Annotated in this window: 53 protein-coding genes (2 of these 53 running past the window's edge); 20 read left to right on the top strand and 33 right to left on the bottom strand. The window is 63.1% G+C overall.

Annotated features, from left to right (window positions below):
- Positions 1-452 carry the final stretch of a transcription-repair coupling factor gene (gene mfd, locus AACH39_RS15125; RefSeq protein ID WP_215777990.1) on the top strand. The gene continues 2,953 nt to the left of window position 1, outside the view, so only the last 452 of its 3,405 coding nucleotides appear in the window; the start codon falls outside the window, past its left edge; its stop codon occupies positions 450-452.
- A 58-nt stretch (positions 453-510) separates the two neighbouring features.
- Here mfd and AACH39_RS15120 read toward each other — a convergent pair whose 3' ends face one another.
- On the bottom strand, positions 511-918 hold the full coding sequence (locus tag AACH39_RS15120) for a hypothetical protein (RefSeq protein WP_338620507.1): 408 nt from the start codon (positions 916-918) through the stop codon (positions 511-513).
- A 42-nt stretch (positions 919-960) separates the two neighbouring features.
- Positions 961-1,419: a CesT family type III secretion system chaperone gene (locus AACH39_RS15115; RefSeq protein WP_338620506.1), complete on the bottom strand. Its 459-nt coding sequence runs from the start codon at positions 1,417-1,419 to the stop codon at positions 961-963.
- Between the two features lie 292 nt (positions 1,420-1,711).
- Here AACH39_RS15115 and AACH39_RS15110 point away from each other — a divergent pair, with 292 nt between their 5' ends.
- Positions 1,712-4,459 (top strand): ricin-type beta-trefoil lectin domain protein, encoded by a 2,748-nt coding sequence (locus AACH39_RS15110; protein ID WP_338620505.1) that lies wholly within the window; start codon positions 1,712-1,714, stop codon positions 4,457-4,459.
- Here AACH39_RS15110 and AACH39_RS15105 read toward each other — a convergent pair.
- Positions 4,456-5,316 carry a DMT family transporter gene (locus AACH39_RS15105; RefSeq protein ID WP_215777999.1) on the bottom strand — a complete coding sequence of 287 codons (861 nt, stop codon included), beginning with the start codon at positions 5,314-5,316 and terminating at the stop codon, positions 4,456-4,458. The two genes, AACH39_RS15110 and AACH39_RS15105, sit on opposite strands and share 4 nt — an antisense overlap.
- A gap of 165 nt (positions 5,317-5,481) precedes the next feature.
- Complete coding sequence (ppsA, locus tag AACH39_RS15100) at positions 5,482-7,869, bottom strand: phosphoenolpyruvate synthase (protein ID WP_215778001.1); 2,388 nt, start codon at positions 7,867-7,869, stop codon at positions 5,482-5,484.
- A gap of 298 nt (positions 7,870-8,167) precedes the next feature.
- Here ppsA and AACH39_RS15095 point away from each other — a divergent pair, with 298 nt between their 5' ends.
- The gene (locus AACH39_RS15095) at positions 8,168-8,989 is read left to right on the top strand and encodes a pyruvate, water dikinase regulatory protein (RefSeq protein WP_215778003.1); all 822 of its coding nucleotides are present in this window, start codon (positions 8,168-8,170) and stop codon (positions 8,987-8,989) included.
- Positions 8,990-9,204: 215 nt separating this feature from the next.
- Positions 9,205-10,236, top strand: coding sequence for a tryptophan--tRNA ligase (gene trpS, locus AACH39_RS15090; protein WP_215778006.1), 1,032 nt, complete (start codon positions 9,205-9,207; stop codon positions 10,234-10,236).
- A gap of 61 nt (positions 10,237-10,297) precedes the next feature.
- Here trpS and AACH39_RS15085 read toward each other — a convergent pair whose 3' ends face one another.
- The 6 genes from AACH39_RS15085 to mltG form a co-directional block, all read right to left on the bottom strand.
- Complete coding sequence (locus tag AACH39_RS15085) at positions 10,298-11,512, bottom strand: dicarboxylate/amino acid:cation symporter (protein ID WP_338620504.1); 1,215 nt, start codon at positions 11,510-11,512, stop codon at positions 10,298-10,300.
- 103 nt (positions 11,513-11,615) lie between these two features.
- On the bottom strand, positions 11,616-12,392 hold the full coding sequence (locus AACH39_RS15080; RefSeq protein WP_215778011.1) for an MBL fold metallo-hydrolase: 777 nt from the start codon (positions 12,390-12,392) through the stop codon (positions 11,616-11,618).
- On the bottom strand, positions 12,389-13,180 hold the full coding sequence (locus AACH39_RS15075) for a TatD family hydrolase (RefSeq protein ID WP_215778014.1): 792 nt from the start codon (positions 13,178-13,180) through the stop codon (positions 12,389-12,391). The genes AACH39_RS15080 and AACH39_RS15075 overlap by 4 nt, the downstream gene beginning before the upstream one ends.
- Positions 13,181-13,214: 34 nt before the next feature.
- Entirely contained in the window at positions 13,215-14,189 is a 975-nt protein-coding gene (locus AACH39_RS15070; protein WP_215778016.1) for a DNA polymerase III subunit delta', read from the bottom strand.
- A complete protein-coding gene (gene tmk / locus AACH39_RS15065) occupies positions 14,189-14,809 on the bottom strand; it encodes a dTMP kinase (protein WP_215778018.1) in 621 nt (206 codons plus the stop codon). The genes AACH39_RS15070 and tmk overlap by 1 nt, the downstream gene beginning before the upstream one ends.
- Positions 14,810-14,812: 3 nt before the next feature.
- Complete coding sequence (gene mltG, locus AACH39_RS15060; RefSeq protein WP_338620503.1) at positions 14,813-15,805, bottom strand: endolytic transglycosylase MltG; 993 nt, start codon at positions 15,803-15,805, stop codon at positions 14,813-14,815.
- A 213-nt stretch (positions 15,806-16,018) separates the two neighbouring features.
- Here mltG and AACH39_RS15055 point away from each other — a divergent pair, with 213 nt between their 5' ends.
- Positions 16,019-16,648: a DUF3313 family protein gene (locus AACH39_RS15055; RefSeq protein ID WP_215778021.1), complete on the top strand. Its 630-nt coding sequence runs from the start codon at positions 16,019-16,021 to the stop codon at positions 16,646-16,648.
- Positions 16,649-16,651: 3 nt separating this feature from the next.
- On the opposite strand, the gene AACH39_RS15050 is transcribed toward AACH39_RS15055, so the two are convergent.
- From AACH39_RS15050 to AACH39_RS15035, 4 genes are all read right to left on the bottom strand, one after another.
- Positions 16,652-17,176 (bottom strand): DUF2946 family protein, encoded by a 525-nt coding sequence (locus AACH39_RS15050; RefSeq protein ID WP_215778023.1) that lies wholly within the window; start codon positions 17,174-17,176, stop codon positions 16,652-16,654.
- 109 nt (positions 17,177-17,285) lie between these two features.
- Positions 17,286-17,582, bottom strand: a complete 297-nt coding sequence (locus tag AACH39_RS15045) for a hypothetical protein (RefSeq protein ID WP_215778025.1) — start codon at positions 17,580-17,582, stop codon at positions 17,286-17,288.
- 58 nt (positions 17,583-17,640) lie between these two features.
- Positions 17,641-20,121 carry an FtsX-like permease family protein gene (locus AACH39_RS15040; RefSeq protein WP_338620502.1) on the bottom strand — a complete coding sequence of 827 codons (2,481 nt, stop codon included), beginning with the start codon at positions 20,119-20,121 and terminating at the stop codon, positions 17,641-17,643.
- On the bottom strand, positions 20,118-20,810 hold the full coding sequence (locus AACH39_RS15035; protein ID WP_338620501.1) for an ABC transporter ATP-binding protein: 693 nt from the start codon (positions 20,808-20,810) through the stop codon (positions 20,118-20,120). The genes AACH39_RS15040 and AACH39_RS15035 overlap by 4 nt, the downstream gene beginning before the upstream one ends.
- Here AACH39_RS15035 and AACH39_RS15030 point away from each other — a divergent pair.
- Positions 20,809-21,402: an arylesterase gene (locus AACH39_RS15030; protein WP_338620500.1), complete on the top strand. Its 594-nt coding sequence runs from the start codon at positions 20,809-20,811 to the stop codon at positions 21,400-21,402. The two genes, AACH39_RS15035 and AACH39_RS15030, sit on opposite strands and share 2 nt — an antisense overlap.
- Before the next feature lie 78 nt (positions 21,403-21,480).
- Positions 21,481-22,725, top strand: coding sequence for an MFS transporter (locus AACH39_RS15025; RefSeq protein WP_338620499.1), 1,245 nt, complete (start codon positions 21,481-21,483; stop codon positions 22,723-22,725).
- Here AACH39_RS15025 and AACH39_RS15020 read toward each other — a convergent pair whose 3' ends face one another.
- From AACH39_RS15020 to AACH39_RS15000, 5 genes are all read right to left on the bottom strand, one after another.
- The gene (locus AACH39_RS15020; protein ID WP_338620498.1) at positions 22,726-23,664 is read right to left on the bottom strand and encodes an alpha/beta hydrolase; all 939 of its coding nucleotides are present in this window, start codon (positions 23,662-23,664) and stop codon (positions 22,726-22,728) included. It abuts the gene before it with no gap.
- Positions 23,665-23,781: 117 nt separating this feature from the next.
- On the bottom strand, positions 23,782-24,399 hold the full coding sequence (locus AACH39_RS15015) for a redoxin domain-containing protein (protein ID WP_215778038.1): 618 nt from the start codon (positions 24,397-24,399) through the stop codon (positions 23,782-23,784).
- A gap of 214 nt (positions 24,400-24,613) precedes the next feature.
- Positions 24,614-26,398, bottom strand: coding sequence for an aspartate--tRNA ligase (gene aspS / locus AACH39_RS15010; RefSeq protein ID WP_215778041.1), 1,785 nt, complete (start codon positions 26,396-26,398; stop codon positions 24,614-24,616).
- A 148-nt stretch (positions 26,399-26,546) separates the two neighbouring features.
- Positions 26,547-27,173 carry a DUF502 domain-containing protein gene (locus tag AACH39_RS15005; RefSeq protein ID WP_215778043.1) on the bottom strand — a complete coding sequence of 209 codons (627 nt, stop codon included), beginning with the start codon at positions 27,171-27,173 and terminating at the stop codon, positions 26,547-26,549.
- Position 27,174: 1 nt separating this feature from the next.
- On the bottom strand, positions 27,175-27,420 hold the full coding sequence (locus tag AACH39_RS15000; protein ID WP_215778045.1) for a zinc ribbon domain-containing protein: 246 nt from the start codon (positions 27,418-27,420) through the stop codon (positions 27,175-27,177).
- A 238-nt stretch (positions 27,421-27,658) separates the two neighbouring features.
- On the opposite strand from AACH39_RS15000, the gene fabI reads away from it, so the two are divergent.
- Genes fabI through AACH39_RS14985 form a run of 3 tightly spaced genes read left to right on the top strand, consistent with a single transcriptional unit; the run spans position 27,659 to position 30,556 of the window.
- Positions 27,659-28,435 carry an enoyl-ACP reductase FabI gene (fabI, locus tag AACH39_RS14995; protein WP_215778047.1) on the top strand — a complete coding sequence of 259 codons (777 nt, stop codon included), beginning with the start codon at positions 27,659-27,661 and terminating at the stop codon, positions 28,433-28,435.
- A 13-nt stretch (positions 28,436-28,448) separates the two neighbouring features.
- Complete coding sequence (locus tag AACH39_RS14990; RefSeq protein ID WP_215778049.1) at positions 28,449-29,387, top strand: bifunctional enoyl-CoA hydratase/phosphate acetyltransferase; 939 nt, start codon at positions 28,449-28,451, stop codon at positions 29,385-29,387.
- A complete protein-coding gene (locus tag AACH39_RS14985; protein ID WP_338620497.1) occupies positions 29,384-30,556 on the top strand; it encodes an acetate/propionate family kinase in 1,173 nt (390 codons plus the stop codon). Before AACH39_RS14990 ends, AACH39_RS14985 begins: the two co-directional genes overlap by 4 nt.
- A gap of 69 nt (positions 30,557-30,625) precedes the next feature.
- Here the strand turns inward: AACH39_RS14985 and rpsT are convergent, their stop codons facing one another.
- Entirely contained in the window at positions 30,626-30,892 is a 267-nt protein-coding gene (rpsT, locus tag AACH39_RS14980; RefSeq protein WP_215778053.1) for a 30S ribosomal protein S20, read from the bottom strand.
- 184 nt (positions 30,893-31,076) lie between these two features.
- On the opposite strand from rpsT, the gene murJ reads away from it, so the two are divergent.
- The 5 genes from murJ (at position 31,077) to AACH39_RS14955 (ending at position 35,385) form a co-directional block, all read left to right on the top strand.
- Complete coding sequence (gene murJ, locus AACH39_RS14975) at positions 31,077-32,606, top strand: murein biosynthesis integral membrane protein MurJ (protein ID WP_215778055.1); 1,530 nt, start codon at positions 31,077-31,079, stop codon at positions 32,604-32,606.
- Positions 32,607-32,622: 16 nt separating this feature from the next.
- Positions 32,623-33,459, top strand: coding sequence for an NADPH-dependent 7-cyano-7-deazaguanine reductase QueF (gene queF, locus AACH39_RS14970; RefSeq protein ID WP_338620496.1), 837 nt, complete (start codon positions 32,623-32,625; stop codon positions 33,457-33,459).
- 1 nt (position 33,460) lies between these two features.
- Positions 33,461-33,859, top strand: a complete 399-nt coding sequence (locus AACH39_RS14965; protein WP_338620495.1) for a DUF2799 domain-containing protein — start codon at positions 33,461-33,463, stop codon at positions 33,857-33,859.
- 93 nt (positions 33,860-33,952) lie between these two features.
- Positions 33,953-34,666: an alanyl-tRNA editing protein gene (locus tag AACH39_RS14960; RefSeq protein ID WP_215778060.1), complete on the top strand. Its 714-nt coding sequence runs from the start codon at positions 33,953-33,955 to the stop codon at positions 34,664-34,666.
- A 14-nt stretch (positions 34,667-34,680) separates the two neighbouring features.
- Positions 34,681-35,385, top strand: a complete 705-nt coding sequence (locus AACH39_RS14955) for an alanyl-tRNA editing protein (protein WP_215778063.1) — start codon at positions 34,681-34,683, stop codon at positions 35,383-35,385.
- Between the two features lie 16 nt (positions 35,386-35,401).
- Here the strand turns inward: AACH39_RS14955 and AACH39_RS14950 are convergent, their stop codons facing one another.
- The 10 genes from AACH39_RS14950 to AACH39_RS14905 form a co-directional block, all read right to left on the bottom strand.
- Complete coding sequence (locus AACH39_RS14950) at positions 35,402-38,503, bottom strand: efflux RND transporter permease subunit (RefSeq protein ID WP_338620494.1); 3,102 nt, start codon at positions 38,501-38,503, stop codon at positions 35,402-35,404.
- Positions 38,504-38,514: 11 nt separating this feature from the next.
- Positions 38,515-39,591: an efflux RND transporter periplasmic adaptor subunit gene (locus AACH39_RS14945; protein ID WP_338620493.1), complete on the bottom strand. Its 1,077-nt coding sequence runs from the start codon at positions 39,589-39,591 to the stop codon at positions 38,515-38,517.
- Positions 39,561-40,892, bottom strand: coding sequence for a murein transglycosylase A (locus AACH39_RS14940; protein WP_338620492.1), 1,332 nt, complete (start codon positions 40,890-40,892; stop codon positions 39,561-39,563). The genes AACH39_RS14945 and AACH39_RS14940 overlap by 31 nt, the downstream gene beginning before the upstream one ends.
- A gap of 117 nt (positions 40,893-41,009) precedes the next feature.
- Positions 41,010-41,708 carry a two-component system response regulator KdpE gene (kdpE, locus tag AACH39_RS14935; protein WP_215778071.1) on the bottom strand — a complete coding sequence of 233 codons (699 nt, stop codon included), beginning with the start codon at positions 41,706-41,708 and terminating at the stop codon, positions 41,010-41,012.
- Between the two features lie 5 nt (positions 41,709-41,713).
- A complete protein-coding gene (locus AACH39_RS14930) occupies positions 41,714-44,401 on the bottom strand; it encodes a DUF4118 domain-containing protein (RefSeq protein ID WP_215778073.1) in 2,688 nt (895 codons plus the stop codon).
- Between the two features lie 121 nt (positions 44,402-44,522).
- Positions 44,523-45,095, bottom strand: coding sequence for a potassium-transporting ATPase subunit KdpC (gene kdpC, locus AACH39_RS14925; RefSeq protein WP_215778076.1), 573 nt, complete (start codon positions 45,093-45,095; stop codon positions 44,523-44,525).
- Between the two features lie 10 nt (positions 45,096-45,105).
- Positions 45,106-47,181 (bottom strand): potassium-transporting ATPase subunit KdpB, encoded by a 2,076-nt coding sequence (gene kdpB / locus AACH39_RS14920; protein ID WP_338620491.1) that lies wholly within the window; start codon positions 47,179-47,181, stop codon positions 45,106-45,108.
- A 22-nt stretch (positions 47,182-47,203) separates the two neighbouring features.
- Positions 47,204-49,012 carry a potassium-transporting ATPase subunit KdpA gene (gene kdpA / locus AACH39_RS14915; RefSeq protein ID WP_215778080.1) on the bottom strand — a complete coding sequence of 603 codons (1,809 nt, stop codon included), beginning with the start codon at positions 49,010-49,012 and terminating at the stop codon, positions 47,204-47,206.
- A gap of 1 nt (position 49,013) precedes the next feature.
- The gene (gene kdpF, locus AACH39_RS14910) at positions 49,014-49,103 is read right to left on the bottom strand and encodes a K(+)-transporting ATPase subunit F (protein WP_133678765.1); all 90 of its coding nucleotides are present in this window, start codon (positions 49,101-49,103) and stop codon (positions 49,014-49,016) included.
- 192 nt (positions 49,104-49,295) lie between these two features.
- Entirely contained in the window at positions 49,296-49,637 is a 342-nt protein-coding gene (locus tag AACH39_RS14905) for a hypothetical protein (RefSeq protein ID WP_338620490.1), read from the bottom strand.
- Positions 49,638-49,663: 26 nt separating this feature from the next.
- On the opposite strand from AACH39_RS14905, the gene AACH39_RS14900 reads away from it, so the two are divergent.
- From AACH39_RS14900 to AACH39_RS14880, 5 genes are all read left to right on the top strand, one after another.
- A complete protein-coding gene (locus tag AACH39_RS14900) occupies positions 49,664-49,795 on the top strand; it encodes a hypothetical protein (RefSeq protein ID WP_256444948.1) in 132 nt (43 codons plus the stop codon).
- A 62-nt stretch (positions 49,796-49,857) separates the two neighbouring features.
- Positions 49,858-51,450 (top strand): asparagine synthase-related protein, encoded by a 1,593-nt coding sequence (locus tag AACH39_RS14895; protein ID WP_338620489.1) that lies wholly within the window; start codon positions 49,858-49,860, stop codon positions 51,448-51,450.
- Positions 51,447-52,127: a lasso peptide biosynthesis B2 protein gene (locus AACH39_RS14890; RefSeq protein WP_215778088.1), complete on the top strand. Its 681-nt coding sequence runs from the start codon at positions 51,447-51,449 to the stop codon at positions 52,125-52,127. Before AACH39_RS14895 ends, AACH39_RS14890 begins: the two co-directional genes overlap by 4 nt.
- Positions 52,127-53,812: an ABC transporter ATP-binding protein gene (locus AACH39_RS14885; protein WP_338620488.1), complete on the top strand. Its 1,686-nt coding sequence runs from the start codon at positions 52,127-52,129 to the stop codon at positions 53,810-53,812. Before AACH39_RS14890 ends, AACH39_RS14885 begins: the two co-directional genes overlap by 1 nt.
- A 23-nt stretch (positions 53,813-53,835) precedes the next feature.
- On the top strand, positions 53,836-54,840 hold the full coding sequence (locus tag AACH39_RS14880; RefSeq protein WP_215778093.1) for a glycosyltransferase family 2 protein: 1,005 nt from the start codon (positions 53,836-53,838) through the stop codon (positions 54,838-54,840).
- A gap of 36 nt (positions 54,841-54,876) precedes the next feature.
- Here the strand turns inward: AACH39_RS14880 and AACH39_RS14875 are convergent, their stop codons facing one another.
- The 3 genes from AACH39_RS14875 to AACH39_RS14865 all read right to left on the bottom strand — a co-directional run.
- Positions 54,877-55,332 carry a ferritin-like domain-containing protein gene (locus AACH39_RS14875; protein WP_215778096.1) on the bottom strand — a complete coding sequence of 152 codons (456 nt, stop codon included), beginning with the start codon at positions 55,330-55,332 and terminating at the stop codon, positions 54,877-54,879.
- An 86-nt stretch (positions 55,333-55,418) separates the two neighbouring features.
- On the bottom strand, positions 55,419-56,264 hold the full coding sequence (locus AACH39_RS14870) for a DUF6671 family protein (protein WP_215778098.1): 846 nt from the start codon (positions 56,262-56,264) through the stop codon (positions 55,419-55,421).
- Positions 56,254-57,195, bottom strand: partial view of a DUF2309 domain-containing protein gene (locus AACH39_RS14865; protein ID WP_338620487.1) — the 3' end only. It continues 1,488 nt past the right edge of the window; only the last 942 of its 2,430 coding nucleotides appear in the window; its start codon lies beyond the right edge, outside the window — the gene reads right to left on this strand; the stop codon is at positions 56,254-56,256. Before AACH39_RS14865 ends, AACH39_RS14870 begins: the two co-directional genes overlap by 11 nt.

The following is a 57,195-nucleotide window of genomic DNA, read 5'->3' as shown; positions in this document are numbered from 1 at the left end:
ATCTGGATGCCCCGCTGGGCGTGACCACCGAGATCAATCTGCATGGCCCGGCTCTGCTGCCGGAAGACTACTGTCCGGACGTGCACGAACGGCTGGTGCTGTACAAGCGGCTGGCCACGTGCGAAACCGACAGCGAGATCGACGCCATTCACGAAGAGCTGGTCGACCGCTTCGGCCTGCCGCCGCAGCCGGTCAAGACGCTGATCGACAGCCACCGCCTGCGGCTGGCCGCCAAACAGCTGGGGGTGCAGAAGGTCGATGCCAGCGACAGTGCCATCCAGCTGACCTTCATCGCCAACCCGCCGATCGAGCCGATGAAGATCATCAGCCTGATCCAGAGCAAGCGGAACTACAAACTGGCCGGCCAGGACAAACTGCGCGTCGAGGTCGGCATCGAGGACGTGGCCCTGCGCGTGGTGCGGGTCAAGGAGCTGTTCAAGGAGTTGAGCTGACCAAACCACGCCCTGCCAGGACGGCAGGGCGTGGTGGTTTCAGCACGAGGCGACAGGCTTAGGGCCGTGAAATAGCGTGGTTAATTTGCAAGGCCACGTTGGTTTTGGCCAGCAAATTGCTGCTGCTACCGCTGTTGATGAACTTGGGACGCGGAATCTTGCCCGCACTGCCAGCATCCGTCTGGCCAGCTTGACGGCCCCCCTGGCCCAGCACACGTCGGAAATCGCTGACCGTCGCGGAGGTCTTGTCACCGAGATTTGCCCCTTCACTGTTCAAAAACTCCACCGCCCGCCGCTTAGACTCGAGAGAACCCCACATATTGTGCCCCCCGTACGCAAACTTCCCCGATGCGTTCACCAACACGGTGGAGCTACCCTGCAAGTTCTCCATGCGGCTCAGAATCTCTTTAGGAGACGAATCGGTCGTCAGACGCGCCCCACCCATGGCACTGGCAAATAAACTCATAATTTCAACCTCAAGATAAAGTAGATAACAGCGGCTAAAAAGTCAGCGGCCAGGCAGGATCGGCGGCCCGCGGCGTTCACCCGGCGAGCCAGGTCCACTGGCCGGTGCGGTCAACTGCAGCCACAGCGCCGCCGCCTCAGCCAGCAGCCCGTCAAAGGCCTCCAGCAGTTGTGGCAGGGTCGACCCACTGAGCGGCAAGCGCAGCCACATCGTCAGACGATCCTGTTCATCCAGCGCCAGCACCGGCTGCCAGCGCCGGGGGCTAATCTGGTTAGCCTGCAGCAGGCGACGCCACCCGGCTTCCGATGCAGCCGGCTGCGCTGCGCTCAGATCCACCAGCACAAAGCAATGCTCGCGATCGATATGACCAAAATGCAGTGTGTAGCGCTGATCCACTTCCAGTGTCAGCATATCCTGCCCCTCAACAAAACCTGTTCCTGGCATGCCGATATGCTTCAGCAGTTCACCCACCACCCGATGGAAATTGTCCAGATCCTGCATCTCCCGCCTCTTTAAGTTGCAACTGACTTGCCTGGCATCGTGCCGTCCGGCGCGACAGCACGCTTTGGCAAACGTCCCGTCTTTAGCAAAAGTTGCCCCAGGCAGCGGTGGCAGACCCAAAAACTGACAGTGGAGACTGAAGGCACCGGCCGATAACAGCCAAAACACGGCAAGGGAAGATTCAATTGCAGCCAGTCATGACTAAGCTGCACGCCCTTTTGTAGCGCGTTTCCCATTCATGACTGCAAGGAGTTCCTGTCAGATGCACGTGTTTTCTCCCAGACGCAACAGAATGTGCGCCCTCGCCCTGTTCTGCCTGCCGGCATTGGGCTGGAGCCATGCCATGCCGACGGCCATCGCCGAAGACCAGACCTGGCGGTTGTGGCCGGATGGCGTGGTGTATTACGAATTGATCGAGCAGGCCTCACACAGTGATCCGGCCCAGAGCGAGACACGGCGCCCGCTGGATGCGGCCGCACGGCAGGTTTTGCTGGAGGCGATGCAACACATTCGTCAGCGCACGGCAGAGGCCGTGGTGTTCGTGCCCTCCACCGATCATCCGCAGCGCGTCCGGATGTCACTGATGCCCGACCACCCGGATCAGCATCTTTGCGGCATCGCCAGTGTGGGCTATCACAGCCATGCCACGCTGCAGCTGACCGATCGAAGCGATTGCAAAACACGTGCCGTTGCGCTGCATGAGCTGATGCATACGCTGGGTTTCCTGCATGAAAACCAGCGCTTTCAGGCCATCATGGATCACGAGCGGCGCCCTTGGGCACGAGGCTTTTATGCCGATACCCGCGAGCAGGTCGATCATGACTCGATCACCTACAACGATGGCGTGCAGGGAGAACGACTGGACCAGCAACGTCAACCGCACGACATCCTGCTGGTGAGACTGCGCCACGGCAGCGACGCCACGGGACGATGGTTTCAGGAGCTGTCGACTCAGGATGTGGCCAGCATCCGCCAGTACTATCGTCCCGAGCAGACACTGGCCGGCCAATTGGCACGGGCCGCACGCGAGCGACCGGATCTGACATTTCAACGTTTGTCGATCGAGCAGGGACAATGTCTGCAAACAGGCGCCATTCCAGGCAACCAGACCGTTGGGCAGCACCGCTGGCGCGAGCTGTTCGTGGCACGCTGCGATGAACTGTCACCCGGGCAACGCTGGGCCTTCGACCGCCACGGTGCCCTGCACAGCCTGCCTTATCCTGATCATTGTGTGATGCGGCTGGCGGAAACGGCGCACGATGCGCGCGCCGGCAGCCATGCCGCGCTGGTACGTTGCCGCCCGGGAGAACCGGCCCAGCAGTGGCAGCAGCGCTCAGGTCAACTGGTCTCGCAGGCGCAGCCACATTTGAGCCTGCAATTTGATCCACAGCGACGCAATGTACTGGTCTGGGGGCAGGACGAGCGACTCAGGTCGCAGTGGCAAGCGCTGGCAGTGACGACGCCGGGAGCCAGACCGGTGGTGGCGGCCCAAGCCGCCGCCTTCGACCCCTGGCAATTCACGCTGAACCGCCAGCCGCACCTTGGCGAATCGGTTCTGCGCCTGCGTCAGGGGGAGTACTGCCTCGGCAGCGCTGCCGGTGCGACATCTACGACGATCCCGCTGAGCATGCAACGCTGCGACACTCGTCGCAGCCTGCAGTGGCAACTGATCCGGGGGCGTCTTGGTAACGTCGCGCATCCTGGCTGGTGCCTGGACAGCAGCGGAGAACCGGCCAGACCGAGCGCCATGCCGGTTCTGCAGCCTTGTCGCGAGGGCCGACGACCACAGCGCTGGACCATACAGAGCATCACAGGCAGTGCGCAGCAGGTCCTCAGCACCAGCTTCAATGCCCTGCTGAGCGAGGACCTGCACCTGCTGGCCACCTCGCCAGACAGACAGCTGTTTTTTGCCCGCCCGCGCGCGCCGGGTCTGCGCAGCGGCTGGCAAATCGAGCCCTTCGGTCAGCAGCCCGCACCGGCACCACGTGCAACAGAGCCCGGCCCCACACCGCACTCCCTGCCTGACGCCGCCGGACGGATGATTCCTCTGCTTGGCGGTGCCAGTGCGCGACAAACGGCCAAGCAGTGCCTGCAAATTCTGGCGGGACGCCCACCCGGTTTTGACCCGCAGGAACGCGGGGTCGGCATCGCAGACTGTGACCCGGGCAAGCCGCTCCAGCGCTGGTCATTACTCGATAACGGTCAGTTGCGCAGCCCTGCCCTGCCCGGGCTGTGTCTGGGCAGAAACCGGGCCCGGCTTGGCCAGGAACGACACCACAGCTACCTGCAACGAGGGTTTCGCCTGACCGGTTACGCCGCCATGCAGCCCTGCCAGGATCAGGCGCCGGATCAGCAATGGCACTGGCGCACCCCGCGCTACGGGCATCTGGGTGGTGGAGAGGCCGGTGCGCAACTGACCCTGCGCGACAGTCCTGATTTGTCGCTGATCGTCGATGGCAAGGCGCAGGGGCCGCAGCTGCGGATTGGACAGGCGGATGTGGCAGACCTGTTTCAATTTTACCGCTGGCAACCGACCCGGGCCCCGATCGCCATGCCCAATGCCCTGGGCGGGATACGGGCACTGGAATGGGCCTCTCCCGGGCAACGCTGGGGACAGGATGCGCCGGGATACCGCGGACAAGGGTTCAATATGGCTGGCGCCCGACCATTCAGGCCATTGCGCTGGCATGACAGTCAGCAGTGTCTGAGCGTGCGGGCCGAGGGCGTCTGGCGTGTGGTGCTGGCCACCTGCCAGCCCGGGGCCAGTGAGCAACGCTGGCGCATTGACGGACAATACCGGCTGATCAATGAGCGCCATGCGCAGCAATGCCTGCTGCGTCAGGGTAATCAGGTCCTGCTGGGTGACTGCCGGGATAAGCAGGCCCTGCGGCACTGGTTCCATAACGACAGTCATCAGTTGGACAGCCTGGACCAGGCGCCGTTGCGCTTGCGTCGCAGTGCACAAGGCGATGTCGTGCTGGACCCGCAGGGTTACTCGGGATTTGCCTCGCGCTGGTACTGGCAAGACAGCACGCGCTAACGTCGCTGGCCGATGAGCACCCCCAGCAGCACCAGGGCACAAGCCAGCATCTGCGGCAGGCTGAGGGTCTCTCCCAGGACAATCCAGGCACTGAGCACGGTCATGACCGGGATCAGGTTGTTGAAGGAGGCGGCGACCGTCACGGGCACCCGGGTCACCGCCCAGATATGCAGGCCATAGGCACCCAGGGTCACCCCGGCGCCCAGATAGAGGATCAGCAGGCAGGCGCCGAGCGGGTAATGCTGCGGCAGCTGCACGCCGGGCAACAACATGCCGGCGCCGAACCACAGACAGCCCATCAGGGCGGGCATGCCGGTCATGACCAGCGGCGAGTAGCGGTCCGACAGTTTTTTGACAATCAGTACGAAGGCCGCCGAGCAGCACATGGCGGCCAGCTCCAGCAGGTTGCCCAGCCAGGGGTCGGGCGCATGTTCGTCCGGATGGCTGCCCAGCGTCAGCCAGATGATGCCGGCACAGGACAGACACAAGCCCAGCCATTTGTGCAAAGACACTTTCTCGCGCAGGAACAGCATGGCGCCCAGGGCCACCAGAAACGGCATGGCGCTGGTGATCATGCCGGCCTGGGAGGCACTGGTGTACTGCAGCGCCCGCGCTTCGAACAGGAAATACAGACAGGGTTCGATCAGCCCCATGGCCAGCAGCCACTTCCAGTCCCCCGCCCGGTAGTCGAAACGCACGCCGCCGCGCCACCAGACCAGCAGGCCCAGACACAGCGAGGCCACCAGCATGCGGGCAAACAGCACCACCATGGGATCAAAGACAGCAAACACCAGCTTGAGCACGACAAAGGTACTCGACCACAGGAACATGGCGGTCAGAATGGCAACATACGGCACGGCAATCCCTAATTCATATTTGATTATTTTGTCTGCATATTGTCGCCTGCCAGGCCGCCTGCTGTCGAATGAGACAACTCGGAAAATTGCCCCCCATGGCGCGCGGCCTGCGACAAACAAAGAAAAACCGCCCGGAGGCGGTTTGTCCTTGCCAGGCCAAAGGCCTTACTGATTCAGTTCCTTGGCCAGGTAGAGCCAGGTTTCTACCACGGTGTCCGGGTTGAGCGAGACCGTTTCGATCCCCTCTTCCACCAGCCACTTGGCGAAATCCGGATGGTCCGACGGGCCCTGGCCGCAAATACCGATGTATTTGTCCAGCTTGCGGCAAGCCGAGATCGCCATCGACAGCATAGCCTTCACCGCTTCGTTACGCTCGTCGAAGGTCGAGGCGATCGGGCCGCCGGAGTCGCGGTCCACCCCCAGGGTCAGCTGGGTCATGTCATTGGAGCCGATGGAGAAGCCATCGAAATGCTGCAGGAACTTCTCGGCCAGAACGGCATTGGTCGGCAGCTCGCACATCATGATCAGGCGCAGGCCATTTTCTCCGCGCTTCAGGCCATTGTGGGCCAGCAGCTCGACCACCTTCTCGGCTTCCGCCAGGGTACGCACGAAGGGGATCATGACCTCGACGTTAGTCAGGCCCATCTCGTCGCGTACCTTCTTCATGGCACGGCATTCGAGGTCGAAGCAGTCGCGGAAGGATTCCGACACATAACGCGCCGCGCCGCGGAAACCGATCATCGGGTTTTCTTCGTGCGGTTCGTAGGCCTGGCCGCCGATCAGGTTGGCGTACTCGTTGGACTTGAAGTCCGACATGCGCACGATGACCTTTTTCGGATAGAAGGCAGCGGCCAGCGTGGCGATGCCTTCGGCCAGCTTGTCGACATAGAAGTCGACCGGGCTGGCGTAGCCGGCGATGCGTTCGCGGATCACGGCCTTCAGCTCATCCGATTGCTGGTCGAATGCCAGCAGTGCCTTGGGGTGGATGCCGATCTGACGGTTGATGACGAACTCCAGACGAGCCAGACCCACGCCTTCGTTCGGCAGCTGGGCAAAGTCAAAGGCCAGTTCCGGGTTGCCGACGTTCATCATGATCTTGACCGGGCTCTTGGGCATCTTGTCCAGCGCCAGATCGATCACCTCGATGTCCAGCAGGCCATCGTAGATGTTGCCGGTATCGCCTTCCGAGCAGGACACGGTCACCTGCATGCCGTCCGACAGCACATCGGTGGCATCGCCGCAGCCGACAACGGCCGGAATGCCCAGTTCGCGTGCAATGATGGCCGCGTGGCAGGTACGGCCGCCACGGTTGGTGACGATGGCCGCAGCACGCTTCATGACCGGTTCCCAGTCCGGGTCGGTCATGTCGGTCACCAGCACGTCGCCCGGCTTGACGCGATCCATTTCGGCTGCGCTCTTGATCAGGCGCACCACGCCCTGGCCGACCTTCTGGCCGATGGCACGGCCTTCACACAGGATCTTCGACTTGTTCTTCAGGCGGTAGCGGCGCAGGGTCTCGACACGGTTTTCCTGCGACTTCACGGTTTCCGGACGAGCCTGCAGGATGTACAGCTTGCCGTCGATCCCGTCACGGCCCCACTCGATGTCCATCGGGCGACCGTAGTGTTTTTCGATGATCAGGGCATAGTGCGCCAGCTCGCTGACTTCGGCATCGCTGATGGAGAAGCTCAGACGGTCCTTGTCTTCCACGTCGACGGTACGCACCGAACGGCCAGCCTGCGAGGCGTCGGTAAACTCCATCTTGATCAGCTTGGAGCCGCGGTTCTTGCGCAGGATGGCCGGACGACCTGCCTTGAGGGTCGGCTTGTGCACATAGAATTCGTCCGGGTTCACAGCACCCTGGACCACGGTTTCGCCCAGGCCATAGGAGGCGGTGATGAACACCACGTCTTCGAAGCCGGATTCAGTGTCGATGGTGAACATCACACCGGCGGCGCCACAGTCCGAGCGCACCATGCGCTGGATGCCGGCCGACAGGGCGACCACGTCGTGGGCAAAGCCCTTGTGCACGCGGTAGGAAATGGCGCGGTCATTGTACAAAGAGGCGAACACATGCTTGATCGCCTCTTTGACATTGTCCAGCCCGCGGATATTCAGGAAGGTTTCCTGCTGACCGGCGAATGACGCGTCCGGCAGGTCTTCGGCGGTCGCGGAGGAACGGACGGCGACCGAGATGTCGCTGTTGCCGGCATCGGCGACCATTTTGTCCCAGGCAGTCTTGATGTCTTGCTCAAGCTTGGCCGGGAAGGGGGTATCGATGATCCACTGGCGAATTTCCTTGCCGACACGCGCCAGTTCGGTCACGTCTTCGATATCCAGCTTGGCCAGCGCCTGATTGATGCGGTCTGCCAGGCCGTTGTGCTGCAGGAAATCACGGTAGGCTTCGGCGGTGGTTGCAAAACCGCCCGGAACACGGACGCCGGAATGGGCCAGCTGACTGATCATTTCCCCCAGGGAGGCGTTCTTGCCGCCCACCTGCTCGACATCGGTCATCCGCAGATGCTCGAACCAGATCACGTAATTCTCTGCCATCACTTCATTTCCTGTTTTGGATTGGAACGGTAGAAGCCGAGATTCTATCCGAATAACCCTGGCTTTGCGTAGTGCATTTTGCATCGCACAATCCTGATATACCGGGCTTTCTGGCGCATTTCCGACAATTCCACCTGCATAATGTTGACGTAAAAATATCTTCACATAAAGTTAATGTAGTCTTCAAACTACAAGGGGCGCGGGTTCACCCCTGAGAAAACCTGCATGACAACCCGAGCGTCATGACAACAACGCGGTATACTTGAATTCCGGATTTATCGTGCAAACAGGTGCATCCATGCCACACCAACGTTCCGCCTTTTTCATTTCCGACCGTACCGGCATCACGGCCGAGTCGCTGGGGCAGACGCTGCTGACCCAGTTCGACACGCTGGAATTCCATCGCGAGACGGTTCCGTTCATCGACACCGTGGAGAAGGCGCAGGCGCTGGCAGCACGTATCCGCGAGCGGGCGCAGATCGATCATCACAAGCCACTGGTGTTCACCAGTATCGTCAACCCGGAGATCCGCCGGGTGCTGAAGATCGACAATGCGCTGGTGATCGACTTCTTCGAGACCTTCATCAGCGAGCTGGAAGCCGAACTCGGGCAGAACGCCTCGCTCACCATGGGCAAGGCGCACGGCATGGTGAGCGAAGAGAAGTACGACCACCGTATTGAAGCGGTGAACTTCTCGCTCAACCATGACGACGGCGTCAAACTGAAGGATCTGGCCGAGGCCGACGTGATCCTGGTTGGCGTATCGCGCTCGGGCAAAACCCCGACCTGTCTGTACCTTGCTCTGCAGTACGGCATCAAGGCCGCCAATTATCCGCTGACACCGGAAGACCTGGACACCACCTCGCTGCCGAAGATCCTGCTGCCCTATCGCAGCAAGCTGTTCGGACTGACCATCGACCCGGCCCGGCTGCACCATATCCGCTCCGAACGGCGCCCGGATTCGCGCTACGCCAGCCTGGACAACTGCCGCTTTGAGGTCAACGAGGCCGAATCGATGTTCCGCCAGCATGCCGTGCCCTTCATCAGCACCACGCACAAATCCATCGAGGAAATTGCCTCTACCATCATGCACAAGGCCACGCTAGAGAGACATTTCTGAAAACATTGGGTCCCTTGACGGAAAGCGGGCAACGTGGTCTGATAGCCCGCATGACGAATTCAAGCACACGCCTCTCCAACTGGTGGTGGCGCCACAACTAGGCGCCCGGGAGAGTCGTACCCCAAACACCCGGAGGCAGCCGGCCAGGCGACCCCGGGTTTTTTGTTTCCGGGCTTCACCGGCCGCCTCCAGAAATCTGAAAACGGAGATTGCGGATGGAAACACAGGAAAACAAACCGGTTACGGCCTCGGACATTATTCTGACCGGTGACCGGACCACTGGCCCGCTGCACCTGGGCCACTATGTCGGCTCGCTGAAAAACCGTGTGGTGTTGCAGGAGGTCTGCCCGCAGTTCCTGCTGCTGGCCGATGCCCAGGCCCTGACCGACAACATGGGCAATTACGTCAAGGTGCGCGACAACGTGCTGCAGGTGGCGCTGGACTATCTGGCTGCCGGCATCGATCCGGCCAAGAGCACCATCTTCATCCAGAGCCTGGTGCCGGAACTGTCCGAGTTGTCTTCCTACTACCTCAACCTGGTGACCGTGGCACGGCTGGAACGCAACCCGACCATCAAGGACGAGATCAAGCTGCGCGGTTTCGAGCGCGACATCCCTGCCGGCTTCCTCACCTATCCGGCAGCGCAAGCGGCCGACATCACCGCCTTCAAGGCCACCGTGGTGCCGGTTGGTGCCGACCAGATCCCGATGATCGAACAGACCAATGAAATCGTACGTCGCTTCAACAACAGCGTGAATGACGAGATCCTGGTCGAATGCCGTGCCCTGGTGCCGGAAAACGGTGCACGTCTGCCGGGTATCGACGGCAAGGCCAAAATGTCCAAGTCGCTGGGCAATGCCCTGCCGCTGTCGGCCTCGGAAGACGAAATCCGCCAGGCCGTGAAGATGATGTTCACCGACCCGAATCACCTGCGCGTGGCCGACCCGGGTCAGGTGGAGGGCAATGTGGTCTTCACCTACCTGGATGTGTTCGATCCGGATACCGCTGCGGTGGAAGAGCTGAAAGCGCATTACCGCCGTGGCGGCCTGGGCGATATGGTGATCAAGCGTCGTCTGGAGGAAATCCTGCAGGCCCTGCTGGCGCCGATCCGTGCTCGCCGCGAAGAGTTCGCCCGTGATCCGGCACAGGTCATGGCCATGCTGAAGGAAGGCACCAACAAGGCGCGCGAAGCGGCAGGCCGCACCCTGTCTGAAGTCAAGGGCGCCATGGGCATCAACTACTTCTGAGCCTGCCTGCACGATCCCCGGCCGGAGCACCGCGCGTGCTCCGGCTTTTTTTGCGCCTTACTCAGGCGCGCGACACTTCGGCATAGCGTGCATCGTCAAACTCCCCCTCGCTTTTGGCCACCAGCACCGCCGCCAGCGCATCACCCGAGATATTGGTCGAGGTATTGATCATGTCGATGATGCGGTCAACGGCCGCGACGATGGCAATCACCTCCAGCGGCAGGCCCACGCTGCTGAGCACCAGACTCATGACCACCAGACCGGTTCCCGGCACACCGGCCGCGCCCATGGCGCCCAGCGTGGTGGTGAGTACCACCATCAGTTTCTGTAGCAGAGACAGCTCGACCCCGGCTGCATTGGCGGCAAAGATCGCCACCGCCCCGAGATAGGTGGCCAGCCCGTTCATGTTGATGGTGGAGCCCAGCGGCAGAACGAAGGCCGAAATGGTCTGGCGCACGCCGAGCCGGTTGGCGGTATCCAGCGTCATCGGCAACGCGGCGTTGGAGCTGCAGGTGGAAAAGGCGAACAACTGCACTGGCAGCATCTTGTTCATGAAGGGCAGCGGGTTGAGGCCGGCCAGGCGCAACAGACCGCCATAGACCACGGTCAGCACCAGCAGGCAGGACAGATAGAGCGTGCCGACCAGCGATGCCAGCTGACTGAGCATGCCCAGGCCATTATTGGCTGTCACCCAGGCCATGAGGGCGAACACCCCGAGCGGGGCAAGGCGCAGCAGCATGCTGATCAGGCGAAAGATCACCTGGTTGAGGGCATCGAAGAAATGCGTCACCGGCCGGGCCGCCTCGCCGCAGAGATTGATCGCCAGACCGAACAGCAGGGAAAACAGCATCACCGGCAGGACCTGGCCCTGTGCCATGGCCTGCACCGGGTTGGTCGGCATCAGGCTGGACCAGTCCATCGCCATGTCCTGTACCACCGACTGGTGCGCATAGTGCAAACCCTTGCCGATCGAGAAGGTCTCGGCCAGCACCATCGACAGGATGGCCGAGAGCATCATGGTCAGGGCATAGATCAGCAGGGTCTTGACGGCGATGCGACGCATGCGCGACAGATCGTTGAGCGCGGTGACCGCACAGACCAGCGAGACGAAGATCACCGGCATGACCATCATGCGGATCAGGGCGACAAACAGATCACCGAGCGGCTTGAGCCATTGAGCCTGCTGGCCGAGCAGCAGACCGGCGAGCACGCCGGACACCATCGACAGCAGAATCACCAGCCAGGGCGGAAGTGATTTTCGAGCAAAAATTGCCACGTGTTTTCCCATATCGAGTTCAGAAAAACGCCCAGTCTCGACTGCGAATTTTTACACGTCAAATCGATGATTATTAAATGTTTTTTTGGATATTATTTTGGCATCAGGCGTCCAGCCGAATCCGCAGGCCATCGTAGCCAACTTCGACACCGGGCGGGCATTGTGCCTGCAAGGCGTGATACTCCAGCTCGTGGGTCATGTGGATCAGCACGGTACGCTCGGCCCCGATGCGACTTGCCCACTCGAAGGACTCGGCGACCGACAGGTGCGAGTGATAGGGCGTCTGGCGCAGGCAGTCCAGGAATAACAGCCGCACGCCCTGCAAGCTGTCCATCGTGGCCTCGGGAATGTTCGACAGGTCGGTCAGCCATGCCATGTCGCCAATACGCCAGCCCAGGCAGGGCCAGGCGCCATGCTCCAGCGGCAGCGGGGTCAGACGCACCCCGCCGTGCTCGAAGGGCTGGGTCACCACCACCGGCTCCAGCACCGGCTTGTCCCAGTGCGCCGAGGGGGCCTGCAGCGCGTAGCCGAAACGCTGGCGGATGTTGTCCAGGGTAAAGGCATTGCCGTACAGGGTCAGCGCGCCCTTGCGGCGATAGCAGAAGGCGCGCAGGTCATCGATGCCATTGAGGTGGTCGGCATGCGGGTGGGTGTAGAGTACGGCATCCAGCCAGTCGATGCCGTGCGCCAGGGCCTGGGTCCGCAGGTCGGGGCCGGTATCGATCAGGAAGGTCTGCCCGCCGGCGCGTACCGCCAGGCTGGCACGACGACGCTGATTGCGCGGATCGGTCGAGCGGCAGGTCTCACAGCCACAGCCGATCGCCGGGGTCCCCGAACTGGAGCCGCAGCCCAGCACGATCGCTTCGACAGACTGACTCATGGCGTGACCTCTGCGACCTGGACGCCGGTCTTGGCAAACAGGCGGAAAAAGTTCTCGCTGGTCGCCCGCGCCAGCGTCTCGTACGGCACCCCGCGCAGTGCGGCGATGAACTCGGCCACATGGCGCACATAGGCCGGCTGGTTTTGCTTGCCACGGTGCGGCACCGGGGCCAGGTAAGGGGAGTCGGTTTCCACCAGCAAGCGGTCAAGCGGCACCTTGCTGGCCACTTCCTGCACCTGGGCGGCATTTTTGAAGGTGACGATCCCGGAAATCGAGATATACATGCCCAGATCCAGGGCACGCCGGGCACTGGCCCAGTCTTCGGTAAAGCAGTGCATCACGCCGCCGCACTCGCCGGCCTGCTCTTCTTCGAGCAGACGCAGGGTATCGGCCACCGACTCGCGGGTGTGCACGACCAGCGGCAGACCGCAGGCACGTGCCGCGCGAATGTGGGTACGAAAACGTTCATGCTGCCAGCCGAGGTCCCCCTTGCACCAGTAATAGTCCAGACCGGTTTCGCCGATGCCGACGACCCGCGGATGGCTGGCCAGCTGGATCAGTTGCTCGCAGGACGGCTCGACCGCCTCCGGATTGTCCGGATGGACGCCGACCGTGGCCCACAGATTGTCGTGCTGTTCCGCCAGAGCCAGCACCGAAGGGAAATCGGGCAGGGTCACACCGATCACCAGCGCATGACTGACCTGCTGGTCGCGCATGGCGTCCAGCACCTCGGGCAGGCGATTGGCGAGATCGGGGAAATTCAGGTGGCAGTGCGAATCAACCAGCATGGGGCATCCTTCAGTGAGCGGCGTCACGGCGCGCTCAGGCAAAAATTTTCAGATATTCCATCAGCGCAGACTCGAGCTGCAGCCGGACGTTCAGCGTGTGCTGACCATAGGGGGCCAGACGATCCAGAGCCGCTGCCGCCTGCATTAGCTGCGGCAAGTCGGCTCGGCGGGCCAGATTGTCCAGCGCCACACGATGATCGGGGTAATAGCGCACGATGCCGGACAGACGCAGTGCCGCCAGATCATGCAGCCACATCTGCAGCCACTCCAGCGGCACAGCCAGCGGCAGTTTCTGCTTGTCGGCACGCTCGGCCATCTGCAGCACATTGGCCAGACTCGGCTGGATCAGCCCGTCAATGAATGCCGCCCGGGCGGTGCTCAGCGCCGGGTCGTGGTCAAACAGCGGGGCGCCGCCGTGGTGGGCCAGCTCGGTCTGGGCATCGGCCACCCCCTGCTGGCGCAGCCAGGCCAGGGCCTGCTCCTGCGAGGGAGCGGTCATGGCGAACTGACGACAGCGGCTGCGAATGGTCGGCAGCAGACGCTGCGGCGCATGGGCCACCAGCAGGAACAGCACATCGGCCGGCGGCTCTTCGAGGATTTTCAGCAAGGCATTCGCCGCGGCTGGGTTGAGGGCCTCGGCCGGCTCGACCAGCACCACGCGCTGCCCCTGGCGATGAGAGGTCAGGTGGGCAAATTCGATCACCTCGCGCACGGCCTCGATCTTGATGACCGGCAGTTTGCGGCTGGTCTTTTCCTCGTCCTCTTCGGTGAGCGGCGACAGGCGGCGGAAGTCGGGGTGGCTGCCGAGGGCAAACCAGCGGCAGGACTCGCATTCGCCGCAGGCCGCATGATCGGCGGCGGGATAATCGCACAGCAGCGAGCGCGCCAGCTCTTCGGCAAAGGCGGCCTTGCCGATGCCGGCCAGGCCGGTCAGCAGCCAGGCATTCGGCAGGCGCTCGCGTTCGAGGTTGATGCGCCGCCAATCCTCCGCTTGCCAGGGATAGCGCATCAGACAGACTCCAGCAGGGTGGTCAGACGGGCGGCGATATCGTCGCGGATCACCGCCAGCGGACGGGTCGAGTCCAGCACACAGAATCGCGGGAAAGTGGCGGCACGATCCAGATAGGCCTGTCGTGCACGCTGATGAAAATCCTGCTGCTCGCGTTCGATACGATCCAGGGTACGTTCCCCGGCCATGCGCGCCTTGGCCACCTCGATCGGCACATCGAACAGCAAGGTCAGATCAGGCTGCAGGCCCTGCTGTACCCAGTCTTCCAGCACGGCGATGCGTGCGGACGGCAGGCCACGCCCGCCCCCCTGATAGGCAAAGGAAGAGTCGGTGAAACGGTCGGAGACCACCCAGCGACCGGCGGCCAGCGCCGGCCGGATCACGCGCTGGATGTGCTCCTGGCGCGAGGCGAACATCAGCAGGGTTTCGGTTTCCAGCGAGACCTCGGTTTCCGGTGCCAGCAGCAGCGCGCGCAGTTTCTCGGCCAGCACGGTACCGCCCGGCTCACGGGTAAAGACGGCATCGATGTGGCGCTCGGCCAGCCATTGGCGGATGAAGTCCAGATGAGAACTCTTGCCGGCGCCGTCAATACCTTCCAGCGTGATGAAACGGGGACTCATCAATCAGTTGCCCTTCTTGAGAATGTACTTGCGCACAGCATCATTGTGCTGATCGAGGGTTTGCGAAAAATAACTGCTGCCATCGCCGCGGGCAACGAAGTACAGCACATCGCTGGCCGCCGGATGCGCGGCGGCCGCCAGCGCGGCCGAGCCCGGCAGGGCAATCGGCGTCGGGGTCAGCCCGTTGCGCGTGTAGGTGTTGTACGGCGTATCCCGGCGCAGGTCGGCCTTGGTGATATTGCCATGGTAGGCATCGCCCATCCCGTAGATGACGGCCGGATCGGTCTGCAGGCGCATGCTCTTGTTCAGCCGATTGACGAACACGGCGGCAATCATCGTCCGGTCCTGCGGCCGCGCGGTTTCTTTTTCCACCAGACTGGCCAGGGTCAGCAACTGGTAGGGAGAACTGACCGGCAAAGTACTGTTGCGCCCCTGCCAGGCCTCGGCCAGCTTGCGCTGCATGGTGACATAGGCACGCCGATAAATGTCCAGATCGCTGGAACCGGGCGTGAAGTAGTAGGTGCTGGGGAAAAACAGCCCTTCCGGATGCGGTTCGCTGGCACCGATGCGCGCCAGGATTTCGCCATCGCTCAGGCCGGCGGTATCGTGCGTGACATCCGGATGCTGATCCAGCAGATTGCGGAACTGGCGGAAGGTCCATCCCTCCACGACCGTGGCACTGGCCTCATCAGGATTGCCCTCGGCAAAACGCTGCAGAATGCCCCACAGGCTGATCGAGCCATTGAAACGGTACTGGCCCGCCTTGATGCGGCGATCCGTCCCCTGCAGACGGGCCAGCAACACCATCACGCCCCGGCTGCGCACCACCCCCTCCTGCTTCAGGCTGGTCGCTACCTGCGACAGGGTGCGGCTCGGGCCGACGGTAATCGTGTATGGCGTGGCCGGCGGTTCGATCGGCACGAACACCACCCAGGAAAGCCAGACAACCGCCAGCAGGAATGCTGCCAGCACCAAACGGGTCAACCATTTCATCATCTACCGCGTCCGCAATGTCAATACGCCTGACCGGCCAAGCGCCGGTGAGAAAAAGTATGTGCATGATAGCAGACTGCGCCGCTTCTACCGACCCTCTCCCTGCCTCCGGCCAGGAGAATTCTGCCCGGCAGGCTGGTCGACCTGACGTCTGCGCCGGAACCATTGCCTAGCACTTTGGTCTCTTTTAAACCTTCTGCATAGGTTTAATGATTTATGAATGCCTTCTACAAACTGGCCTGCGCACTGGTGGCCTGGTCGGCCCTGTCGATGTCGGATGGCGCACTGGCAGCACAACCGCTGTCCTCGCTGCCCATGACGGCCTTCCAGATGTCGCAGGAGCATCCGGAACGATTCAGTTTTGTTCGTCCCGGCGTGGATCTGAGCCAATACCGCGGCGTGATGCTGGCGCCGCTGTCTTTCATCGCGGCATCGGGTGCGGACTGGCAGTTGCAGCGCGCCAGCGCCGATCACCCGCTGGAGCAGCATTTCCGCCTGGTCATGAGCGAGGCGCTGCAGGCCCAGGGGCTGTCTCTGGCCGCTGAGCCTGCCAGCGATATCCTGTGCCTGAAGCTGGCACTGGCGCACCCCGCCGACCCGGCGCTGGTGGCGGCCTCGCTGGATTTGAACCGTCTGACCGACGGCGTGGCGCATTATCTGTCTCAGGTGCAGATCGTCGGGGAAGTGGCGGACTCACACAGCGGATTGCTGCTGGCCGGGGTGGCCCAGCTGGGTCAGACGCCGCATTCGGGCGGCAAGCGCAGTGACATGACCGCCCTGCTGGATGACTGGAGTCTGGCCAGTGCCAGCAGACTGGCGCAGGCTCTGGGCCGGGATCAGGCCTAGGCGTCAATCGCAGGGATCGACCTCGATACCGTATTGGCGCCACAGCCGGGGCAGGGTTTCCACCTGAAGCGGAATCTCGCCCTCCGGCAGCGCCACGCTGCCAGGCAGCGATGACAGCATGCCATCCCAGTGCGGCATGCATTCTGCCACCACGCTGGCCAGTTCTCGATCGTCGATGAGAGCCAGGGTACCGTCGATGTCGAGCAACATCTCGCCATCCGGTGTCACAAAAGCACTGCGGGCGGGGCGGACCGTCTCTCCGGGCCGTATCTGCCAGCCATGACTCACGCGCCTGGCAACATACGGTGCTGTCTCCAGGGCCACATAGACCTTTTGCGGGCCATTCTGCACGTAGTAGCGCCCCTGGCCATCACAACCGTAGTTGCGCTGGAAAAAGGCATTCATTGCATCGTGTGACAACCGTTCGTCACGCAGCCACCAGTGCCCGCGGGCATCCAGCCGCAACCAGCCGAAGACAGCGGCCACATCCGGCCATTTGGCCATCGCGGCAATGACTTGCGCATCCATGCACGCTCCTTGTCGATACGGTTTGCTGACATCAGGCATCTTACCCGAAATGGATAAGATGCCTGAATATCATGACCGACCCGGCAAGATGATCGCGCCGTGCCGGTACTCAGCGCAGATCCGGATCACCACCGAGCGCCTGCAGCAGCGCATCGGGATCCTGATCGCAGGATCGCAGCGCCTCGCGCACCTTGTTGTAGGCGACGCTGGCTTCGGCCGGATACTTGGTGAACGGGGTCAGACTGTGATGCTTCCAGCCGGCCGCTGCCATGATCTTCTTGTGGAAGGGCGGTGCTGCCGTCCCCCCGCCGACCAGTTGCATCAGATAGCGGTCGATCAGAATGTGCGGATGGGGGTCGCGCGACAGGGTGCTGAAATGCTCCGGCTTGACTTCATTGAATTCCATGTTCACTCCTCCACTCAGGTACTTTTCATCAAAGCCCAGCCAAGGCATTTTTTCCAGTTCATCCGTCACGCAGCAGGCGCAAGGGAGACTGGCGCAACAGCTGACCGCATATCGGCCAGCCCGCCAATGGCACCAGGAACATGCCGCAAAGCATGCCCAGTAAAGGTAAAAGCCCGTTGAAGTGCCAGGGCAGATCAAACAGGACCCAGCCCGCCAGCGCACCGAGACACATGGCACCGCTGCCGGCAATCAGGCCGGTCACCGCCCCCAGGCTCAGCAATTCGCCCAACACCACCGCCAGCAACTGCTGTCGCGAGGCACCGAGCGCCCGCAGCAGGGCCGCATCGCTCAGGCGCTCATCACGGGTCGCACCAAGCGCCGCCCACAGCACCAGCAGACCGGCCATCAAGGTCAGCACGAACAAGGCCTCGATAGCCTGCGCCAGACGCTCGATGATCTCCCGCACTTGTGCCAGCACCTCGCTGACATCGATGAGCGTCAGATTCGGCATGGCCTGCACCAGTTGTGTGGCAAACAGCGAACGCCCCGGTGGCAGATAAAAACTGGCCACCAGACTGCCCTGTTGCGACGCCAGCATCGGCCGTGTCGCGAGCACAAAGAAATTCACCCGGAAGCTATCCCAGGCGAGCTGGCGCAGATTCATGACCCGCCCCTGCAAAGGGGTGCCGGCCAGGTCAAAGGTCAGACGATCGCCCAGGCGAATCCCCAGTTTCCTGGCCAGCCCCTGCTCGACGGAAAACGCCCCGCTGGCATCCGGCGACCACCATTGTCCGGCGACCAGCTGGTTACCCGGCGGCGGCGTGTCGCGCCAGGAAAGATTGAACTCACGCTGCAGCAACCGCTGCGTTTCACTATCTGCATAGTGCGTTGGGACGATCGGGCGATCATTGATGGCGATCAAACGGCCCCGCACCATCGGGGCCGTCTCGGGGACGGGCAGGCCCGCCGAGCGAAACCGGGCGCTGAATGCCGCAAGCTGGTCCTCCTGCAGATTGAGGACGAACTGATTCGGCGTATCGGCCGGCAAACTGGCCCGCCAGGCCTGCAGCAGATCCGTACGCACGACGGTCATGGTCAGCAGGGCCATCAGGCCGAGCGACAGCGCCAGCACCTGCAGGACGGCAAGCGCGGGTCGCCGGCCAGGGGCTGCCATGCCAAAGCGCCAGCCAACCCCGGCCGCGTACCGCGACAGATAGCGCATCCCCTGCACGGCCCCCCAGGCCAGCCCCCCGGCCAGCAAGGCATAGACCAGGATGGCGACAAGCAGCCAGACGGCAGGCCCAGGCTCGCCCACCTGCCACAATGACAGCGCCAGCAGCACCAGCACACTGAATACCGACAGCAGCAGCCCGGCCGGCTGCGGTCGTAGGCCGGCCCGCAGGACCGCCATCGGCGGCACACGTTGCACCATCAGCAGCGGCGGCACAGCCAGCCCCAGCAGCAGCAACAGGGCGCTCAGCGGCCCCTGCGCCAGCAACCAGCGTGAAGGGGGCGGCAGACTGTCGAGCTGAGCCGGCAAGGCCACCCGTGCCAGCACCTCCTGCAAGCCATAACCGGCAAGGCTGCCACAGGCGCCGGCCAACAGCCCGACCAGGAACAGAATGCCGGCAAACAACCCGGTCACCTGCCGTCGTGTCATACCCAGGCAGCGCAGCACGGCCACCTGTTGCCAGTGACGGGCCAGATAGCGGCGCACCGCCAACAGGGCGGCGGCCGCCGCCAGCGTGACCGTCAGCATGGCACTCAGGCCGAGAAAACGCTGTACGCGATCCATGGCCTGACGCAGCGCCAGCTGAGCGGATTCGGCGCTCTCGATGCGCGCCCCCGCAGGCAGTTGCGGCCTGGCCCACTGCAGCCACTGTCGCACACGCGCCGGCTCCCCGCTGACCATCAGACGCCAGTTGGCACGCGCACCCGGCAGCAACAGGCCGGTCGCCGCCAGATCCTGCTGGTTCAGCAGCACTCGCGGCATAAAGTTGAAAGCATTGAGCGCCTGATCCGGTTCGCGCAGCAGTTCGCCGCCGAGCCGCAAGGTCAGCAGCCCCAGCCGAAGCCTGGCCCCCGGCCGGACGTCAAGCCGCGCCAGCAGGCGGGTATCGGCCCAGATTTCGCCCGGGGCCGGCTGGATACGCCCTTGCACCACCCGACCATCGGCCAGACGCACGCGCAACACTCCCCGCAGGGGGTAGTTGCCGGGGATGGCGCGCAGGGAGGCCAGCATCATGGCTTGTCCGCTCGATACCATCGAAGGAAAGGTCACACTGCGGCTGACTTGCAGCCCGTCGCGCTGCGCCCGGGCGGCCAGCCCTTCCGGCAAGGGTGTATCGGCCAGCAACACACCATCGGCAGTCAGCAGTTGCCGGTTCTGCAGGCTCATTCCCTGCGTCACCCGATCCGCCAGCATGCTCACGCTGCTGGTAGCACAGACGGCCACCAGCAGGGCCAGCCATAACAGGCGCAACTCGCCGGATCGGCCTTCGCGCCAGACAAAGCGCCAGCTCAGCATCCGCCGTTTCATGAGGGCTCGGCCTGCAAATGGCCATCCTGCAGGCGGTACACCACCTGGCAGCGCCCGGCCAGAGCCGGGTCGTGCGTCACCAGCACCAGGGCCGTACCCTGTTCACGGTTCAGCTCGAACAGCAGCTCGATCACTTGCTGCCCCGAGGCGGCATCGAGATTGCCGGTCGGCTCATCGGCAAACAACAGCGCCGGATGGCCGACAAAGGCACGTGCCAGGGCTACCCGCTGCTGCTCGCCCCCCGAAAGATGGCGCGGATAGTGCGCCAGCCGATGCGACAGCCCCACCCTTGCCAGCATCTGCGCCGCCCGCTCCCTGGCCGGGTGAATCCCGCTCAGTTCCAGCGGGAGCATGACATTCTCCAGCGCCGTCAGTTGCGGCATGAGCTGAAAGTTCTGGAACACGAAACCGACACGCTGCCGCCGCAATCGCGCTCGACCGTCTTCGTCGAGTCCGCCCAGCGGCGTCGAGAACAGTGCGACCTCGCCGGCAGAGGGCTGGTCCAGTCCGGCCAGCAGGGCCAGCAACGTCGATTTGCCGGAGCCGGAAACGCCGACAATCGCCACGCTGTCGCCCTGATATACATTCAGGTTGATGTCATGCAGAATGGGAATTGTTTCATTTTGAAACAGAATCTGTCTGGCCAGGCCACGGGCTGTCAGCACAATTTGCTCCGGATGATCTTGCATGCGTTTTCGACGCTTCCATTTGGCTGGGTTGTTGATCTGCGGCCTGTCGCTGCCGCTGCAGGCCGCCACGGTCATGGTCTTTGGCGACAGCCTTTCGGCGGCTTACGGACTGTCGCCATCCCAGGGCTGGGTCGCCCTGCTGGCACGGGATCTGGCGCCGAAGCACAAGGTCGTCAATGCCAGTCTGTCCGGCGAAACCACTGCCGGCGGGCTCAGTCGCCTGCCCCAGGCGCTGGCGACGCACAAACCGGACTGGGTGATTCTCGAACTCGGTGCCAATGACGGTCTGCGCGGCCTGCCTCTGCCCGCCATGCAGGCCAATCTGCAGCGCATGATCCGGTTGAGCCGCCAGGCGCATGCCAACGTACTGCTGATCGGCATCGCCTTGCCGCCCAATTACGGACCGGACTACACCCGGGCATTTCACGCGGTGTACGACCGGCTGGCGCGTGAACTCAAGTTGCCCTATGTCCCACAACTGATGGCGGGCTTCGCCGGCGACCTGTCGCGTTTTCAGGCGGATGGCATTCATCCGGCGGCGTCGGCGCAAGGTCAGATGATGCAGACCGTCCGGCAGGCATTACCTTTATGAATTATGCGCCAGCACACAGGGTGCGGCGCAGCGATTGGTTCAGAAATATGACTGAACCGTAACGGAAATCACCGACTCATGCCACGCTCGACTTTACTGCGCCTGCTTGCCCCCTACCGCGGCCTGCCGCGCACGGTCTACATCCAGATCGTCTGCTCCTTTCTCAATAATATGGGTGGCATGGCCAAGCTGTTTCTGCCGCTGTATCTGCATGCCAACTATGGCGTGCCCTATCGCTGGGTCGGGCTGATGGTGTCGGCCTACGGCATCGGTGCCCTGGTCGGCTCGTATCGCGGCGGCAGCCTGTCCGATCGCTACGACAGCCGTCTGCTGTCCAAGCTGTTTCTGGCCGGAGCCAGCATCAGCATGGTGCTGCTGGCCCTGCCGATCCCGCTGTGGCTGTTTGCTCCGGTACTGATTGTGTCCGGCTTCTGCGACGGGGCCTTCCGTCCGGTCAATCAGCGACTGGCACTCGAGCCCTGTACGCCGGAGCAGCGAGGGCAGGCTCAGGGCATGTTGCGCGTGGCGATCAATCTTGGGGTGGCGGTCAGCGGCATTACCGGTGGTTTTCTGGCGACCCTGGGCTATCAGTGGGTCTATCTCAGCAATGGGATCGCGACCGGCCTGGGGGCCCTCTGGCTGGCCTGGGCCTATCATCGTTATCCGGTGGTGCTGGAGCGACGCCTGCAGCGGGGCGAAGTGACGACCCCGACGACGGCCAGCCTCAGTCCCTGGCATGACCTGCCCTTTCTGCGACTGATGTTCGGCATGGTGATTGCCGCTGCCGTCTTCGATCAGATGTATTCAGTGCTTGGGCTGTATCTGGCTGAGTACAACCATCTCGGACCGCACTGGCTGGGCATCCTGTTTACCATCAACGGTCTGATGGTGGTCTTCCTGCAAGTGCCGGTGTCCCAGCGGATGAACCACTGGGGGATCGGGCGTTGCGCCCAGATCGGGGTGATGCTGACCGGGTTCAGCTACCTGTTGCTGCTGGTCAGCCCACACCCGCTCTGGCCGGTGCTGGCCGCTATCGGGCAGACCTGTGGTGAACTGCTGATTTCACCGGCTTTCATGCTGCTGGTGATGCGGCGCTCGGAAGGTCGTCTGCGTGGGCGCTATATGGGCATGTACAGCTCGGCCTGGGCAGGCCGCACCCTGTTTGCCCCGGCGCTGGGCGCCTGGGTCTACGGCACGGCCGGCGGGGTGACGCTCTGGGTAGGCTGTGCGCTGGCCACCACCCTGGCGGCGCTGATCCAGATGGCACCGCTGCGGCAAATCCTGCAACCGGGCGTCCCGGCCTCCCTGCCGCAGCAGGCCTGATCACTGCAAGAAGTCATGGATGCGCCGATAGGTTTCGGCACACACCGCAGGCACCAGCCGTTCCAGATTCAGGAAGGCATGGATCATGTCCGGCTTCTCCTCGTACGCCACGTTGACGCCGGCGGCCTGCAGCGCCTGACTGTACTGTCGTGCCTCATCGCGCAGCGGATCGAAGCCGGCGCTGATCACCAGCGTTGCCGGCAGGCGCGGGCCGATCGGCAGGTAAAGGGGTGAAGCCGCACGGCGATCCTCGCCATGCTGGAAGTACTGGTTGAAATACCAGGCGATGCGTGCCCGGGTCAGGAAGTAGCCGTCGGCATTCTCCTGCATCGACGGTGACGTCATGGTGTAGTCCAGCGAGGGATAGATCAGTACCTGCCGGTGGATCGACACCTCGCTCTCATGCTGTGCCCAGGCACATCCGGCGGCCGCCAGCGCGGCCCCCGCCGAATCGCCAGCCACCGACAGGCGGCGCATAAAGGTCAGCTGACGCCCCTGCAGCATGGCAAATACCCCCTTGATGACGGTGCGGGTATCCATCTGCGCGGCAGGATAAGGGTTTTCCGGGGCAAGGCGATATTCCGGTACAACCACGATATGACCGGTGGCGGCAGCCAGCCGCCGGCTGATCGGATCATAGACGCTGACCCCTCCGGCGGTATGTCCTCCGCCATGCAGGAACAGCAACACCGGGCATGCTTGCGTCGGGGCCGGATGATAGATGCGTACGGGCACACTATAGTCGTGGCCGGGGATGAGGTCATCGTTGACCCAGGCGATGGGCGGCCCCTCACTTACCATCTGGCGGGTCAGACCGGCAAGGGCCTCGCGCGCGCCAATGGCGGTCGGCTTGTATCCGTCCGCCATCATCTGTGCCACGCGCTGGTTGAACTCGGCCAGCCAGCTGGCCAGGGCCGGGTGCAGGGCTTGTGTGCTCACCGTCGCGTCTCCCGCAGATAAAATGACTACATCATTATCCGCAGCAAAAAACGAAAAGGCCAGCCGGTGAGGGCTGGCCTTTGATCCGTTTGGAGACAGGAACGGACGTCTTGAGACTTACAGGTCCTTGGCGTTTTCTGCCAGGTAAGAAGCCACACCGCTGATGCTGGCTTCCATGGCCTTCTTGCCCTTGTTCCAGCCTGCCGGGCAGACATCGCCGTTCTCTTCGAAGAACTGCAGGGCATCGACCATGCGCAGGGCTTCGTCGATATTGCGGCCCAGCGGCATGTCGTTGACGACCTGGTGGCGCACCACGCCGCTCTTGTCGATCAGGAAGGTGCCGCGGAATGCCGGACCATCGACCGACTCGACATCGAACTCGCGTGCCAGCACGTGGTTGACGTCAGCGACCAGGGTGTAACCCACTTTACCGATACCGCCCTTTTCGACCGGGGTTTCACGCCATGCATTGTGGGTGAACTCGCTGTCGATCGATACACCGATCACTTCGACATTACGCTTTTTGAATTCTTCGAGGCGATGGTCGAATGCAATCAGTTCGGACGGGCAAACAAAGGTGAAGTCCAACGGGTAGAAGAACACGACGGTGTATTTGCCGGCGGTGGCCTTCTGGAAGTTGAAGTCTTCAACGATGTTGCCATTGCCCAGTACGGCGGCAAACTTCTTGTCTGCATCATGGAAAAACGGAGCTTGCTTACCAACTAGTACTGCCATCATGGATCTCCTTTTTTAGCATCTGTTTGGCGTCTGGCGCCAGGAGTTGGCATATTTATAGCCCAGACAACACCAAACGGGAAATAGTAAATTAATATCGAGGTAATTAACTTTCTCAATGCACCCGGTAGATCAGCAGCTTAGGCTCGCTATAGTGACATAAAAAAACGGATGCCGTGGCATCCGTTTTTGATCAGCGCGCTGGCCGGGCCATTTACTGGCCTTCGGTCTTGCGCAAGCGCAGATTCAGTTCGCGCAATTGCTTGTCGTCGACGTGGTTCGGCGCCTGGGTCAGCAGACACTGGGCACGCTGGGTCTTCGGGAAGGCAATCACGTCGCGGATCGACTCGGCACCGGCCATCAGGGTCACCAGACGATCCAGGCCAAAGGCCAGACCACCATGCGGCGGCGCGCCAAACTTCAGGTTGTCCAGCAGGAAGCCGAACTTGTTCTGTTGCTCTTCCGGCGTGATCTTCAGTGCGGCGAATACCTTCTCCTGCACTTCGGCACGGTGGATACGGATCGAACCGCCACCGATTTCCCAGCCGTTGAGCACCATGTCGTAGGCGCGCGCCAGGCAGGCTGCCGGATCCTTGTCCATCAGGTCTTCGTGCCCCGGCTTGGGCGAGGTGAACGGATGGTGGCAGGCGGTCCAGCGATCGTCTTCCTCGTCATGCTCGAACATCGGGAAGTCCACCACCCACAGCGGCTTCCAGTCCTTGCTGGCCAGGCCCTTTTCATGCCCGATCTTGATGCGCAGGGCACCCAGCGCCTCGTTGACCACCTTGGCACGGTCGGCACCGAAGAAGATCAGGTCACCGTTCTGGGCACCGGTACGCTGGATGATTTCGGCCAGCGCGGCTTCGGACAGGAACTTGACGATCGGCGACTGCAGGCCGCTGTCTTCGCCATTGCTCAGCTTGCTGACGTCATTGACCTTGATGTAGGCCAGACCCTTGGCGCCGTAAATGGCGACAAACTGGGTGTAGTCATCGATTTCCTTGCGCGACAGGCTGGCACCACCCGGAATCTTCAGCGCAGCGACACGGCCGTTCGGCAGGTCGGCGGCGGCGCGGAACACCTTGAACGACTCGGTCTTCATCAGATCGGTCAGTTCGGTGAACTGCAGCGGCACACGCATGTCCGGCTTGTCGGAACCGTAATAGAACATGGCATCGGCATAGGTCATGCGCGGGAAGGCCGGCAGGTCGACGCCCAGCACGTCGCGGAAGATCTCGCGCGTCATGCTTTCGGTGATGTCCATGATCTCTTCTTCACCCAGGAAGGAGGTTTCAATATCGATCTGGGTGAATTCAGGCTGACGGTCAGCACGCAGGTCTTCGTCACGGAAGCACTTGGTGATCTGGTAGTAGCGGTCGAAGCCGGCCACCATCAGCAGTTGCTTGAACAGCTGCGGCGACTGCGGCAGGGCAAAGAATTCGCCCGGGTGCACGCGGGACGGCACCAGGTAGTCGCGTGCGCCTTCCGGCGTCGAGCGGGTCAGCATCGGGGTTTCGATGTCGATGAAGCCCATGCGGTCGAGGTACTGACGCACCCCCATGGCCACGCGGTAGCGCAGGCGCAGGTTCTTTTGCATTTGCGGACGACGCAGGTCGATCACGCGATTGGTCAGGCGAACGTTTTCCGACAGGCCTTCGTCATCGATCTGGAACGGCGGGGTCACCGCACTGTTCAGTACTTCGATTTCCTTGGCCAGGATCTCGATTTCACCGGAAATCAGATTGGCATTGGTGGTACCGGCCGGGCGCTCGCGCACGATACCGGTGATCGACAGGACGAACTCGTTGCGGCTGGCATCGGCGGTAGCAAAGGCTTCCGGGGTATCCGGATCGATCACGACCTGTACCAGACCTTCACGGTCGCGCAAGTCGATGAAGATCACGCCGCCATGGTCGCGACGGCGGTGTGCCCAGCCCTTGACCGTCACGGTCTGGCCCAGATATTTCTTGTCAATCAGTCCGCAGTAATCGGTTCGCATATTTACAATCGCTTCAAGTCATTCATTCGTAAAGAGGGGTAGCTTAACGCGTTTGAGCGCCGAATCAAAATCCGGCGCCCGGCAAACGGACAGATCGTGGCAGGAACAGCAAAAAACCGGCCGCAGGCCGGTTATCGGCTTTCCCTGTTCAGGACTTGCGCTCGGTTTGCGGCGCGACGACCCCCATGGAAATCACATACTTCAACGCGTCGTCGACGCTCATGTCGAGTTCGCGCGTATCCTTCTTGGCCACCATGATGAAGTAGCCGGATGTCGGGTTGGGCGTAGTCGGCACATAGACGCTGATGTACTCGTCCTCGCCCAGCAGCGGGACCAGGTTCGCCGCCGGCTTGCCGGTCTGGAAGGCGACCGTCCAGGCGTCCTGATGCGGGAAACGCACCAGCAGGGCCCGGCGGAAAGCCTGTCCCGAGTCGGACAGCAGGGTGTCACTCACCTGCTTGACGCTGTTGTAGATCGACTTGACCACCGGGGTGCGCGAAATCACGCCATGCCAGAACATCAGCAGACGCTGGCCGAGCACGTTGGCCGTCAGCATGCCGGTGCCGAGCAGCACCAGCACGGCGAAGACGACCCCGAAGCCCGGAATGTTCACGCCGAACAGATGCTCCGGCCGCCAGGCGGTCGGCAGCAGGTTCAGGGTCTGGTCCAGCGTGCCCACGATCAGGTTGAGCACCCAGAGCGTCACGGCCAGCGGCAACCACAGCAGCAGGCCGGTGACCAGATACCCCTTGAGGGTCATCTTGATGGGTTTCATGTCAGGAGTGGCTGCAGGATCCGGAACAGGTGTGACCGCCACCCGACTCGGCCACCGGGCAGCTGCCGCCCTTGAAGTCGGTGGCATACCAGCCATTGCCCTTCAGCTGGAAACCGGCCGCCGACATCAGCTTGCGATATTGGGTACTGCCGCAGGACGGGCAGCTGGCAATCTGCTCATCGCTCATCTTCTGCAGGTGTTCTTTCTGGCTGCCACAGTCGTCGCAGCGGTATTCATAAATCGGCATTTCTCGTACTCCGCATTCTTGACATTGACACGGTCGGGACCGCGTGCCCCGAACCGCTGCACCATGCAAGCGCAGATGCGGTCAAACGGCACAAACTCAAGGGGACTTGCCCCCGGAACCCCGATTATATCTGACAACACGTGGGATCGCAGCCCACAACGTATGGAAACATTCCTGATATTGCATTGCAACAAAACAAGACTACCATGAAGTATTTAAACCACTTACAGAGGTAGGCATGAACGTCAGCGGCAACATCATTGCAGGCAAGAAGGGACTGATCGTCGGCATCGCCAACGACCAGAGTATCGCCTACGGCTGCGCCACAGTGCTGCGTCAGCTGGGTGCCGAACTGGCGGTCACCTACCTGAACGAAAAAGCCGAGAAATACGTCCGCCCCCTGGCCGAAGGTCTCGATGCCAAACTGATCCTGCCGCTGAACGTCGAAGAACCCGGCCAGATGGCTCAGGTGTTCGACACGATTCGCCAGGAATGGGGCCATCTCGACTTCGTGGTCCACTCGATCGCCTACTGCCCGATGGAAGACCTGCACGGCCGCGTGGTCGACTGCTCGCTCGACGGGTTCCAGCAAGCGATGCGGGTTTCCTGCTACTCCTTCCTGGAACTGGCACACCACGCCGAACCCCTGATGACCCATGGCGGCACATTACTGACCATGAGTTACTACGGATCGGATAAAGTAGTAGAAAATTACAACATCATGGGACCGGTCAAGGCGGCGCTGGAAAGCGTCAGCCGCTACATGGCCAACGAGCTGGGTCCCAAGGGCATCCGCGTGCACGCCCTCTCGCCCGGACCGCTGAAAACCCGTGCCGCCTCGGGCATCGCCCACTTCGACAGTCTGATCAGCGATGCCATCGAGCGGGCGCCCCAGAATCGCCTGGTCGATATCGAGGACGTCGGTCAGGTCGCCGCCTTCCTGATTTCGGATGCGGCGCGTGCACTGACCGGTGCCACCATCTATGTCGATGGCGGCTTCAACATCATGGCCTGAGGGGAAACCGACGATGCTGTTGCGAGACATCCATGCTTTTGAAGACATCCGGGAGGAGGCCAAGCGCCTGGGCCCTCTGCCCATGGCCGTGGCGCACCCCTGCAGCCGCGAGTCGCTGCAGGGCGCCATCGAAACCAGCCACGACGGTGTCGCCACCCCCATCCTGATCGGTCCGGAAAACAAAATCCGCCGCCTGGCCGAGGAAATCGACATCGACCTGCAGGACATCGAAATTGTCGACATGCCTCACAGCCATGCCGCAGCCGAAACCGCGGTCGCCATGGTGCGCGACGGTCGTGCCGACATCCTGATGAAGGGCAGCCTGCATACCGATGAGTTCATGACTGAAGTGCTGGCGCGCAATACCGGTATTCGCACCGACCGCCGCATCAGCCATGTCTTCATCATGCGGGTCGAAAGCTATCCGCGCTATCTGTTCATCACCGATGCCGCCATCAATATTGCCCCCGACCTGATGACCAAGCGCGACATCTGCCAGAACGCCATCGATCTGTGTCACTCGCTCGGCATCGCCGAACCCAAGGTGGCCATCCTGTCGGCAGTCGAAACCATCACCCCGGAAATCGCTTCGACCGTAGATGCCGCCGCCCTGTGCAAGATGGCGGATCGCGGCCAGATCCGCGGCGCCATCCTCGATGGTCCGCTGGCCTTCGACAATGCGATTTCGCTGCAGGCGGCCGACACCAAGGGCATTGTTTCCCCCGTGGCCGGCAGTCCGGACATCCTGCTGGTGCCTGACCTAGAGTCGGGCAATATGCTGGCCAAGCAGCTGACCTATCTGGCGGCAGCCGCCTCGGCCGGCATCGTCATGGGCGCCCGCGCGCCCATCGTACTGACCAGCCGCTCGGAAGATGCGCCCGGCCGGCTGGCCTCGGCGGCCATTGCCAACCTGCTGGCGCACCGCCGGCGCAAAATCGGAAAGATTGCATGAGGTCATCCCTGCTTGCCGTCAACGCCGGCTCTGCCACGCTGAAATTCCGCGTCTACGACGACGCCGGCAGCACCCTGCTGGTCAGCGGCCTGATCGACCGCTTTGGCGACAGTCAGGACAGCACCCTGACCCTCTCCGATGCCCGTGGCCATCAACTGGCTGAACATCGCCTGGAGCGGGGCGACAAGGAGGCAGCGATTGCCAGCATGATCGCCACCCTGGCCGAACATCACCTGCGCGTCGATGCCGTGGTGCACCGGGTGGTGCATGGCGGCGGCTTCTATAACCGCCCGGTCTGGCTGGACGAGGACGTGCGCAACCGCCTGGAAGAATGGATCCCCCTGGCGCCCTTGCACCAGCCGGTCAGCCTGGCGGTCATCGACGCCTTCCTGGTGCTGGACCCGTCCCTGCCGCAGATTGTCTGCTTCGACACCGCCTTCCATGCCAGCCAGCCGGAAGTCGCCACCCGCTTCGGCATTGCCCGCCACTGGCACGACGAAGGCATCCGCCGCTATGGCTTTCATGGCCTGTCCTATGCCTCGATTGCGCGCCGCCTGCCGGAGCTGGGGCTGGACGAAGCCAGGGTGGTGGTCTGCCACCTCGGCAGCGGGGCCAGCGCCTGCGCCATGGTCAATGGAGCCAGCGTCGCCTCCAGCATGGGCTTTTCCGCCGTGGAGGGCCTGATGATGTCCACCCGGCCCGGCTCGCTGGATGCCGAGGTGCTGTTGTACTGGATGGAGCACGAGGGCATGGGCGTGCGCGACGTGCGGCGCGAGCTGTACAAAAACTCCGGTCTGCTCGGCGTTTCCGGCCTGTCGGCCGACATGCGACAGTTGCTGGCCAGCAGTGACCCGGCGGCACGCGAGGCGGTGGAACTGTTCTGCTATCGCGCCGTGCGGGAAATCGGCGCACTGGCTGCCTGCATGAAGGGCATCGATGCCCTGATCTTTACCGCCGGCATCGGGGAGCGCTCGCCGGAAATCCGCGCCCGCATCCTCAAGCAACTGAGCTGGCTGGGTTTCGACCTGGACCTGTCGGCCAATCTGTCACAGGCGCGGCGACTGACCACGCCGAACAGCACGCGACACGCCTGGATGCTGCCGACGGACGAAGAAGGAGAAATGGCACGCAGCGCCGCCCTGCTGCTGGCGACCCGCGAAGAGGCATGAAGGGATACCGGAAAACACAAAAGGCTCCGAAAGGAGCCTTTTTGCGTATTCTGTCTGGCTGAAAACTGCTTAGGCAGCCATTGCCTTGATCTGGGCAGACAGGCGGCTCTTGTGGCGAGCGGCCTTGTTCTTGTGGAACACGCCCTTGTCGGCGATACGGTCGAGAACCTTGACCGAAGACTGGAAGACTTCGCGGGCGGCAGCCTTGTCGCCGGCCTCGACAGCCTTGAGGACTTTCTTCACTGCGGTACGGAACGCAGTGCGCAGGCTGGCGTTGTGCGCGCGCTGCTTGAGAGCCTGGCGTGCACGCTTGCGAGCTTGTGCGCTATTAGCCATGAAACTTTCTCCTGGTGAACTGAATCTGAAACCCGCGATTTTATGCTTTAAGTTCTAGTTTTGCAAGAAAAATACCAGCACTCCGCCGCGAGCGGTCTCGCATGATACAACAGAATGACAGAAAACAACTCACTGGCAGCTTTGCGCTACACTTGGCCCCCTTCACAAAACCTCCGCAAGCGGCATGAATCTTCTCAAGACATTGGCCCGGGTCAGCAGTCTGACCCTGCTGTCGCGCATCCTCGGCTTTGTGCGCGACACCCTGATCGCACGCCAGTTTGGCGCCGGTCCGGCCACCGATGCCTTTTTCGTCGCCTTCAAGCTGCCCAACCTGCTGCGCAGGCTGTTTTCCGAAGGGGCCTTTGCCCAGGCCTTCGTGCCGATGCTCAGCGAGCACCGCCATCACAGAAGCCATGCCGAAACCCGCGCCTTCATCGCCAGCATCAGCGCCATGCTCGGACTGGCCCTGACCCTGCTCAGCGCGCTGGGCATGCTGGCCGCACCGCTGCTGGTCTGGCTGATGGCCCCCGGCTTCAGCCGCAGCGGCCCCCAGTTTGCCCTGACCGTCGACCTGCTGCGCATCACCCTGCCCTATATCCTGCTGATCTCGCTGTCCTCGCTGGCAGGCAGCATCCTCAATGCCTGGGGACGCTTCGCCATTCCGGCCTTTACCCCGGCGATCCTCAACCTGACCTTCATCGTGGTCACGCTGACCGTCGCCCGCCATGTCGATCCGCCGGTGGCGGCGCTGGCCTGGGCGACCTTCTTCGGCGGCTGCCTGCAACTGCTTTATCCGCTTTATGCCCTCAGGCGACTGGACCTGCTGCCGCGCCCACGGCTCAACCTGCAAGACCGAGCGGCCTGGCGCGTCATGCTGCGCATGCTGCCGGCCATCTTCAGTGTCTCGGTCGCGCAGATTTCCCTGCTGCTGAATTCGACCTTTGCCTCTTTCCTGCCCAGCGGCAGCGTCTCCTGGATGTACTACGCCGATCGGCTGATGGAATTCCCCACCGGGGTACTCGGCGCGGCCCTCGGCACCATCCTGCTGCCCTCGCTCAGCCGCCATGCCGCCGATGCCGACCACGCCGCCTACAGTGCCCTGCTCGACTGGGGCATCCGACTGACCCTGCTGCTGGCCCTGCCGGCCACCCTCGGCCTGGCCATGCTGGCCGGCCCGCTGACCAATACCCTGTTCCACTATGGCCAGTTCACCCTGCACGATGCCGCCATGACCCGTCAGGCACTGATCGCCTATGCCATCGGTCTGGTCGGCCTGATCCTGATCAAGGTGCTGGCACCGGGCTTCTTCGCCCGGCAAAATCTGCGCACACCAGTCCGGATTGCCCTGTGGACCCTGGCCGCCACCCTGCTGCTTAACCTGCTGCTGATCGTCCCGCTGCGCCATGCCGGACTGGCCCTGTCCATCGGACTGGCCTCCCTGCTCAACGCCGGCCTGCTACTCTATGAACTGTGGCGCAGCCGCATCTATCGTCCGGCCGCGGGCTGGCCACGCTATCTGGCACAACTGGCCGGCGCACTGGCCGTCATGGCACTGCTCTTGCACGGCCTCCAGCAAGGGCTGCCGGCAGGCTGGGATCAGCAGGCTCATGGCCGCATGGCCGGCCTGGCGCTGCTCATCGGCCTGGGTGCCATCGGCTACTTTCTGACACTGCTGGCGCTCGGTCTGCGCCCGCGCGATCTGAAACACCAGTAATACGGAGAATCACGGCATGACCATGCAACAACCCGAAAACTCGCCACTGGGCAAAAAAGTCGACTATCAGGATCACTACGACCCCAGCCTGCTGTTCCCGATTCCGCGTCGCGCCAAACGCGAAGAAATCGGCATTGATGAGGCGGCCCTGCCATTTCGCGGCGTCGACATCTGGAATGGCTACGAACTCTCCTGGCTCAATGCGCGCGGCAAACCGCAAGTCGCCATCGTGACCTTCGAGATTCCGGCCGAATCGCCCTGCCTGATCGAATCGAAGTCGTTCAAGCTGTACCTGAACACCTTCAACCAGACCCGACTGGACAACGAGCAGGCACTGCTGGACTGCCTGACCCGCGACCTGAGCCAGGCCGCCGGTGCGCCGGTACGCGTCAGCCTGACCCGGCGCGCCGACTTTGCCGCCGAACGCTTTGCCGAACTGCCGGGCGAATCCATCGACGAGCTGGACATCGAAGTCAGCGACTACGGTCCCGACCCGTTGCGCCTGCATGCGCATGCCGGCGACATCGTGGAAGAAACCCTGTGCTCCGACCTGCTCAAATCCAATTGTCTGGTCACCGGCCAGCCAGACTGGGGCAGCGTGACCATCCACTACCAGGGCCCGCGTCTGGATCGCGAAGGCCTGCTGCGCTACCTGATCGGATTCCGTCAGCACAACGAGTTTCACGAACAATGCGTCGAGCGCATCTTTGCCGACATTCAGCGCCAGTGCGCCCCGGCCCGCCTGACCGTCTATGCCCGCTACACCCGCCGCGGCGGTCTGGACATCAACCCCTGGCGCAGCAACGACCCGCAGGCCACCGGACCGGTCAACCTGCGTACCGCGAGACAATGACATGAAAATCCTGACCGCCCTGCTCTGCCTGCTGCCACTGGCGGGCTGCGCCACCATGAACGAACAGGAGTGCCGCAACATCACCCCGGCACAGCTGGGCCTGAAGGATGGCCGGCAAGGTTACGGGCTGTGGCGGCTGGAGAAACATGTCGAATCCTGCGCTCGCTTCGGTATCGACTTTGACCGCCAGGCCTATCTGACCGCACGCGAAACGGGTTTACAAGGCTATTGCACCCCGGAAAACGGGGAAAAAGTCGGCGAGCGGGGCGAGGGCTACGAAGGCGTCTGCCCGGCGAGCAGCGAGCCGGCCTTCCTGGCCAAATACCAGCCGGCCTACCGCGAATACCTGATCGATAACCGAGGCGGTCCGTTCTGGTTCCCCTGGCCACTGCGCCACTGAGCGCCGGCCGCTTCACCCGTATTGCATTTGACGCATCCTGCCCCCACGCTGTAAGAATACTGTCAAACAGACATCTCACAAGGGCAGGCCATCATGCAGGAATGCTTCTATCTCGACCCCTATCAGACCGAACTGCAGACCACCGTCCTGCACCACCGCCCCGGCGGCGTGGTGCTGGCGGACACCATCAGCTACCCGCAAGGCGGCGGGCAGCCCGGGGACACCGGTACCCTGACCCTGCAGGACGGCAGCGTCATCGCGGTGGAAAATACCCGGCGCGACCCCGACAGTGGCGAGATCGTGCACTTCCTGCCGGAGACCGCCCAGTACCCGGCCAGCGGCAGCCCGGTCACCCTGCGCATCGACTGGGCACGGCGCCATCGCCACATGCGCATGCACACCTGTCTGCACCTGCTGTCCGAAGTCCTCAAATACGAAGTCACCAGCGGGAACCTGACCGCCGAGAGCGCCCGGCTCGACTTCAACCTGCCCGAGGGTGAGGAACTGAACAAGGACGACATCGAAACCCGTCTCAACCAGATGATCGCGGCCGACCATGCGGTCACCATGAAAATGATCCCGGCCGCCGAGCTGATCCGGCAACCCGACCTGATCGCCTCCATGGCGCTGCCCCCGCCGCTGGACAAACCGGAGGTTCACCTGGTTGAAATCAGTGGCGTCAGCCTGGAGCCCTGTGGCGGCACCCATGTGCGCCATACCGCCGAAATCGGCCCGGTGCTGGTGAAAAAAATCGAAAACAAGGGCAAGCGCAACAAGCGCGTGGTGATTGCCTTCGCCGACGCCTGAGGAGGAGAAACCAATTGGCAGAGCTCTTTTACCAAGACACCTATCAAACCCGACTCGAGACCGAGGTGGTCAGTCAGGACGCGCAGGGCGGCCTGATCCTCGCCGACACCATTTTCTACCCGCAAGGCGGCGGCCAGCCGGCGGATACCGGCACGCTATGCAGCGGTGGCGTGTGCTACCCGATCGTCAACACCCTGCGCGACCCGGACAGCGGACAAATCGTGCACTACCTCGGCGCAGCACCGACCCTGCCGCCCGGCACCCGCGTCAGCCTGGAACTCGACTGGTCTCGCCGTTACCGCCACATGCGCATGCATACCTGCCAGCACCTGCTGACCGTGGTGCTGCCCTATGAAGTGACCGGCGGCAATCTCAACGAAGAAGGCGGGCGCATGGATTTCAACCTGCCCGAAGGGGTGGTGCTGGACAAGGAGACCATCCAGCGCGAACTGGACCGGCTGGTTGGTGCCGATTATCCGGTACACATGAAGCTGACCAGCAGCGAGGTCTTGCGCGCGCAGCCGGATCTCGTCAAGACCATGAGCGCCCCGCCGCCAATGGATGCGGCAGAAGTGCACCTGGTGGAAATCGAGGGCATCGACCTGCAGTCCTGTGCCGGCACCCATGTCCGGCGCACCGGCGAAATCGGCCAGGTGCAGGTGAAGAAAATCGAAAACAAGGGCGCACGCAACAAACGCGTCCATCTCGCCCTGCTGTGAGCCCCAGGCCGGGGGCCTAGGCCTCCGGCTGACCGATCAGGCGCCGCACGCGCCGGCGCAACCCGTCCAGCAACGTATACACCACCGGCACCACCAGCAGCGTCAGCAGGGTGGAGGTCACCAGGCCGCCGATAATGGCATGCGCCATCGGCCGCTGCGTCTCCGCGCCTTCGCCGCCCGACAGCGCCAGCGGCAACATGCCGAAGATCATCGCCAGACTGGTCATCACGATCGGACGCAGACGCACCTGCGCGGCGGCCAGAATCGCCTCGTGCCGCGACAGCCCCTCGCGGCGCGACTGATTGATGAAGTCCACCAGCAGAATCCCGTTCTTCGCCGCCAGCCCCATCAGCATCACGATCCCGATCACTGAGAACATGTTCAGCGTCGAGCCCCACAGCCACAAGGCGACAAACACCCCGACAAAAGCCAGCGGCAGCGCCATCATGATGGTCACCGGCAAGGTAAAACTGCGGAACTGCGCGGCCAGAATCATGTAAATGAAGATCACACCCAGACCAAGGGCCTGCAAGGCCGCCGACAGGGCTTCCTGCATGTTCTGGCTGTCGCCCTGCTGATCGATGCTCACCCCGTCCGGCAGGCGCGTTTGCTTGATCAGACGGTCGACATCGGCAAACACCGCCGCCGGATCACGCTCACTGATATTGGCCGTCACGGTGATCTCGCGCTGCAGATCGACCCGGTCAATCTCGCGCGGCGTCTCGCCACGCTTGAGCTGGGTCACGGTCGACAGGGGCACCATGCTGGCGCCGGCGCTGGCATCCCGATTGCCGGCCACGGTCAGCACATCCAGCAATTCGCTGCGGCGCAGGGACTTGGGCACCTGCAGGCGCACATCGTAATTCTCGCCATCCGGCGCTTCCCAGGTAGTCACCACCGAACCGCCCAGCAGGGTCGACAAGGTCTGACCGACCCGACTGAGATCGATGCCCAGCGAGGCGGCCGCATCACGCCGCACCTGAATGTCCAGCGAGGGATCGGCCTCCGCCAGGGAGGAGCGCGGCTCGCGAATGCCCGGCACTTTGGACAGACCGCTGATGAACTGCTGGGCAGCCTGCGACAGCGCAGTCAGATCGTTGCCGCGCAGCGCAATGCTCACCGGTTGCCCGCCACCGCCATCCTGATCCAGCTCACTGACCGACTTGACCTCAATACCGCCGACCTGCCCCGCCAGCGTGCGGGCCTGGGCAATGATCTGCGTCAGCGTGCGCCGGCGCTGGTCACGCGGGCCGACATCCACCCGCAGCGAACCTTCCGAGGCGGCTGAACCGAAGTCGCCGTTGCCGGTCGAGATCCCCACAGTCTTGACCTCCGGGATCTGACGCATCAGCACCTCCAGCGTCCGCGCCTTGTCCGTGGTATACGCCAGCGTCGAGCCGGCCTCCGTCTTGAAACTGATGAGAAAACTGCCACGGTCCTGGCGCGGCATGAACTCGCCGCCAATGCGCGGCACCAGGGCAAAGCTGCCCACCGTCAGCAGCAGGGCCAGGCCAATCACCGTCTTGCGATGTGCCAGCGACCACTGCAGGGCGCGCAGATAATGCCCGCCAACCCGGTCAAGCAGCGATTCGAAACCATCCAGCAACGGCCCCAGCCAGCCCTTGTGCCGGTCGCCATGCCGATGCGGGTCGGGCCAGATTGAGGACAGCATCGGATCGAGCGAAAAGCTGACCAGCATCGAGATCAGTACCGCCACGGTCACCGTCAGACCGAACTGGTGAAAGAACTTGCCGATCACCCCGCCCATGAAGCCCACCGGCAGGAACACCGCCACGATGGTCAGGGTCGTGGCCAGCACCGCCAGACCGATCTCGTTGGTGCCGTCCAGCGCCGCCTGCCGGTGCCCCTTGCCCAGATTCACATGGCGCACGATATTTTCCCGCACCACGATGGCATCATCGATCAGCAGGCCGATCGACAGCGACAGGGCCATCAGCGTCATCATGTTGAGGGTGAATCCCGCCATCTGCAGGGCAAACAGCGTCCCGATCAGCGCCACCGGCAGCGTCAGGCCGGTAATCACCGTACTGCGCCAGGAGCCGAGAAACAGAAACACGATCAGTACGGTCAGGATCGCCCCTTCCAGCAGCGTGGCCTGCACATTGGCCAGCGAGCGCTTGATGCTGACCGACTTGTCTTCGGTAAAGTGCACCGTGGCACCCGCCGGCATCTGCGACTGCATCTCCGCCAGCAGCGCATGAACACCATCGGCCATCTGCACCACATTGGCGCCGCGGGTGGCGCGGATATCCAGTCCGACGCCCGGCTGGCCGTTGATCAGGGCCACACTGTCCTGCTCTCCCTCGGCGTCGCTCACGCTGGCGACCTCCGACAGCGCAATAGCGCGATTGTCGCGATAGCCCACCACCAGGCGGGCAAAATCCTCCGGCGTCTTCAATTTGCCGGCGATGCGCACCGCCAGCTCGTTGTGCGCCGTCGTCACCGTGCCGGCGGGAAAATCACGGTTGGCCTCGCGCACGGCATCGGCGATCTCCGGCACCGACAAGCCAAGCGCCTCCAGCCGGTAGGGATCGACATCGATGCGGATCTCGCGCGACACCCCGCCATACATTTTCACCTCGCCCACCCCCGGCACGGTCTGCAGGCGCTTCTTCAGTACCTGCTCGACCCAGGTCGTCAGCGCACGCTGGCTCACCTGACTGGTATTCAGCGTCAGCGACATCAAGGGACGATCATTGGGATTGAACTGCGAGACGCGCGGTGTGCCGATCTCGCGCCGGAACTGTCCCTGCACCCCGCCGACGCGGTCACGCACATCCTGCAGGGCCACGGTCGGATCGATGCCCAGCTCGAACTCGGCGACCACATAAGAGAAGCCAAGCATGGAATAGGAGCGGATATGCTTGATGCCGCTGATGGTGTTGAGCGCCTCCTCCAGCGGCCGGCTGACCTCACTCTCCACCACCGCCGGTGAGGCACCGCTGTACTCGGTGATCACCACCGCCACCGGGAAGCGGATATCCGGAAACTCTTCCACCGGCAGGCGCGACCAGGAGAATGCCCCCAGCACGACCAGGGCCAGCATCAGCACCGTGGCGAAATAAGGATTATGGACGCTGATGCGGGTCAGCCACATGTTTGCGCTCCTCAGTGACCGGCAGGCAGCGTCACCGCGTCGCCCGCCTTCAGCCCCAGCAGACTGCCGACCACCACGGTCTGCCCCGGCGTCACCCCGGAGATCGCGGCCAGGCGCTCTGCCTCGGCCCGCAGCCGAATCTGCACCGGCAGTCGCACCAGTTTGCCGTCGCGCACGCCCATCACCCATGGCTGGCCATCGGCGTCATGCACTGCAGTCAACGGCAGCGCCACCTGATCCGCGACCTGAGTCAGGCCGATCGTCCCCTGGACGAATTGTCCGGCACGCAACTGCCCCTGCGGATTGGCCACGCGCAGAAACACGGCAAAACTGCGCGTCGAGGACTGAGCGACCGGATTCATGCGCACCAGCGTCCCCTGCCAGCGCTGATCACTGCCCTCGATACGAAACTGGCCCGTCATGCCCAAACGCAGTCGGGCAACCTGCTGCGAAGGGATATTGGCGGTAATTTCCAGCACCGACAGATCAGCAATGCTGAACAGACTGGCTCCGCGTTGCGCCTGCTCGCCCGGATTGATCTTGCGCTGATACACCACCCCATCGATCGGCGCACGCAGCACGCTGTCGGCCAGCACCTTGCGCGCACGCGCCAGCTGCGTTTGCTGCGCACGGAACTCACCTTCGGCGATGCGGTAATTGCTGCTTTCCTCTTCAAAGGCCAGCTTGGAGATGAAGCCCTTGGCAAACAGCTCGCGCTGCTTCTCCAGCTTGATACGGGCCAGCGCAAGGCGAGACTGGTGATTGGCCAGCTGCGCCTGCTGCTCCGACATCGCCGCGCGCGCCACACGACTGTCGATGCGCGCCAGCACCTGCCCGCGCCGCACCGGTTCGCCCTCGCGCACCGCCACCTCCAGCACCGTTCCTTCCAGTTCCGAGCCCACCACACTGCTGCGCAGCGGATTGAGCGTGCCGGTAAACGGCAATCCATCCACCACCGGCGCGATGCGCGCAACCTGGACGTCCTGCGCCGATAACAGACGGGGCACCACCGCCGCCGTTTCTTCGGCCTGCTGCTTGCCGCAGGCGGTCAGTCCGATCAACAAACACCAGCAAAACCATCGGCGCATGGCAAAGACTTTCCTGTCATCAGAGCGATGGGACGTGCCCCATTGGGCAGCAGCAACCACATGCTGCCCGCCTGTTTCATGCTGCCGGCATTGAGTCCGGCTTCGGCACCATAACCCCAGAAGAAATCGGCGCGCAACGCGCCACGAATGGCATTGCCGGTATCCTGGGCATGCATCAGCCGGTTGAGCGGCTGCTGCGAATTCGGCCGGGTGGTCGCCAGATACACCGGCGTGCCCAGTGGAATGAAATGTGGATCAACCGCAATGCTGTAGCCATTGGTCAACGGCACCCCGAGCGCCCCGACCGGCCCCTCGTCGTTGCCCGGCATGGCGCGGAAGAAGATATAGCGCGGATTGACATTGAACAGCGTCTGCTGGCGATCCGGATGCAGGCGCACCCAGTTCTGGATGCCGCTCATCGATGCCTGCCCCATGGTCAGCTCACCGTGATCCACCAGCCAGCGACCGATCGACTGATAACCCCAGCCGTTATTGTCGGCCACCCCGACACGCAGAATGCTGCCATCGTCCAGCTGGATACGACCGGCGCCCTGTACCTGCAGGAAAAACAGCTCAACCGGATCTTCCACCCAGGCCAGCACCGGCGGTGTATGCCCCTGCCCGGCCGCCAGTTCGGCGCGCGTGTAATAGGGCAAAAGACGACCATTATCGATGCGCCCCTTGAGCTGCCCGCGGGCATCCGCCGGGAAGTCGGCAGGATTCACCAGCACCTGGCCCGGGGCGGCACTGCTCGCCCCCGGCACCAGCTGCAGGCGGTTGGCACCGACCCGACGTGCCACCAGCGTGCCACCATTGCGGGCCGAGGCAGGCAGTGACAGCGAGAGCAAATCGTCCGGCAGCCCGTAGACCGGCCAGGGTGTGGCAGCACTGCGCGTGCGGCTGCCGCTGAGAATCGGTTCGTAATAGCCGGTGATCAGACCGCTGTCTTTGGCACCGTCCTGAATTTTCCAGGCAGTAAAGTGCGATTCGAAAAACTGGCGCAGCGCCTGATTGTCTTCGCTGCCGAGACTCGCCAGCCCCTGGCAAGGGGCGCTCCACTGCGGCTGCCGCGCCACCACACGGCAACTCTGGCGCAAGGCCGCCAGCGAGGCGGACAGATCCTGTTGCTGCCAATCCGGCAGCGCCGTCACCGGCCCGGGACTGAAATGGATCGCACCGGCACTGACCGGCGATCCGCCGGGAGACGGCGGGGTGAGCGGTGCAGACGGGGGAAGACTGGAACACGCTACCAGCAGGGACAGCGGCAGCAGGGGCAACAGGGAACGCAAAGACTTCAACATGGGTAATCAGGGCAGGCGACGGGAAAAGCAGCAGTTTATCCCGCACCCTGACCAGCGCCAAGCAAAGATCTCGGATCCTCGCCAGGGCGGGCTAGCGGCCTGACCAAAGGTCCGGCCTCAGCCCGTCGTGCTGAGCCGGTAACCGACCCCGGTCTCGGTCAGGATATGGCGCGGCATGGCCGGATTATCTTCCAGCTTCTGGCGCAAATGCCCCATATACACTCGCAGATACTGGTTGCTCTCCGAATAAGACGGCCCCCAGACCTCGCGCAGCAACTCACGATGCGTCAGCACCTTGCCGGCATCGCGGATCAGCACGCTGAGCAGCCGGTACTCCACCGGCGTCAGGCGCACTTCGGTGCCGGCCTTGTACACCAGGCGCCTGACCGGATCGACCCGCACATCACCAAACTCGAACACCTGACTGGCCGAAGCACTGTCGCGCACCCGGCGCCGCAGCAACACCCGCACCCGCGCCAGGCACTCGGCCACGCCAAAGGGCTTGGTCAGATAATCTTCGGCGCCGGCATCCAGCGCCGCCACTTTTTGCGCTTCCTGGGTACGGGCCGACAACACCAGAATCGGCACTTGCGACCACTGGCGCAGGCGCTGGATCACCTCCACGCCATCCAGATCCGGCAAACCGAGATCGAGGATGACCAGATCCGGCTTGCGCGTCTCGACCTCGATCAGACCCTTCTTGCCGCTTTCCGCCTCAAACACGCGCATGCCCTCGTTCTCGAGCGCCGCCACCAGAAAATGGCGAATGGCCTTTTCATCTTCGATCATGACGATGGAAATCGGCAGTTCACTCATGGCAATCAGGCCTCCGGCACCACCGGGGGGTGCCCCAGCGGCAAAGTAAAGGTGAAGCGGGCACCGTGTGGTTCGACCGCGCTGGCCTCAATGCTGCCCCCATGCGCCTCGACAATCGAGCGGCAGATCGCCAGCCCCAGACCGACACCCGGCGTCGGCGACTCGGAGATACCCCGGGTAAATTTATCGAACAGCCGGTTTTCCAACCCCACCGGCAGGCCCGGACCATTATCGCTCACCATGATCGCCACCTCACGCGCCTCAACACGCGCCGAGAGGCAGATCAGGGACCCTTCCGGGGTATATTTGCCGGCATTTTGCAGCAAATTGACCAGCACACGCTCGATCAGCACCTCGTCGAACTCCAGCAGAGGCAGATCCGCCGGCAAAGCGATCTGCAGCTCATGGTGCTGCAGTGCCGTATCGGCCGAGCGCAGCGCACTGCCCACCACATCATCCAGCAACTGCCACTGCTTGTTGAGCCGCACGCCGGACTGCAAGCGCGCCATATCCAGCAGATTGGTCACCAGATTGTTCATGCGCAAGGCCTCGTCATGGATCAGATGGGCCACCTCCAGCTGGCGCTCGCGCGACAGCGTCTGCGCCAGCAAGGTCGACAGCCCGACCATGGTGGTCAGCGGGGTACGCAAATCATGCGAGATGGCCGACAGCACACTGTTGCGCAGACGCTCCGACTCCATCGCCACGATGGCATCCTGAGCCACTTCGACGTAGTGCACCCGCTCCAGTGACAGCGCGATCTGGCTGGCACAGGTTTCCAGCAATCGCTGCTGTTCGGGAATAAACACCTGATGCAGGTCCTGCGGCACCAGGGCCAGCACGCCGCGCGTGCGCATCGGCGCCTTGAGCGGCACATACAGCGCGGCACTGGATGGCAAGGTATCGGTCCCCAGTCCCGCCGGCTGCTGGTGGTCATACACCCACTGCGCCACCCCCACATCGGCAATCTCCTTCTCCAGCGCCGGGCGCACTTGCTCCTGACTATTGGGCGTGAGCAGATCACATCGCGCCTGGAACAGCGCCTCGACATGACTGGCGCCGATCTCGATGATTTGCTGCGCCGTCAGGGCACCGGCCAGCTCGCGTCCCAGGTCAAACAGCGCGCGGGTGCGACGTTCGCGCTGGGTGGCAATGCGGACGGAGAAACTCATGCGTGCCGTCAGCTGGCTGATGGTCAGCGCCACCCCCAGCATGACGACAAAGGTCACCAGATACTGGGTATCCGACACCGAGAACGACATGCGCGGCGGCACAAAAAAGAAATCGAACACCGCCACCGAGAGGAAGGACGCCAGCACGCCCGGCCCGCGCCCGAAGCGCACCGCAATCCCCACCACCACCATCAGGTAGATCATGATGATGTTGGACAGATCCAGCAGTGGCACCAGCACGGAGGCCAGTGCCGTCGTGGCGGCACACACCCCGGCCGCGGCCAGATAGCCGACCCGTTTCTTCTCTTCCGCCTCGCGCGACGCGTACAGGCCGTCACGACGACGCAGACCATCCGGGCGGGCGTCGCCCTCGGTGGTCGCCTCATTACCGACCACATAGATATCGAACTGGCTGTGGCGACGCGACAGTTCATCCACCAGGGTCGGACGGACAATCTGCGACCAACGGCTGCGCGGCGATTTGCCGACCACCAGTTTGGAAACATTGCGGGTATTGGCGTAGGCCTCGACGGTTTCCGCCAGATCGGCACCGGCCAGCACGCTGGTCTCGGCGCCGAGCTCCTGCGCCAGACGCAAAACCTTCAGGATGCGGTCGCGCGCCGCCTGACTCAGCCGCTGCAGATGCGGCGTCTCGACATACACCACGATCCAGTCGGCATCGAGGTTGGCCGCCATGCGCTTGGCACTGCGCACCAGCTTCTCGCCGCCCGGCGCCGGCCCGAGACAGATCAGCAGACGCTCGCGCGCCTGCCACACCGGTTTGATCGCCTGGTCGGCACGATAGGCACGCATCTGGGCATCGACCCGGTCAGCCGTACGGCGCAGCGCCAGCTCGCGCAGGGCCAGCAAATTACCCTTGCGAAAGAAGTTGTCGACGGCGCGCTTGGCCTGGTGGGCGATATACACCTTGCCGGCATGCAGACGCCCCAGCAGTTCTTCCGGCGGCAAATCGACCAGCGCCACCTCGTCCGCCGAGTCGAAGACCTTGTCCGGCAAGGTCTCGCGCACCACGATGCCGGTAATCTGCCCGACCACATCATTCAGGCTTTCCAGATGCTGCACATTCAGGGTGGTGTAGACGTCGATGCCGGCCGCCAGCAACTCCTCGACATCCTGCCAGCGCTTGGGATGGCGCGAACCCGGCACATTGGAATGGGCAAACTCGTCGATCAGGATCAGCGGGGGCCGCAGCGCCAGGGCGGCATCCAGGTCGAACTCCCTGAGCGTGTGCCCCTTGTACTCGATCTCCCTGAGCGGCAACTGCTTCAGCCCGGCCAGCTTCTCTTCGGTTTCCTTGCGGCCATGGGTCTCCACCACCCCGGCCACCACCTCGCCGCCACCAGCCATACGCTCCTGTGCCGCACTCAGCATGGCGTAGGTTTTGCCGACACCGGCGCAGGCACCGAAGAAGATTTTCAGCCGGCCACGCTGCGCCTCCGCCTCTTCACGCTTTAGCTGATTGAGCAGTTCGTCCGGATCTGGTCGCTGATCATCGGTCATGTTGTCATTCCTTCAATATCGGAAAGGTGCATTGGCGCATTGCCTTCGGCGAATGCCCCCTACGGCACAAATGCGTAGGGCGCACTCTTCAAGTGCGCCATCCAACACGGCACCCAACGGTTTATTTCATCTCGTCGAGGGCCAGGTTCAGCTGCAGGACATTCACCCGCGACTCACCGAGGAATCCCCACTGCGGGCCAATGACCTGGCTGTCCACCAGGGCCTTCACCCGCTCGGCCGGCAGCTTGCGCACGGCAGCAACACGCAGCACCTGATAGTAAGCCGCGGCGGGCGAGATGTCCGGATCCAGACCACTGGCCGAGGCGGTGACCAGATCCACCGGTACGGCACCGGCCGGCACCGGACCCGCCGCCTTGAGCGCCTCGATACGCGACTTGACCGCATCGCTCAGCGCCGGATTGGTCGGCCCCTGATTCGAGCCACCTGAGTTGGCGGCATTATTGCTCATCGGGCTGGTGGCCGAGGGACGACTCCAGAAATAGCGATTATCGCTGAAGTTTTGCCCGATCAGGCGGGAACCGACCAGTTGGCCGTTGCGACTCACCAGGCTGCCGTTGGCCTGCTGCGGAAACAGCCACTGCGCCAGCCCGGTCATCGCCAGCGGGTAAATCAGACCGGTCATCAGCGTCAGCATGACGAACAGCACAACGGCAGGACGAATGGTTTTATTCATGATGTTCTCCTCAGGCCAAGCCCATGGCACCGATGATCATGTCGATCAGCTTGATGCCGACAAAGGGGACGATGATGCCGCCCAGGCCATAAATCAGCAGGTTGTCGCGCAACAGTTGCGCGGCGGCCTGCGCCTTGTACTTCACCCCTTTCAGCGCCAGCGGAATCAGCACCACAATCACCAGGGCGTTGAAAATCACCGCCGACAGAATGGCCGAATTCGGACTGTTCAGATGCATGACGTTGAGCGCATTGAGCTGCGGATAGGTCGAAGCAAACGCGGCAGGAATGATGGCGAAATACTTGGCCACGTCGTTGGCAATCGAGAAGGTGGTCAGCGAACCGCGGGTCATCAGCATTTGCTTGCCGATCTCCACGATCTCGATCAGCTTGGTCGGATTAGAGTCCAGATCGACCATATTGCCGGCTTCCTTGGCCGCCTGGGTACCGGTATTCATCGCCACAGCCACATCGGCCTGGGCCAGCGCCGGCGCGTCATTGGTCCCGTCGCCCGTCATGGCCACCAGCTTGCCTTCTGCCTGATGCTTGCGGATCAGCGACAGCTTGTTCTCCGGCGTCGCTTCGGCCAGAAAATCGTCCACCCCGGCCTCGGCCGCAATGGCCGCCGCCGTCAGCGGGTTATCGCCGGTGATCATGATGGTCTTGATGCCCATCTGACGCAGTTCGGCAAAGCGCTCCTTGATGCCGCCCTTCACGATATCCTTGAGCTCGATCACCCCCAGCACCCGATTGCCTTCGGCCACCAGCAGCGGCGTGCTGCCACGACGGGCGACTTCGTCGGCGATGCGGCCCACGTCTTCCGGGAAGGTACCGCCGGCAGACTGCACATGCTTGCGGATGGCGTCGATGGCGCCCTTGCGGATCTGACGGCCGTCATAGTCGACACCCGACATGCGCGTCATGGCCGAGAAAGGAATAAAGGTGGCCTCATGATCCTGAATGGCCCGGCTGCGCAGATTGAACTGCTGCTTGGCCAGGACCACAATGCTGCGCCCCTCGGGGGTTTCATCGGCCAGCGAGGCCAGTTGGGCGGCATCAGCCAGCATTTCCACGCTGACGCCCATGGCCGGCAGGAAGCTGGCCGCCTGGCGGTTGCCCAGCGTGATGGTGCCGGTCTTGTCCAGCAGCAATACATCCACGTCCCCGGCGGCTTCCACGGCACGGCCCGAGGTGGCAATCACATTGGCCTGCATCATGCGGCTCATGCCTGCCACACCGATGGCCGACAACAGACCGCCAATGGTGGTCGGAATCAGACAGACCAGCAGGGCAACCAGCACGGTAATGGTGATCGGCGTGCCGGCGTGAGCCACATTGACGCTGAACACCGAGAACGGCAGCAGGGTCACGGTCACCACCAGGAACACGATGGTCAGCGCCACCAGCAGAATGGTCAGCGCGATCTCGTTCGGGGTCTTCTGCCGCTTGGCTCCTTCCACCATGGCAATCATGCGGTCGAGGAAGGTCTCCCCCGGGTTGGCACTGATGCGCACCACGATCCAGTCGGACAGCACACGGGTACCCCCAGTGACCGAGGAGAAGTCGCCACCGAACTCGCGGATCACCGGGGCCGATTCGCCGGTAATCGCCGACTCGTCCACCGAGGCCACGCCTTCGATCACTTCGCCATCGACCGGAATGGTATCGCCGGCCTCGACCAGCACGATGTCGCCCTTGCGCAGGCTGGCGCCATCGACCACGGTCACCGGGTCACCGTACTTGCCGCCGGCCGTCAGCTTCTTGGCCACCACATTTTTCTTGGCACTGCGCAGACTGGCCGCCTGGGCCTTGCTGCGCCCTTCGGCCAGCGCTTCGGCAAAATTGGCAAACAGCAGGGTGAACCACAGCCACAGGGTGATGGCCAGAATGAAGCCGAAGGAGGCCTCGCCCTTGCCCTGTGCCGCCGGGATCAGCAGCAAGGTGGTCAGGATGCTGCCGACAAACACCACGAACATCACCGGATTGCGCCATTGCGCCCGTGGCGACAGCTTTCTGAAAGAATCGATCAGTGCCGGCTTGACCAGACTCGGGTCAAACATCGACAGGTTTTTGTTTGTTTGGCTCATTTTCCGTCTCTCCTGTCGTCTGTTAGTGCGCCAGGATCATTTGCAAATGTTCGGCCACCGGCCCCAATGCCAGCGCCGGGACATAGTTCAGGGCCCCGACCAGCAACACCACGCCGATCAGCAGCACCACGAACAGCGGCCCATGCGTCGGCAGGGTGCCGGAGGTTGCCTGCAGACGTTTCTTGGCCGCCAGCGAACCACCGATGGCCAGAATCGGTACGATCATGAAGAAACGGCCAAACCACATCGCCAGACCAGTCATGGTGTTGTAGAACGGGGTCCCGGCCGACAGGCCACCAAAGGCGCTGCCGTTGTTGTTGGCCGCCGAGGTGAAGGCGTACAGGATTTCACTGAAACCATGCGCTCCCGGATTGGCAATGCCGGCACGACCGGCATCGGTCATCACGGCAATGGCGGTCAGCACCAGCACCAGCGTCGGGGTCACCAGAATGGTCAGCGCGGTCATCTTCATTTCGAAAATTTCGATCTTCTTGCCGAGGTACTCCGGCGTGCGCCCAACCATCAGCCCGGCGATGAACACCGCCAGAATGGCAAAGATCAGCATGCCGTACAGACCGGAACCGACACCACCGAATACCACTTCACCCAGTTGCATCAGGAAGGTCGGCACCAGACCGCCCAGCGGCGTCAGGGAGTCATGCATGGCATTGACCGCACCGCAGGAGGCCGAGGTGGTCACGGCCACAAACAGCATGGTGCTGTTGATGCCAAAACGGGTCTCCTTGCCCTCCATATTGCCGCCGGCCTGCAGACTGCTGGCCTGCTGGTCGACATGCAGCGCATTCAGTGCCGGCACGCCTTTCTGCTCGGCCCACAGGCCGACGCAGGTCAGCGAGACAAACAGCACCGTCATGGCGGCAATCACCGCCCAGCCCTGGCGCTTGTCGCCCACCATGCTGCCGAAGGTAAAGCACAGACCCGCCGGGATCAGGAAGATCGCCAGCATTTGCAGCAGATTGCTCAGCGGGGTCGGGTTTTCAAACGGATGGGCCGAGTTGGCATTGAAGAAACCACCGCCATTGGTCCCCAGCATCTTGATGGCCTCCTGCGAGGCGACCGGGCCCATGGCCAGGGTCTGAGTCCTGGCGGTCAGCGTATCCACCACCGGCTTGCCGCTGGCGTCCTTGACCGGATTGCCCTCCTTGTCCAGACGCGCTTGCTGATACTGGGTGGCCTGCACCGTGGTCACTTCCTGGTAGGGGCGCAGATTCTGGATCACCCCCTGGCCGACAAACAACAGGCTGAACACCATAGCCAGCGGCAACAGGATATACAGCGTAATGCGTGTCAAATCGGCCCACAGATTGCCAATGGCGGCAGCGCTGTGGCGTGCAAAACCGCGAATCAGCGCCACCACCACGGCAATGCCGCTGGCGGCAGACAGGAAGTTCTGTACCGTCAGCGCCATCATCTGGGTCAGATAGCTCATGGTGCTTTCACCGCCATAGCTTTGCCAGTTGGTATTGGCGACAAAGGAAATGGCGGTATTGAATGCCGTATCCGGGCCGACCGCGCCCATTCCTTGCGGATTGAGCGGCAGATAGCCCTGCACGCGCTGCAGCAGATACGTAAACAGGGTGCCCACCAGACTAAAAACGATCAGTCCGATGGCATAGCCCTTCCAGCCAGACTCTTGTTCCGGGTCGACGCCGCACAGGCGATAAATGGCACATTCGAGCGGCCGCAACACGCGGGCCGCACCGGGGGTCTCGCCCTTGATGATCCGCGCCATATAGCCACCCAGCGGATAGGACAGCAGCAACAGCGCCAGCAGAAAGGTCCCCAGCAAAATCAGGGCATCAGACGTCATGTTAGAAATTCTCCGGTTTCAACAGGGCATAAATCAGGTACACCAGCAACCCGATTGCCGAGGCAGCACTCAACAGGTAAATCAGACTCATGACTTGCCTCCCAGCCGCGCGCAGCCTTCGATCAGCAAGAAAGTCAGCAGCGCGAACAGCAGCGTCAGACCGACGTAGATCAAATCCATCACGATCTCCAGGTTATTCAGGGCGGCGGCACCGCAGTACCTCGCCCGGGGATTCACGCTGGCACATTACGCTTTGGGATATAAAAACGGCGTAAAAAAACCATTACACCAATGATTGGCGCGAGGCAGACAAAGAGAAAATGCCCCGCCAGCGGCAGGGCTTGGCCTGTACCCATGCCAGTGCTGTGCCGCTCGTGACATCAGCTTTTTCTGTATCCCAGCCGGCCTCGAACCGTTCTCTGGCACGCGAGATCATCGCGAACCACAAAGCGCCGACATCCTTGCTTGACGCGATCGCGATACGGCAAGGCCCTTCCGGCAATCGGCCGAAACAACCCTGAAGGCTGATTTCCTGCCCGGCGCCGCCCGCGCAGCGGGCCATGCCGTGGCAGGCCGGAAACCATCGCCCGCCCGCCGCCTCTGTGACAAAGGCGACCGAATTCACGGACGCCTCTTCTTGGAGAAAGCCTCATGAAACTGTTCAAGCGCCATGTACTGACTGCCGGAAAACTGGGCCACGAAATCTGCGCCTCTCACCACACACGAGGCACCCAGGGTGGCTCGATCTATGAAATCTCCGCCTGGGTTTACAAGCGCGTCTGACCCCGCCACGGCCGCCCCGGAACCTGGCCGGGGCGGTTTTCTTCCCTACCAACAAGCCCGCCATGACCACCACCATCCGACAAATCCAATTATGGTTCTCCGATCAGCCCGTCACCCCTCTGCACTCCCCCGTCTGGCCGGACGATCTCGCCCTGCTGGCCACACCGGGACTGCTCAGCGCCCCCCTGGACCGTACCCTGCCCCTGCCGGAGGGCAACCAGCTCCATCTGACTCCCGAACACATCACCCTGCGCAAAGCCATCGATGCCCGCTTTCCGCTGTTCTTCTGCCTGCACCACGACACGCTGCTGATCGGCGACCGCTGGCTGTGGCTGCAACGCCAGACCGGCTGGCGCGAGTGGGACCTGCCCCATCTGGCCTACTTCCTGTGCCGGGAGGAAACCCAGCTACGCCAGTCCCCGCTCAAGGGCATCCTGCAACTGTTCAATGGCGAGCAACTGCGCCTGCAGCGTCAGGGGGGCCGCATGGACAGCAGCATGCACGAGGTACTTGATTGCCTTATCCCCCAGGATCCGCCCGGAGATCTGGCGCAAGGGCTGAAGGACAGCCTGGCGACCCGACTGGGCAAGCAGGGGGCCTTGCTGGAGTTTTCCGGCGGCCTCGACTCCACTGCCCTGCTGCTCAGCGCCCGCGCCCTGAGCATCCCGGTACAGACCGTCACCGCCTGGGACAGCCAGTCGAGCGCGCCGGATGACCGGCGCCATGCCCAGCAATGCGCCGTACGGCTCGGTGTATCACAGCAATTGATCGATCTGGCACACATCGACTGCATGCCGCTGCATACGACGCTGCCGGCCAACCACCCCTCGATGATGTTTCTCGCCCTCGGCTATGAACAAAGCCTGCTCGACCACTGTCATGGCGCGAGCTCACTGCCGCACCTGAACGGTCACGGTGGCGATCATCTGTTTCTTGCCAGCCCGCCGGTGGCCAGCGTGCTGGAGGCCCCGGCAGCCCAGCGCGAAGACACCCTGCGCCGCCTCGCCGCCCATTACGGACTCCCCCTGCTGAGCCTGCGCTTCAAGTTGCTGCAACTGCAGTGGCAAACCCTGCGCGGCCGAGCGGAGATGCCGGATGACCAGACCTGGCACAGCAACGGAGGCAGCCTGCGCCTGCAGCGGCTGGCCCGCCAGGCGGAAAGCTGGCGCCAGCAGCCCGGCATGCAGACGCTGACGCTGATGCAGCATTGGCGCGCCACCTTGCTGTTCCAGCTGGCACAGGAGCTGTCGCACCATCGTCTGCGCGATGGTTGCACCCGGGTGGTGTTTCCCTTCTTTGACCGGGCCATTCTGCGCGCTGCGCATGCCCTGCCGGCCTGGCAGAGCTTTGATGCGCAACACAGCCGGCTCGCGCTGCGACGCGCCCTGTACCAGCGTTACCGCGAACCCGGTCTCTGGCGTCAGAGCAAGGGTCACACCACGGCCATGGTGCTGCGCGCACTGAACCGGCATCACCAGGCCCTGGCCGAACTGATCCGCGAAGGCTGGCTGGTGAGGCAGGGACTGCTTTCCTGGCCGGCACTCGAAGCTGAACTGCAGCGGCAGCGCTACGGCATCGGCGACATCTCGCCGCTGCTGATGAAGGTCATCGCCGTCGAGCGCTTCCTGCAGCAAGCCAGCCGGGAGCTGACATGACGGCGCATCTGATCTTTGCTCCCCACATTCACCATCTGTTTGTCGGCGAGCGACTGATCCTGCTCGATGCCCGGCGTGACCGTTACCTCTTCATCGAGGCGCCGGACAGCCTGTTGCTGCGGCAAGCCCTGCAGGCCGCCCCAGAAGGGGCACCGGCGCCGATCGTGCAACGCGCCCTGCATGGCGGGGTCCTGCGGCACGCCGCCATGTCACAGCCCCTGCGCGAGGAGACACACCGCCCGGCCGGCGTCGGTCTGCACGAATGGCAGCTGCCGCCAGACCACCCGCCGCCCCTGGTCCCGGGCCAGCGCAGCCGGATCCTGTGGGACTTCCTGCTGACCCGCCTCATGACGCAGACGCGCGGCCTGCATGGTCAGTTTGTCCGGCTGGCCCGGCGCCAGACGCAGCACTGTCGCCCGGCGGCGCCTGCGCAATGCCGGTCACTGGCGCTGCAGATTCGCGCCTGCAGCCTCTACCTGCCCTTCCGGACAGCCTGTCTGGAAAATGCCCTGGTGACCGCGCTATGGTTGGCAAGACAGTCGATCGCCTGCGAGTTCTGCATCGGCTTCCAGCTCAACCCGTTTTTGGCGCACGCCTGGCTCAATGTCGGCGGAGAGGTTCTGCTCGACCGCCCCGACCTGAATCACGCGCTGCATCTTCTGGTGCGAATACCCTGATGAACCTGCCTGTCGCCTGGCAACACTATCGCCGCCTGCTGGCGGCATTGCGCCGCCACCACCCGCGTGCCCTGGCGCAATTGGGCATGATCTCGCTGGTGGTCTGCCTGATCAGCAGCGCCAGCATCCTCACGCCCTGGCTGCTCAAGCAGTCGCTGGACCAATTGCAGGACCAGCAACATTGGCCCGGCATCCTGACCATCAGTGCCTATGCCCTGTGCTGGGGCGCCAGCCAGGTGGCCTTCTTCTGGAAGAACACCCTGGCCGCCAGCCTGTCGGCCTCTTTCGAATGCGGCCTCGGGCTGGCGCTGTTCGAACATCGCATCCGCCAGCCATGGCGCACACACAATCCGCAGGAGCCGGCCGGCGAAACCCTGGCGATTTTCCGCCGCGTAGCCGGCAGCGTCGGCGCCCTGACCTGCAATCTCAGTTGGGGCCTGCTGCCCATCGTCATCGAACTGATCGGTGCGGCCTGGCTGCTGACCCTCAGCCAGGGCGGGCAGATCGCGCTGGTCCTGCTCCTGACCATGGCGGCCTTCTTCGGCTGCTCGCTGCTCACCGTGCGCGTCGCACGCGACGTCACCCGCGACATCCACCACGAAAGCACCCGGCTGAGCGGACATCTGCAGGAGCGCCTCGGCCTGATTCCCACCCTGCAGCTGAACAACGCGCAGACCCAGGCCATGCAGCAGGCCAGCCAGTACTGCACACGCTGGCAGGACGCGGTCATCCGTGGCAACCGCCGACTGGGCACACTCTACGCCGGCAAAATCCTGCTGATCTCGGCCGGCCTGCTGCTGTCGACCCTGGCGATTCAGCAGGGGCATGGCAGTCTGGGCGATCTGGTCATGCTCAATGCCTACATGATCCAGTTCGCCATGCCCATGACCTGGCTGGCGGGCAGCCTGTTCGACATGCAGCGTCATCTGCTGGCGCTGGAAGAAGGCGTCCGCTGGCTATCGACCGACTGCCAGCCGTCCCGGCCCGCTCTCCATCCGGCATTACCGGCCACCCTGCAGGTGGCGGCACTGCAGGTGGGCAGCGGAGCCCCCCTGTCGTTCTCCGTTCCCCCCGGTCAATGGCTGGGGCTCACCGGCCCCTCAGGGACAGGCAAAAGCCGCGTGCTGGACGCCCTGCTGAAACTGAGTGGTTATCAGGGCAGCATCTGCCTGGGAACGTGTTGCGCCGAAACCTGCAGTGATGAGACGTGGCATGCGCTGGTGACCGGCGTCAGACAGCAGCCTCAGCTGTTGGCAGGCAGCCTGCGCGACAACCTGACCCTGGGTCTGAGCCAGCCGGTCGATGCCCAGCTGTTGCAGCGTGCCTGCTACCTGGCCTGCCTGGACCGGCTCATCGCAGACAAGCCTGAGGGATGGGAGCATCCGGTCAGCCCGGAGGGGGGCAATCTGTCCGGCGGAGAGAGGATGCGACTGGCCATTGCACGAGCCCTGCTGCACCAGCCGGCGGTGCTGATTCTGGACGAGCCGACGGCGGCGCTGGACAGCGAAACCGAGCGCCAGTTACTGGCCCGGCTGCGCAGCAGTGGCCTGACCATCATCGTCGCCAGCCACTCGGCTTATTGCCTGCAGCAATGCGAGCAGATCCTGAGCCTCGGCCCCGCTGAAGGACGAATTCATGACAACAATGGCCTTCTGCCTTGTGATCAAACCCATGAGCATGGATAATCATTCCATTTTTGCGGTTTGCCATGCAGCCCATCGTTTCCATCATCCTTCCCAGCTACAACGACCTCAGTTATCTCGAAACCACGCTGCGCTCAATCACGGCACAGACCTTTACCAATTTCGAGCTGATCATCGTCGATGACGGCAGCAGCGACGAAACACCGGTTCGGCTGCGCTCGCTGATCGCCTCCGACACCCGGCTGCGCTATGCCCGCCGCCAGCGCGGCGGCGTCGGCGCAGCTCGCAACACCGGGCTGGAGCAGGCCCGAGGCCGCTTTATTGCCTTTGTCGATGCCGACGATCTGCTGCACCCCACTTTCCTGCACACCCTGGTCAACGCGGCCGAGAACAGTCAGGCCGACGTGGTGCAATGCTGGATGCACGGCTTTGCCGATGGCACCCCCTGCAACTTCCCGCCAACCTATACCGTGGCAGGCAAAGGGATGGCCGGCCTGGACGGACTGCGCGCCCTGCTGACCGGCGAATTGCCCGTCAGCGTCTGCAGCCGGCTGTACCGGCGCGAGAGCATGGGGTCGATGCGCTTTGCCGAAGGACTGGTTTACGAGGATCTGGAGTTCTCCGTCCGGCTGATGGCCTCGGTCACGCGGGTGCAGATCGTGCCACTGGCCCTGTACGGCAATCGTCAGCGCCAGCGCGGCATTCGTGCGCAGTACGCGCCCTTCCTGGTGGAAGACCGCATCACCATCCTGCAACGCGTCAAGGACACCCTGCAGCAAAGCCAGCACTGGCCGGCGCTGCGCCCGGAGTTCCAGCAGCTGGCGGTACGCTTTCTCGGCAGGGAAGGCTTCAAGGATCTGATCCGCGACCAGTCTCTGGACGAGTTTCTCTATCAACGCCTGCTCAGCAGCCTGCGCCTGGATGGCGAACTGACGCTCGGCCTGCTGCGCAAACTGCCGCTGGCGCCAGGAGAAAGGAAATGGGTGGGCTTGCCCCTGCTACATCCCTCGCTCGGCCGCACTTTCCTGAACTTCCAGTTGAGGCGGCGTCTCAAGCGCAGCAAGGCATGACCGGCTGCGGTGCAAGCCGCAACCGGTCAGTCAGGATCAGGCAGAGAAGGGTTTGAGTGCGCCCGGTGCGCGCAGCATCTTGTTGACCTCGTCAAGATGCAGCTCTTCCTGCACGATCATCTCGCGGGCATATTCCTCCAGCAGAACCGACTTGTCGGCACTGATCTTCAGCAGCTCGTAGTAGGCATCGAGTGCGGCCTGCTCATGCGACAGACTCTCGCGCAGGATATCGCCGATATCATGACGCTCAGTTTCCAGCAGGGCGCCGATCTTCAGTGAAGGATGACCGCCCAGCAGAGTCACCAGCTCGCCGGCACGATGGGCATGGTCCAGACTCTCCGTGGCATTGCCCTTGAGCCATGACACGATGGGGATACGGTTGTAGCCATACACCATCAGCGCATAGTGGGTGTACTTCACCACCCCGGCCAACTCCAGTTCCATGATGTGATTCAGGGCTTCAATCGCTTTTTTGGTATCTTTGGCATTCATGCAGCTCTCCTTTGGAATACCCGTCCTGCAGGACAGGTCGACTTATGGACTGTAGCAGCATTGCCGAAGAACTGCAGGCGAGCGCATCAGGGATTGCAGAAGTCGCAAGTGGCAGGATCCGCCGCACCGGACGCAGCCGGCTCTAGCTGCTCATGGCGGCAACGCAGGCAGACCCAGCGGCAGGCAAGCGGCTGACGTGTCGGGCAGCCGCAAGCCTCGCAGGGCAGACCCGGCACCGTATCGACCCTGTTCCAGCCGGGGGCATAACAGGCCGGGCAATGTGCGCGCAAACGGGCCAGCAAGGCCTGCCCGGCCTCGACAATCACGCCCTGCCGGGTGGGATTGCAGTGCGCCCGCAAATCACTCTCCATGAACACCTGGCCGTTGGCGGAAGCCTGCTGCAGCCGCTCGAAAGCCTGACGCAAGGCCCCCTCGTCCGCCAGCCCCTTGTACAGCAGGGGATGATCCGGTCCCTCCGGACGCAACACCAGGCGATGGGCAGGAAATCCGGCAGCCCGGGCCGCCGCCAGCAAGGCCGGCCAGTCAGGCACCCGCACATGATGATGCCGGGCAGGCCCCTGCGCCCACGCCACCAGTTCCAGCCCCAGACGATCGTCCAACATCACCAGCACTTCGACGTTCCACGGCAGCCCCATCCCGAAAGGATCCGGCCCAAAACTGCCCTCGCTCCCCAGACCGAGAGGCAGCCCGGTCAACGACATACCGAGCCTGGCCTTGGTTCGGGCAGCCTGCAACTGCGAGCCTGCCCGGGCATGCTCGCGGGTAAAACTGCCCAGCTGGTCGGTATCGAAGCCGGTCTCCGGCTGCACGGCGAGCCCGGCCTGGCTCAGCAGCGGCGCCAGCAGACGCGCCTTGTCATGCAAACTCAACAACGCGACGGTCTGACCGGCATACAGCGGATCAGGCGCCATCACCGGCCACCACCTGCCAGCCATCGCGGCGCCAGAGCGCCACGGCCCCGGACTGCGGATCGATCTGCAGCAGGAACAGCCACTGATTCTGCACCAGTTGCCGTACCAGATCCTGCGCGGCCAGCACCTGATCCAGCATGGCGACCGGCGCCTCCACCAACACCGACAAGCGCAAGGGTTCATGCACCCAGTCGCGGCCATCATGCAGCGACTGCAGCGGCAAACCGATGCGCAAGTCGCCGGCATTCCCCTCAAACACCCCGAGATGCCCGCCCACCACGTTGTGCAGCAACTTGTTGCCGCTGCCGAAACGCTCGTTGTCGACGGTCGAGGCGTAGTACTGCAGATTGATCCAGTGCGCCACCACCACCGGCGCTGTCATGATCTGCGTCAGCAAGCACCCGTCGGGATCCTGCCGCCAGTCGTAGTCGTGCAGGAAGACCCGGCCATCCAGCGGCCGCCCCTGCGTGCGCCGACGCGGAGCGGCGACAAACGCTGCGTTGCCGGCCAGCCCCCACTCCGGACGGGTCTGCGCCCAATCACAGGCCCTGACCTGCAAGGCCGCCAGCAAGCCCGCACCCTGCCCGCTCTGCGGCACCAGATCCAGCCGCCCGGCGCGTTCGGCACGCGCCCCCTCGCTGGCACGCTGCAACACGGGCAGCAGCCGATTCACCGCCGCCTGCTGCGCCGCCGGCAGCCCAGCGGTGTCGAACAACTGCAGGACATCCGTGCTGGTCTGGTGCAGCGCAGCCAGGAACAGCGTCTCGCCCAGCGGCCAGCCGCGCTGCGCCAGGCCGGCCCGTACCGACGGACGGTTGAGCAACTCAGCCAGCGCCCTGGCATTGACCTCGCCACTCTGGCCGCAACAGGCTCCGCAATCCAGCGCGGCCGCCATCGGGTTGTTGGCGCTCTGGCTGGCATGACCGACCAA

Origin of the sequence: Paludibacterium flexuosum, from assembly GCF_037076605.1 — a bacterium.
Lineage (GTDB): Bacteria > Pseudomonadota > Gammaproteobacteria > Burkholderiales > Chromobacteriaceae > Paludibacterium.
Note: the sequence above shows the minus strand (reverse complement) of the source record. Positions and strands in the feature narration are given on the sequence as shown.

Bases quoted from the DNA above. Each gene is read 5' to 3' on its own strand.
- AACH39_RS15120 (WP_338620507.1), bottom strand. From the start codon at position 918: ATGAGTTTATTTGCCAGTGCCATGGGTGGGGCGCGTCTGACGACCGAT.
- AACH39_RS15115 (WP_338620506.1), bottom strand. From the start codon at position 1,419: ATGCAGGATCTGGACAATTTCCATCGGGTGGTGGGTGAACTGCTGAAG.
- AACH39_RS15110 (WP_338620505.1), top strand. From the start codon at position 1,712: ATGTGCGCCCTCGCCCTGTTCTGCCTGCCGGCATTGGGCTGGAGCCAT.
- ppsA (WP_215778001.1), bottom strand. From the start codon at position 7,869: ATGGCAGAGAATTACGTGATCTGGTTCGAGCATCTGCGGATGACCGAT.
- AACH39_RS15095 (WP_215778003.1), top strand. From the start codon at position 8,168: ATGCCACACCAACGTTCCGCCTTTTTCATTTCCGACCGTACCGGCATC.
- trpS (WP_215778006.1), top strand. From the start codon at position 9,205: ATGGAAACACAGGAAAACAAACCGGTTACGGCCTCGGACATTATTCTG.
- AACH39_RS15080 (WP_215778011.1), bottom strand. From the start codon at position 12,392: ATGAGTCAGTCTGTCGAAGCGATCGTGCTGGGCTGCGGCTCCAGTTCG.
- AACH39_RS15075 (WP_215778014.1), bottom strand. From the start codon at position 13,180: ATGCTGGTTGATTCGCACTGCCACCTGAATTTCCCCGATCTCGCCAAT.
- AACH39_RS15070 (WP_215778016.1), bottom strand. From the start codon at position 14,189: ATGCGCTATCCCTGGCAAGCGGAGGATTGGCGGCGCATCAACCTCGAA.
- tmk (WP_215778018.1), bottom strand. From the start codon at position 14,809: ATGAGTCCCCGTTTCATCACGCTGGAAGGTATTGACGGCGCCGGCAAG.
- mltG (WP_338620503.1), bottom strand. From the start codon at position 15,805: ATGATGAAATGGTTGACCCGTTTGGTGCTGGCAGCATTCCTGCTGGCG.
- AACH39_RS15055 (WP_215778021.1), top strand. From the start codon at position 16,019: ATGAATGCCTTCTACAAACTGGCCTGCGCACTGGTGGCCTGGTCGGCC.
- AACH39_RS15050 (WP_215778023.1), bottom strand. From the start codon at position 17,176: ATGGATGCGCAAGTCATTGCCGCGATGGCCAAATGGCCGGATGTGGCC.
- AACH39_RS15045 (WP_215778025.1), bottom strand. From the start codon at position 17,582: ATGGAATTCAATGAAGTCAAGCCGGAGCATTTCAGCACCCTGTCGCGC.
- AACH39_RS15040 (WP_338620502.1), bottom strand. From the start codon at position 20,121: ATGAAACGGCGGATGCTGAGCTGGCGCTTTGTCTGGCGCGAAGGCCGA.
- AACH39_RS15030 (WP_338620500.1), top strand. From the start codon at position 20,809: ATGCGTTTTCGACGCTTCCATTTGGCTGGGTTGTTGATCTGCGGCCTG.
- AACH39_RS15035 (WP_338620501.1), bottom strand. From the start codon at position 20,810: ATGCAAGATCATCCGGAGCAAATTGTGCTGACAGCCCGTGGCCTGGCC.
- AACH39_RS15025 (WP_338620499.1), top strand. From the start codon at position 21,481: ATGCCACGCTCGACTTTACTGCGCCTGCTTGCCCCCTACCGCGGCCTG.
- AACH39_RS15015 (WP_215778038.1), bottom strand. From the start codon at position 24,399: ATGGCAGTACTAGTTGGTAAGCAAGCTCCGTTTTTCCATGATGCAGAC.
- aspS (WP_215778041.1), bottom strand. From the start codon at position 26,398: ATGCGAACCGATTACTGCGGACTGATTGACAAGAAATATCTGGGCCAG.
- AACH39_RS15005 (WP_215778043.1), bottom strand. From the start codon at position 27,173: ATGAAACCCATCAAGATGACCCTCAAGGGGTATCTGGTCACCGGCCTG.
- AACH39_RS15000 (WP_215778045.1), bottom strand. From the start codon at position 27,420: ATGCCGATTTATGAATACCGCTGCGACGACTGTGGCAGCCAGAAAGAA.
- fabI (WP_215778047.1), top strand. From the start codon at position 27,659: ATGAACGTCAGCGGCAACATCATTGCAGGCAAGAAGGGACTGATCGTC.
- AACH39_RS14990 (WP_215778049.1), top strand. From the start codon at position 28,449: ATGCTGTTGCGAGACATCCATGCTTTTGAAGACATCCGGGAGGAGGCC.
- AACH39_RS14985 (WP_338620497.1), top strand. From the start codon at position 29,384: ATGAGGTCATCCCTGCTTGCCGTCAACGCCGGCTCTGCCACGCTGAAA.
- rpsT (WP_215778053.1), bottom strand. From the start codon at position 30,892: ATGGCTAATAGCGCACAAGCTCGCAAGCGTGCACGCCAGGCTCTCAAG.
- murJ (WP_215778055.1), top strand. From the start codon at position 31,077: ATGAATCTTCTCAAGACATTGGCCCGGGTCAGCAGTCTGACCCTGCTG.
- queF (WP_338620496.1), top strand. From the start codon at position 32,623: ATGACCATGCAACAACCCGAAAACTCGCCACTGGGCAAAAAAGTCGAC.
- AACH39_RS14965 (WP_338620495.1), top strand. From the start codon at position 33,461: ATGAAAATCCTGACCGCCCTGCTCTGCCTGCTGCCACTGGCGGGCTGC.
- AACH39_RS14960 (WP_215778060.1), top strand. From the start codon at position 33,953: ATGCAGGAATGCTTCTATCTCGACCCCTATCAGACCGAACTGCAGACC.
- AACH39_RS14950 (WP_338620494.1), bottom strand. From the start codon at position 38,503: ATGTGGCTGACCCGCATCAGCGTCCATAATCCTTATTTCGCCACGGTG.
- AACH39_RS14945 (WP_338620493.1), bottom strand. From the start codon at position 39,591: ATGCGCCGATGGTTTTGCTGGTGTTTGTTGATCGGACTGACCGCCTGC.
- AACH39_RS14940 (WP_338620492.1), bottom strand. From the start codon at position 40,892: ATGTTGAAGTCTTTGCGTTCCCTGTTGCCCCTGCTGCCGCTGTCCCTG.
- kdpE (WP_215778071.1), bottom strand. From the start codon at position 41,708: ATGAGTGAACTGCCGATTTCCATCGTCATGATCGAAGATGAAAAGGCC.
- AACH39_RS14930 (WP_215778073.1), bottom strand. From the start codon at position 44,401: ATGACCGATGATCAGCGACCAGATCCGGACGAACTGCTCAATCAGCTA.
- kdpC (WP_215778076.1), bottom strand. From the start codon at position 45,095: ATGAATAAAACCATTCGTCCTGCCGTTGTGCTGTTCGTCATGCTGACG.
- kdpB (WP_338620491.1), bottom strand. From the start codon at position 47,181: ATGAGCCAAACAAACAAAAACCTGTCGATGTTTGACCCGAGTCTGGTC.
- kdpA (WP_215778080.1), bottom strand. From the start codon at position 49,012: ATGACGTCTGATGCCCTGATTTTGCTGGGGACCTTTCTGCTGGCGCTG.
- kdpF (WP_133678765.1), bottom strand. From the start codon at position 49,103: ATGAGTCTGATTTACCTGTTGAGTGCTGCCTCGGCAATCGGGTTGCTG.
- AACH39_RS14900 (WP_256444948.1), top strand. From the start codon at position 49,664: ATGAAACTGTTCAAGCGCCATGTACTGACTGCCGGAAAACTGGGCCAC.
- AACH39_RS14895 (WP_338620489.1), top strand. From the start codon at position 49,858: ATGACCACCACCATCCGACAAATCCAATTATGGTTCTCCGATCAGCCC.
- AACH39_RS14890 (WP_215778088.1), top strand. From the start codon at position 51,447: ATGACGGCGCATCTGATCTTTGCTCCCCACATTCACCATCTGTTTGTC.
- AACH39_RS14885 (WP_338620488.1), top strand. From the start codon at position 52,127: ATGAACCTGCCTGTCGCCTGGCAACACTATCGCCGCCTGCTGGCGGCA.
- AACH39_RS14880 (WP_215778093.1), top strand. From the start codon at position 53,836: ATGCAGCCCATCGTTTCCATCATCCTTCCCAGCTACAACGACCTCAGT.
- AACH39_RS14875 (WP_215778096.1), bottom strand. From the start codon at position 55,332: ATGAATGCCAAAGATACCAAAAAAGCGATTGAAGCCCTGAATCACATC.
- AACH39_RS14870 (WP_215778098.1), bottom strand. From the start codon at position 56,264: ATGGCGCCTGATCCGCTGTATGCCGGTCAGACCGTCGCGTTGTTGAGT.